At 54.3% G+C, this 57671-nt stretch carries 54 protein-coding genes (2 of these 54 cut by a window edge); 32 read left to right on the forward strand and 22 right to left on the reverse strand.

The window, feature by feature from the left end; genetic code table 11:
- The 8 genes from O3C79_RS11735 to O3C79_RS11770 all read left to right on the forward strand — a co-directional run.
- Positions 1-304 carry the end of an isocitrate lyase gene (locus O3C79_RS11735; protein WP_010323180.1) on the forward strand. 1292 nt of this gene lie to the left of the window's left edge, so only the last 304 of its 1596 coding nucleotides appear in the window; its start codon lies off the left edge, out of view; it ends in the stop codon at positions 302-304.
- Positions 305-753: 449 nt separating this feature from the next.
- Positions 754-2661 (forward strand): B12-binding domain-containing radical SAM protein, encoded by a 1908-nt coding sequence (locus tag O3C79_RS11740; RefSeq protein WP_494383243.1) that lies wholly within the window; start codon positions 754-756, stop codon positions 2659-2661.
- A 203-nt stretch (positions 2662-2864) separates the two neighbouring features.
- A complete protein-coding gene (locus tag O3C79_RS11745; protein WP_494383244.1) occupies positions 2865-3191 on the forward strand; it encodes a hypothetical protein in 327 nt (108 codons plus the stop codon).
- Positions 3192-3199: 8 nt separating this feature from the next.
- Complete coding sequence (locus tag O3C79_RS11750) at positions 3200-4384, forward strand: outer membrane protein assembly factor BamB family protein (RefSeq protein WP_494383245.1); 1185 nt, start codon at positions 3200-3202, stop codon at positions 4382-4384.
- A gap of 42 nt (positions 4385-4426) precedes the next feature.
- Entirely contained in the window at positions 4427-5254 is an 828-nt protein-coding gene (locus O3C79_RS11755) for an outer membrane protein assembly factor BamB family protein (protein ID WP_494383246.1), read from the forward strand.
- Positions 5255-5272: 18 nt separating this feature from the next.
- Positions 5273-5569, forward strand: a complete 297-nt coding sequence (locus O3C79_RS11760; protein WP_494383247.1) for a hypothetical protein — start codon at positions 5273-5275, stop codon at positions 5567-5569.
- 54 nt (positions 5570-5623) lie between these two features.
- The gene (locus O3C79_RS11765; RefSeq protein ID WP_494383248.1) at positions 5624-6505 is read left to right on the forward strand and encodes an ankyrin repeat domain-containing protein; all 882 of its coding nucleotides are present in this window, start codon (positions 5624-5626) and stop codon (positions 6503-6505) included.
- 222 nt (positions 6506-6727) lie between these two features.
- Complete coding sequence (locus tag O3C79_RS11770) at positions 6728-7309, forward strand: HAD family hydrolase (protein WP_494383249.1); 582 nt, start codon at positions 6728-6730, stop codon at positions 7307-7309.
- Between the two features lie 77 nt (positions 7310-7386).
- Here O3C79_RS11770 and O3C79_RS11775 read toward each other — a convergent pair whose 3' ends face one another.
- The gene (locus tag O3C79_RS11775; RefSeq protein WP_494383250.1) at positions 7387-8376 is read right to left on the reverse strand and encodes an alpha/beta hydrolase family protein; all 990 of its coding nucleotides are present in this window, start codon (positions 8374-8376) and stop codon (positions 7387-7389) included.
- Between the two features lie 198 nt (positions 8377-8574).
- Here O3C79_RS11775 and O3C79_RS11780 point away from each other — a divergent pair, with 198 nt between their 5' ends.
- A complete protein-coding gene (locus O3C79_RS11780) occupies positions 8575-8850 on the forward strand; it encodes a hypothetical protein (protein WP_494383251.1) in 276 nt (91 codons plus the stop codon).
- A 22-nt stretch (positions 8851-8872) separates the two neighbouring features.
- Here O3C79_RS11780 and O3C79_RS11785 read toward each other — a convergent pair whose 3' ends face one another.
- From O3C79_RS11785 to O3C79_RS11810, 6 genes are all read right to left on the reverse strand, one after another.
- The gene (locus tag O3C79_RS11785) at positions 8873-9709 is read right to left on the reverse strand and encodes a sulfurtransferase (RefSeq protein ID WP_494383252.1); all 837 of its coding nucleotides are present in this window, start codon (positions 9707-9709) and stop codon (positions 8873-8875) included.
- Positions 9710-9795: 86 nt separating this feature from the next.
- A complete protein-coding gene (locus tag O3C79_RS11790) occupies positions 9796-10575 on the reverse strand; it encodes an enoyl-CoA hydratase/isomerase family protein (RefSeq protein WP_494383253.1) in 780 nt (259 codons plus the stop codon).
- 55 nt (positions 10576-10630) lie between these two features.
- Positions 10631-12208 carry a fatty acyl-CoA synthetase gene (locus O3C79_RS11795; RefSeq protein WP_494383254.1) on the reverse strand — a complete coding sequence of 526 codons (1578 nt, stop codon included), beginning with the start codon at positions 12206-12208 and terminating at the stop codon, positions 10631-10633.
- Positions 12209-12245: 37 nt separating this feature from the next.
- Entirely contained in the window at positions 12246-14540 is a 2295-nt protein-coding gene (locus tag O3C79_RS11800; protein WP_494383255.1) for a 3-hydroxyacyl-CoA dehydrogenase/enoyl-CoA hydratase family protein, read from the reverse strand.
- On the reverse strand, positions 14537-15745 hold the full coding sequence (gene bktB / locus O3C79_RS11805; RefSeq protein ID WP_494383256.1) for a beta-ketothiolase BktB: 1209 nt from the start codon (positions 15743-15745) through the stop codon (positions 14537-14539). Before bktB ends, O3C79_RS11800 begins: the two co-directional genes overlap by 4 nt.
- 30 nt (positions 15746-15775) lie before the next feature.
- Positions 15776-16954, reverse strand: a complete 1179-nt coding sequence (locus tag O3C79_RS11810; RefSeq protein WP_494383257.1) for an acyl-CoA dehydrogenase family protein — start codon at positions 16952-16954, stop codon at positions 15776-15778.
- Between the two features lie 173 nt (positions 16955-17127).
- Here O3C79_RS11810 and O3C79_RS11815 point away from each other — a divergent pair, with 173 nt between their 5' ends.
- Positions 17128-18171 (forward strand): AraC family transcriptional regulator, encoded by a 1044-nt coding sequence (locus O3C79_RS11815; protein ID WP_494383258.1) that lies wholly within the window; start codon positions 17128-17130, stop codon positions 18169-18171.
- An 84-nt stretch (positions 18172-18255) separates the two neighbouring features.
- The gene (locus tag O3C79_RS11820; RefSeq protein WP_494383259.1) at positions 18256-18459 is read left to right on the forward strand and encodes a heavy-metal-associated domain-containing protein; all 204 of its coding nucleotides are present in this window, start codon (positions 18256-18258) and stop codon (positions 18457-18459) included.
- A 120-nt stretch (positions 18460-18579) separates the two neighbouring features.
- Here the strand turns inward: O3C79_RS11820 and cueR are convergent, their stop codons facing one another.
- Both cueR and O3C79_RS11830 read right to left on the reverse strand, forming a co-directional pair.
- Positions 18580-19038 (reverse strand): Cu(I)-responsive transcriptional regulator, encoded by a 459-nt coding sequence (gene cueR, locus O3C79_RS11825; RefSeq protein ID WP_076462257.1) that lies wholly within the window; start codon positions 19036-19038, stop codon positions 18580-18582.
- A gap of 44 nt (positions 19039-19082) precedes the next feature.
- Positions 19083-21557: a heavy metal translocating P-type ATPase gene (locus tag O3C79_RS11830; RefSeq protein WP_494383260.1), complete on the reverse strand. Its 2475-nt coding sequence runs from the start codon at positions 21555-21557 to the stop codon at positions 19083-19085.
- Between the two features lie 178 nt (positions 21558-21735).
- On the opposite strand from O3C79_RS11830, the gene umuD reads away from it, so the two are divergent.
- From umuD to O3C79_RS11845, 3 genes are all read left to right on the forward strand, one after another.
- The gene (gene umuD, locus O3C79_RS11835; protein ID WP_010323162.1) at positions 21736-22173 is read left to right on the forward strand and encodes a translesion error-prone DNA polymerase V autoproteolytic subunit; all 438 of its coding nucleotides are present in this window, start codon (positions 21736-21738) and stop codon (positions 22171-22173) included.
- Positions 22170-23441: a translesion error-prone DNA polymerase V subunit UmuC gene (gene umuC, locus O3C79_RS11840; protein WP_494383261.1), complete on the forward strand. Its 1272-nt coding sequence runs from the start codon at positions 22170-22172 to the stop codon at positions 23439-23441. Before umuD ends, umuC begins: the two co-directional genes overlap by 4 nt.
- Before the next feature lie 105 nt (positions 23442-23546).
- Positions 23547-24098, forward strand: coding sequence for a DUF4124 domain-containing protein (locus O3C79_RS11845; protein WP_494383262.1), 552 nt, complete (start codon positions 23547-23549; stop codon positions 24096-24098).
- 4 nt (positions 24099-24102) lie between these two features.
- Here O3C79_RS11845 and O3C79_RS11850 read toward each other — a convergent pair whose 3' ends face one another.
- On the reverse strand, positions 24103-24825 hold the full coding sequence (locus tag O3C79_RS11850; protein ID WP_494383263.1) for an endonuclease: 723 nt from the start codon (positions 24823-24825) through the stop codon (positions 24103-24105).
- Positions 24826-25240: 415 nt separating this feature from the next.
- Here O3C79_RS11850 and O3C79_RS11855 point away from each other — a divergent pair, with 415 nt between their 5' ends.
- From O3C79_RS11855 to fadA, 5 genes are all read left to right on the forward strand, one after another.
- Entirely contained in the window at positions 25241-27037 is a 1797-nt protein-coding gene (locus O3C79_RS11855) for an acyl-CoA dehydrogenase C-terminal domain-containing protein (protein ID WP_494383264.1), read from the forward strand.
- Between the two features lie 139 nt (positions 27038-27176).
- Positions 27177-28841, forward strand: coding sequence for an AMP-binding protein (locus O3C79_RS11860; RefSeq protein WP_494385794.1), 1665 nt, complete (start codon positions 27177-27179; stop codon positions 28839-28841).
- Positions 28842-28851: 10 nt separating this feature from the next.
- Complete coding sequence (locus O3C79_RS11865; RefSeq protein WP_494383265.1) at positions 28852-29409, forward strand: DUF2889 domain-containing protein; 558 nt, start codon at positions 28852-28854, stop codon at positions 29407-29409.
- Positions 29410-29490: 81 nt separating this feature from the next.
- The gene (fadB, locus tag O3C79_RS11870; RefSeq protein WP_494383266.1) at positions 29491-31638 is read left to right on the forward strand and encodes a fatty acid oxidation complex subunit alpha FadB; all 2148 of its coding nucleotides are present in this window, start codon (positions 29491-29493) and stop codon (positions 31636-31638) included.
- Positions 31639-31650: 12 nt separating this feature from the next.
- Positions 31651-32829, forward strand: a complete 1179-nt coding sequence (gene fadA, locus O3C79_RS11875; protein WP_076462238.1) for an acetyl-CoA C-acyltransferase FadA — start codon at positions 31651-31653, stop codon at positions 32827-32829.
- A 112-nt stretch (positions 32830-32941) separates the two neighbouring features.
- On the opposite strand, the gene O3C79_RS11880 is transcribed toward fadA, so the two are convergent.
- From O3C79_RS11880 to O3C79_RS11890, 3 genes are all read right to left on the reverse strand, one after another.
- On the reverse strand, positions 32942-33565 hold the full coding sequence (locus tag O3C79_RS11880; RefSeq protein ID WP_494383267.1) for a glutathione S-transferase family protein: 624 nt from the start codon (positions 33563-33565) through the stop codon (positions 32942-32944).
- A 36-nt stretch (positions 33566-33601) separates the two neighbouring features.
- Complete coding sequence (locus O3C79_RS11885) at positions 33602-34300, reverse strand: helix-turn-helix transcriptional regulator (RefSeq protein ID WP_494383268.1); 699 nt, start codon at positions 34298-34300, stop codon at positions 33602-33604.
- Between the two features lie 157 nt (positions 34301-34457).
- Entirely contained in the window at positions 34458-34970 is a 513-nt protein-coding gene (locus tag O3C79_RS11890; RefSeq protein ID WP_010323146.1) for a hypothetical protein, read from the reverse strand.
- Positions 34971-35397: 427 nt separating this feature from the next.
- Between O3C79_RS11890 and O3C79_RS11895 the strand changes: the two genes are divergently transcribed.
- Positions 35398-35823, forward strand: a complete 426-nt coding sequence (locus O3C79_RS11895; RefSeq protein ID WP_076462232.1) for a hypothetical protein — start codon at positions 35398-35400, stop codon at positions 35821-35823.
- Between the two features lie 185 nt (positions 35824-36008).
- Here the strand turns inward: O3C79_RS11895 and O3C79_RS11900 are convergent, their stop codons facing one another.
- The 3 genes from O3C79_RS11900 to O3C79_RS11910 all read right to left on the reverse strand — a co-directional run bounded on the left by O3C79_RS11900 (position 36009) and on the right by O3C79_RS11910 (position 40704).
- Positions 36009-38378: an efflux RND transporter permease subunit gene (locus O3C79_RS11900; protein WP_494383269.1), complete on the reverse strand. Its 2370-nt coding sequence runs from the start codon at positions 38376-38378 to the stop codon at positions 36009-36011.
- Positions 38375-39469: a WD40/YVTN/BNR-like repeat-containing protein gene (locus O3C79_RS11905; RefSeq protein WP_494383270.1), complete on the reverse strand. Its 1095-nt coding sequence runs from the start codon at positions 39467-39469 to the stop codon at positions 38375-38377. Before O3C79_RS11905 ends, O3C79_RS11900 begins: the two co-directional genes overlap by 4 nt.
- Before the next feature lie 152 nt (positions 39470-39621).
- Positions 39622-40704, reverse strand: coding sequence for an AraC family transcriptional regulator ligand-binding domain-containing protein (locus tag O3C79_RS11910; protein ID WP_010323142.1), 1083 nt, complete (start codon positions 40702-40704; stop codon positions 39622-39624).
- A gap of 232 nt (positions 40705-40936) precedes the next feature.
- Here O3C79_RS11910 and O3C79_RS11915 point away from each other — a divergent pair, with 232 nt between their 5' ends.
- The 3 genes from O3C79_RS11915 to O3C79_RS11925 all read left to right on the forward strand — a co-directional run bounded on the left by O3C79_RS11915 (position 40937) and on the right by O3C79_RS11925 (position 45423).
- Positions 40937-42877, forward strand: coding sequence for a DUF1302 domain-containing protein (locus O3C79_RS11915; RefSeq protein ID WP_494383271.1), 1941 nt, complete (start codon positions 40937-40939; stop codon positions 42875-42877).
- Between the two features lie 21 nt (positions 42878-42898).
- The gene (locus O3C79_RS11920) at positions 42899-44239 is read left to right on the forward strand and encodes a DUF1329 domain-containing protein (RefSeq protein ID WP_494383272.1); all 1341 of its coding nucleotides are present in this window, start codon (positions 42899-42901) and stop codon (positions 44237-44239) included.
- Between the two features lie 350 nt (positions 44240-44589).
- Positions 44590-45423 (forward strand): enoyl-CoA hydratase-related protein, encoded by an 834-nt coding sequence (locus O3C79_RS11925; protein WP_494383273.1) that lies wholly within the window; start codon positions 44590-44592, stop codon positions 45421-45423.
- Positions 45424-45445: 22 nt separating this feature from the next.
- Here the strand turns inward: O3C79_RS11925 and O3C79_RS11930 are convergent, their stop codons facing one another.
- On the reverse strand, positions 45446-46141 hold the full coding sequence (locus tag O3C79_RS11930; RefSeq protein ID WP_494383274.1) for a haloacid dehalogenase type II: 696 nt from the start codon (positions 46139-46141) through the stop codon (positions 45446-45448).
- A 167-nt stretch (positions 46142-46308) separates the two neighbouring features.
- Between O3C79_RS11930 and O3C79_RS11935 the strand changes: the two genes are divergently transcribed.
- The 4 genes from O3C79_RS11935 to O3C79_RS11950 all read left to right on the forward strand — a co-directional run bounded on the left by O3C79_RS11935 (position 46309) and on the right by O3C79_RS11950 (position 48729).
- Entirely contained in the window at positions 46309-46722 is a 414-nt protein-coding gene (locus tag O3C79_RS11935; RefSeq protein WP_494383275.1) for a YgaP family membrane protein, read from the forward strand.
- Positions 46723-46806: 84 nt separating this feature from the next.
- A complete protein-coding gene (locus tag O3C79_RS11940) occupies positions 46807-47640 on the forward strand; it encodes an AraC family ligand binding domain-containing protein (RefSeq protein ID WP_494383276.1) in 834 nt (277 codons plus the stop codon).
- A gap of 77 nt (positions 47641-47717) precedes the next feature.
- Positions 47718-48416: an AzlC family ABC transporter permease gene (locus O3C79_RS11945; RefSeq protein ID WP_494383277.1), complete on the forward strand. Its 699-nt coding sequence runs from the start codon at positions 47718-47720 to the stop codon at positions 48414-48416.
- Positions 48409-48729, forward strand: coding sequence for an AzlD domain-containing protein (locus O3C79_RS11950; RefSeq protein WP_494383278.1), 321 nt, complete (start codon positions 48409-48411; stop codon positions 48727-48729). The genes O3C79_RS11945 and O3C79_RS11950 overlap by 8 nt, the downstream gene beginning before the upstream one ends.
- 28 nt (positions 48730-48757) lie before the next feature.
- Here O3C79_RS11950 and O3C79_RS11955 read toward each other — a convergent pair whose 3' ends face one another.
- Positions 48758-49342 (reverse strand): TetR/AcrR family transcriptional regulator, encoded by a 585-nt coding sequence (locus O3C79_RS11955; RefSeq protein WP_010323133.1) that lies wholly within the window; start codon positions 49340-49342, stop codon positions 48758-48760.
- Positions 49343-49364: 22 nt separating this feature from the next.
- A complete protein-coding gene (locus O3C79_RS11960) occupies positions 49365-49784 on the reverse strand; it encodes a PACE efflux transporter (RefSeq protein WP_010323132.1) in 420 nt (139 codons plus the stop codon).
- Between the two features lie 539 nt (positions 49785-50323).
- Here O3C79_RS11960 and selD point away from each other — a divergent pair.
- Positions 50324-51358 carry a selenide, water dikinase SelD gene (selD, locus tag O3C79_RS11965; protein WP_010323131.1) on the forward strand — a complete coding sequence of 345 codons (1035 nt, stop codon included), beginning with the start codon at positions 50324-50326 and terminating at the stop codon, positions 51356-51358.
- Positions 51358-52449, forward strand: a complete 1092-nt coding sequence (mnmH, locus tag O3C79_RS11970; protein ID WP_494383279.1) for a tRNA 2-selenouridine(34) synthase MnmH — start codon at positions 51358-51360, stop codon at positions 52447-52449. Before selD ends, mnmH begins: the two co-directional genes overlap by 1 nt.
- On the opposite strand, the gene O3C79_RS11975 is transcribed toward mnmH, so the two are convergent.
- Together O3C79_RS11975 and O3C79_RS11980 are read right to left on the reverse strand one after the other, a co-directional pair.
- Positions 52446-53537: a GGDEF domain-containing protein gene (locus O3C79_RS11975; RefSeq protein ID WP_010323129.1), complete on the reverse strand. Its 1092-nt coding sequence runs from the start codon at positions 53535-53537 to the stop codon at positions 52446-52448. The genes mnmH and O3C79_RS11975 overlap by 4 nt on opposite strands.
- A 208-nt stretch (positions 53538-53745) precedes the next feature.
- Entirely contained in the window at positions 53746-54162 is a 417-nt protein-coding gene (locus tag O3C79_RS11980; RefSeq protein ID WP_029511085.1) for a VOC family protein, read from the reverse strand.
- 98 nt (positions 54163-54260) lie between these two features.
- Between O3C79_RS11980 and O3C79_RS11985 the strand changes: the two genes are divergently transcribed.
- From O3C79_RS11985 to O3C79_RS11995, 3 genes are all read left to right on the forward strand, one after another.
- Entirely contained in the window at positions 54261-54860 is a 600-nt protein-coding gene (locus O3C79_RS11985) for a LysE family translocator (RefSeq protein ID WP_494383280.1), read from the forward strand.
- A 28-nt stretch (positions 54861-54888) separates the two neighbouring features.
- On the forward strand, positions 54889-55692 hold the full coding sequence (locus O3C79_RS11990; protein WP_494383281.1) for an AraC family transcriptional regulator: 804 nt from the start codon (positions 54889-54891) through the stop codon (positions 55690-55692).
- Between the two features lie 133 nt (positions 55693-55825).
- Positions 55826-57127, forward strand: coding sequence for a DEAD/DEAH box helicase (locus tag O3C79_RS11995; RefSeq protein ID WP_494383282.1), 1302 nt, complete (start codon positions 55826-55828; stop codon positions 57125-57127).
- A gap of 11 nt (positions 57128-57138) precedes the next feature.
- Here O3C79_RS11995 and O3C79_RS12000 read toward each other — a convergent pair whose 3' ends face one another.
- Positions 57139-57671: the 3' portion of a DUF2955 domain-containing protein gene (locus tag O3C79_RS12000; protein ID WP_494383283.1), read on the reverse strand. 523 nt of this gene lie beyond the right edge of the window; only the last 533 of its 1056 coding nucleotides appear in the window; its start codon lies off the right edge, out of view; its stop codon occupies positions 57139-57141.

Here is a 57671-nt window from a genome sequence, read left to right on the forward strand (position 1 = left end):
GAAGATCCGTACCTTCCAGGCCGACGCTGCCCGTGAAGCAGGTATCTTCCACCACCTGATCACACTGCCGACTTACCACACTGCGGCCCTGTCTACTGACAACCTGGCCAAAGAGTACTTCGGTGAAGCTGGCATGCTTGGCTACGTGGCTGGCGTACAGCGTAAGGAAATCCGTCAGAGCATCGCATGTGTTAAGCACCAGAACATGGCTGGTTCTGACATGGGCGACGATCACAAAGAGTACTTCTCTGGTGACGCTGCACTGAAAGCTTCCGGTAAAGACAACACTATGAACCAGTTCTAATTTGGTTCAGTAGCCCCTTGTTTATCAAGGGGTTACAAAACACAAACATTTCCGTGTGCCATTAGTGTGCGAAATGTTGAAGAGCCGCACCATTCTTCCCCGAGATGGTGCGGTTTTTTTATTGCACTTTCCAACCCATGTGCGGCCAAAACGACATCGCCCCCCTCCATCAATGTCAGCCCCGATAAACCCAGCCCTCTAATCGTTAAACACTACAGCCTGTGCTACTTGACGGGCCATCAGCCTGGTTTACAGCTAATTCAGAGACTTGAGTTGAAAGCCTCAAAGGCCACAAACACTGTAGATTCAAGTAGTACGTATATAGCGCATTTGCTAGGATCCACACTTGTTTTGGTGACCGTCAGGGTCGCCACGCTCGGTGACACCCGAGCTCTCAAGGCTTTTGATCTGCAGGCTGGCTAATGACCGTTCTTCTCATGACTCCCCCAATGACCCAGTTGAATACGCCCTACCCGGCAACCGCGTATTTAACGGGCTTTTTACGTTCTCGCGGGTATGAGGCGGTACAGCGGGATCCGGCTATCGAGCTGTTTCTTGAGATGATGACAGCCCCTGCGCTGGAAATTATTCGTCAGCATGTTGAAGCCAACTACGAGCAGTTTGAGGATGATGAGCTGCCGCCAGTGATCTTCAACTTCCTGGCCGAGTTTGATCGTTACCAACAAACCGTTGAAGCAGCGATCCGCTTCTTGCAGGGCAAAGACCCCAGCCTGGCACTGCGCATCAATTCGCGTCGTTTCTTGCCGGAGGGACCGGCATTTGACGCCATTGCACAGATGGAAGCCGTTTCCGGTGATGTATTGAAAGCCGCTTTTGGTAACCTGGGCGTACAGGACAAAGCCAAATACCTGGCCACCCTGTTCATCAACGACCTGTCAGCTGTCATCACCCAGGGAGTTGACCCCTATTTTGAGGTGAGCCGTTATGGTGAGCAACTGGCAGCAGCAAATCCAAGCTTCGACAACCTCTATGACACGCTGATGGATGAGCCGAGCTTCAGCTCGGAAATCCTGGAACAGCTGGTCGAGCAGTATCTTGAAGAGACACAACCCTCGGTTGTTGCACTCACAGTCCCCTTCCCCGGCAACATGCTGGGCGCATTGCGCATTGCGCAAACCTGCAAGGCCGTCGACCCTGATATCCCGGTCGTCATGGGAGGCGGCTTTATCAATACCGAGCTGCGTGCCCTAAAGGATCCTCGCGTTTTCGAATTTGTCGACTTCATCTGTCTGGATGATGGCGAACGTCCCTTTATGACGCTGCTGGAATTCCTGGGCGGGCAGCGTGAAATAGATGACCTGGTCCGCACCTACTTCCTTGCCGAAGATGAAGATGGCGAGCCATACGTCCACTTCAATGAGAACAAGGCGCTGCATGACATACCGCAGTCCGAGGTCGGGGCGCCGGTATATGATGGCCTGCCGCTGGGCGAGTACCTGTCCCTGTGTGAGATGCTCAACCCCATGCACCGTATCTGGAGTGATGGGCGCTGGAACAAGCTGACCATCGCGCATGGCTGTTATTGGCGCAAATGCAGCTTTTGTGACGTCAGTCTGGACTACATTGACCGCTACGATGCCGCCAGTGCCGATGAACTGGTCGACAGAATCGAAGAACTCATCGAAGAGACCGGACAATCAGGCTTCCACTTCGTCGATGAGGCGCTGCCACCCAAGCTTACGTTTGCCTTGGCGCAGAGGCTGATTGAACGCAATGTGGTGATCAGCTGGTGGGGCAACATCCGTTTTGAAAAAACCTTTACCCCCGAGCGTTGCCAGCTGTTGGCTGACTCGGGTTGTATCGCAGTCAGTGGCGGTCTGGAAGTTGCTTCGGATCGTCTGCTGAAACTGATGAAAAAAGGCGTTAGCGTTGAACAGGTCGCCCGCGTGACCAAGGCTTTCAGCGATGCAGGTATCCTGGTACATGCCTATTTGATGTATGGCTTCCCAACCCAAACTGAGCAGGAAACCGTCGATTCTCTGGAGATGGTACGGCAAATGATGCAGCAGGGCTGTTTCCAATCCGCGTACTGGCATCGCTTCGTCGCCACTGTACATAGCCCGATCGGCATGTACCCCGAACAGTACGGCATTACCCTGGTCGAACCTGACGAGATCCTGTTTGCTGAAAACGATGTCGAATTTATCGACCCGACCGGTACTGATCATGAAATGCTGGGTGAAGGGTTGCGTAAAGCAATTTATAACTTCATGCATGGCATCGGCTTCGATCAGCCGATGAGCTTCTGGTTCGAGCAGGCAGTACCAAGTACACAGGTTCGTCCCGACCTCATCACCAACGCAGTCAATAATTTGATTTTAAGCAGTGAGTACTGATCTAAGCTATTGCTGCATTAAAGAATATGGATGCCCCTGACGTAAACAAGCTTCAGGCCGGTTAACACATTGGTCTTGTGAACAGGCATCAGTTTTCTACGTGTGTTAATGCTTACAAATTGCGATATAGTACGCTTGGCTATCAGGATGTAGCCCGACTCAGGTTTCAATCATTGTGAGTCACGATCAACAAGGAATGTTTCATGAACAAGCCCTCTATACGTGCGGGCGAAACCCACACACGCCCTGCTACCGCCGTTAAAACGGCTGTTGTCGCTGAGCCGATCTCCAGCGATCCCTCTTCATTATTATTTAATAAGCGACCGCTTGCTCGTATCCAAAAACCAGCTGCTCACGGAGAAATAACCTTCAAGGACTCTGAGTCTGCTCAAAATCAGAATTCATCTCCAGCTAACTCCAGTAAACGAACCACTAGCTACTCTAGTCACCTCAACCAATCTGGAGACTGGATTATCAGATCAAAGTCATGCACGCTCCAGCGCATCGAAAACTATAAAACACGAAAATGAAAAGCTTTATGATGCGTAATATTATTATATGGGTGATGATATTAGTTTCATTTACAATGTTTTTTAATTATATTTCTAATTACAAAAAAAATAAATATGAGATATGGAGCTATTCATTACCAGAATTTTCCACAAGCCCAATCATAATATTTGATGACACCCTTTATTTTACAGATAAAAAAAACAAGATATATTCACTTTCAAAAAACGGCCATCTTAATTGGAAAATAGATTTAAAATGCCCACTACAAAAAAAAATAATTGTAACTAAAGATCATGTATTAACACGAACAAATGCTTCATATATAACATTTTACCCTCGCAGCACAAAGGACTGTAAAAATCCTGAGAAACTACACATAATAAATCGAAAAAATGGCCTACTAGATAGCATCACAAAAACAAAAGTACTTTCGTATCAAAAAATCGCAGACGAAATTTATTATTCAACAACAACTGAACTTTTTAAATTTAACATAGAACAAAAAAAACAAATAAAATTTTTTGATTTCAACTTGAATGATGTAAGACTAGGCGGCTTTGATTCTGATTTCTATATCAATAAACTTAATCTTTATATGAAAAATCAATATCAAGATGTATTCGCCATAGATACTGAAAATAAGAAGGTTGTATGGCGCTTCACTTCTGAATGGCGACTTGGTGAAGAAGATTCAATTGATCAAGGCCAAAGATCAAAATCACTCATTTATGATGATGGCGTAATTTATACTGTTAATAAAATCCAACACTCAACGGCCGCTGACGTTTATGCGTTTGACGCTAACACTGGTCGTATTCTAGGTCGCCGTCATATTGAAGCTGGCGCAAGCCCAGGGCGTTTATCTTCATCGAGCCGAAATATTTATGTTTCATCCAATGATGGACGCGTACATGCTCTTTCAAAACGAAACCTCTACCCTGTGTGGGATGTACCTGTGCGAGGTAGAGTTTTAGGAGCTTTAGTGCCCTATGAAGGGAGAGTATATGCTGGAACACAAGCCGGAGGAGTTATTGGCCTTGATGAAAAAACAGGTAAGAGAGTTTATTACTACCCTACCAGGCATCCAATCCCGGGAACCCCAGCTATCGAAGATGGGATTATTTACTTTGCTACAAATGGCGGCTCCATTCATGCGGTGCGCCTACCTGAAGATCATACTTCAGCTTCTACCGGTGGTAAAACCAGGTGATCATCTTATAGATTTATAAACATAACTTTACCATAAAACAACATGCATACTTCAGAAATAATTAAAATCAACATCAAGAAAAACACGAAACATTCAATCAGATTACTATCTTTACTATTAATTATAGCCTCAAGCGTTTCATATGGAGCGACGCTTTATAGAGGGGACTATTCGCAGTCAAGCCACTACAAAAACATAAAAAAAGAGTATCGAGGAGATATAAAATGGGATGTAGAACTATCAAAGCATGCTATCTTGATTTCTCCAATTGTCGATAGCCAGAACGTATATGTAACAAGTAATGATAATAAATTATTTTCTATAGATAAATCAAATGGAAATCTTAACTGGTCGCGCCACCTTGAGTACCCCATAACATCTCAGCTTTTCATTTTCGGAGAAACATTAATAGATGGAAATAATAATGGTGAGATTATATTCTTTAACATCAATAATGGCAAGAAGGAAAAAACGATCCAAAAAGAAGGATCAATATTTGGCCCATTTATAAAGAGTGGAGATTATCTTATAGCAGGTAATAACGAAGGCATTATTTATTCTATAAATATTAAAACCCTAAAAGAAAAAAGCCAAATACAACTAAATACACAGATAGGGCCACCTCTTTTTTTTAAATCAAAGCTTATCATTCCAAGTTCCTCAACCTGCTGCGGGGCGATCATTAATATTTATGATTTTATCGATGGGACCTTTGGAGAACCAGCACAATTTCAAACTGAACTTAACTATTTGTCACTACCAATTTTAGTCGATGGAAAAATGTATGCCTCTGGTTTTGGGAGTAGAGGCTCTTTAACAAAAGTGACCGTTTTTGATTTGTTAAAAGAAAATTATCAAGAATTATTTTAAATAGAAACAACCTCACATTTGGCATCCAATGGTGAAGCAATAATATTCACAGATAAAAAATCCATTTATGCCATGGACAATAATCATGATCTGCTTTGGGGTTATGATTTAGGAGAATTTATTACCCGATATGCTAGCCTTTCACACAACAATGCTTATATACCTACACAAAAAAGCATACATGGCTTTTCCATAAAGAATGGCGATTTGAAATGGACCCACGAGAGCCCATACGTTATTTCAACTGCCTTAATTTTGGATAAAAAAGCCTTATATTATGGAACAAAAGAAGGACGATTAGTTGCATTAGAATAAATTTCACCCTTGATTTTTTATTTAAAATAACTTAGATATTAAATTTTAATAGCCATGAAAATCTCATACTTTAGTATTTTATTAATATTTTTAACCAGTACTAACACCTTCGCCAAATGCGTTTGTGAGCGATATAATGACCCGAACACCCCCGTCAATGTGGCAATCATAGATTTAATCAGAGGAAATAATACAACTGCAATCAATCTCCTGAAAAAAACAAACAGCCCAAATATTTCTAATTCCTGCGGCGCCGTAATTTTACTTATTTCTTCTATCTATAACGATAAAGAAGTCACTAGTTTATTTCTAAAAGCAGGGGCTGACCCAAACATGGCCAGTTTAAAAGGTTTGACTCCCATAGAAAATGCCGCGCAATGGTCCAGTAACGAAGTTCTATCAATGCTAATCGATGCAGGTGCTAACCCTAACCCCAAAATACTCGATTGCTCCAAAAACTCACTCTATAACACACCTCTACTTCTTGCAGCAATCAACAACAACATTGAAGGTGTAAAGATTCTTCTGAAAAGTGGTGCTGACTTCAACCACAGAAACATCAATGGCTTGAATGTCTTTCACATTTTAGTCTCAAGTAATAACACTGAAACGCTTAACGATATAATAGAATCAATCTCGGAAAAAAAGCTAAAGAATAGTATAGCCAATGGAATAATATTTCAAACTTCCGCCACCAATGGGAAAGAAGACCAATTGGAATTTTTCTTATCTAAATCATTTGACCCTAATTTTAGTATAGATGACAGCGCCCCATATAACACACCTCTTTTAATAGCTGCATTAAATAAGAATATAGCCTCTGTCAAGATTCTAATTAAGTATGGTGCGAATATTGATTACACAAACAACAAAGGGTTTAACCTTAAACGAATCATAAAAGAAAAAAATATTAATGAGTTGAATTATCTACTTTGATTATATATGTAATAATTTTCACTTTTATTTATATCTTCGATTCAATTTACCGCAATACCGCTACTAATCCCGCATGCGGCTAAATCAGTTACACTGTATTAGTGTGTGGAATCGCCTAATGTGAACCAATCATCAGGCGCTCTACGTATAGACTTTTAATAACTTGAATTCATCCACCCTAAGCTGATGGATGAAACAATTCGACTGCCCAGAGGCTCCCGCGTGAAACAGCTACAAGGCATCATTTTCGACCTCGATGGCACCCTCGTGTCATCTTCTCTTGATTTTCCGGCTATCAAGCGGGAGATTGGCTGCCCTGTCGATGCGGATGTGCTGACTTACTTAAAGACTCAGCCTGAAGACATACAGAAAGCCGCCATGGAAGTGATTCATCGGCATGAGCGGCTGGATGCAGAAAGCTGTGAGTGGATTCCTGGTGCTCGGTCATTTGTTGAGGCCTGCCATCAACAAGGGATTCCCATGGCCATTGTGACGCGTAACTCCCTGAAGTCGTCTCAGGCCAAAATCGAGCGCAATTCCATCCCGATTGAACGAGTTATCACGCGAGAAAACTCCAAGCCCAAGCCGGACCCGTCTGCCCTGCTCCAGGTTGCAGAGGAGTTTGGTCTATCACCCGAGTCGATGCTCATGGTCGGAGATTACCGTTATGACCTGGAAGCAGGCCGCAACGCGAACATGAAGTCCTGCCTGGTGAATTTCACCACCCTGCCCGATTATTCCCACCTGGCGGATTACACCTTTGAACATTTCGGCATGCTGCACCGAGCCATGTTTGGTAACTGAAGAGTGTTTAAACGTGAGAGGTGCCCTGCCTCCAGGGCACTCGTATAAACCACAAGGCTGGATTCAACAACATCGGCTTACAGCTGCAAAACCTTATCAAAGAAATCAACCAGTGCGCTGTTCAGCTGCTCATGAAAAGCACCGCGATCAAAGCCTTCAGCATCGACACACACCATATTCCAAATGCGCGGGTTGTGCTCTTTAAGCTTGGGATTGCATTCAGCCAGGAAGGAAAAGTGTCCGGCTTTCTCGACTACATGCGTTTCTACAACGTTCGGCAGATGCAATGCCAGTTTGGCGCCGTTGGTCTTATGCGGAACCCGAACATCCACTGCACCCGACCAGAGCTGAACAGGAGTCTTCACTGCCGCCAAGGCAGATTCGTCAAACATGTAGCTCAAGCCCGGTGCCGCAATGCTAATCGCTTTGATGCGGTCATCCCCCGCCACGGCCTGTACCTCTTTGCCCAAGGAGTCGGGATCGATCCCCTCCAACATGCCGATTTCGCAAGTAAATTCCTGCGGATTGCTCTCGCAATGCTGCAGTGCCTGCTGGAAATCAGGTACTGCACCTGCCGCTACCAGCGCGGTATAACCGCCTGCCGAGAAGCCATAAACACCAATCCTCTCGGCCGCGATATGCTCTGCCGCAGGCCAGTCTTCCAACATGTAATCGATAACCGTTGAAATATCGGCTGGGCGGGACACCAGCCACTCTGCCGTGCTCGCCGATTCATCCTCGCTGTTATTGCCCGGATGTTCAGGGGCCGCGACGATATATCCGGCCTCCGCCAGTTCAAGCGCAGCATCGGCATGTCCACCCATCCAGCCACCATAGCCATGTGACAGGATAACCAGCGGCAGATGATCACCAGAGACCTTGGCATTCAGCGCCAGTGCCTGGCGGAAAGGTGAGTTGATAGCCTTGGGTACAAGCGCATCAGCGGGATACCAGATACCCACCTGGATTGGGGTTGGAGCGTTGATGGATACACGTTCAAATCCAACCGCCAGCGTCTGCAGCGGCCAGACGATAATCGCGAGCAACAGTGATAAGTGGAGTTTCATGGCTTGTCCCTAAGTCTCCAGTGACTAAAACGGCTCCTGGCCGAAAAGCCGTCGACTTTATCACAGCTTGCCTGCCAACAAGTTACCTGTAACAGGTTTGGTTTTTGGAGCTTAAAAGCCTTTGTCTATTCTGTAACCAAGGGTTCACGGACTGGTTTTAGTGTATTCATCACCATACAGTGATGAGGGTAGGCAGCAGTGAAGCTTGAGCGGAAAGATAAAGCGTTTGTAGCCTGGTGGATTGATCATCAGTTCACGACCAAGGCACATTTCCCGGATGCCGGCTGTAAGCCGGGCAGTAAGCTCAAACAGCCAACCAAGAAGCACCTCAAAGCTTACAAGACCTGGCGCAAGCTGCCATTGAAGGTCAGTAAGCTTCAAGCGTGGATGGACGAGTGGCTGAATGAGCACGACAAACAAGCGCTAATGCATTCCATGAAGCGCCAGCATAAAGATCACCCACCCTGGTCGTGAGTCACCGGGGCCGAAAGACAGATTACTCGATTGGCAAGTTCTCATCAGCGCCCCACTCCGACCAGGAGCCATCATAGAGGCTAAGGTTGTCATGGCCTGCAATTGCAGCAGCCAACAGGATAATGCATGCCGTGATACCTGAGCCACAGCTGAAAACACTCGACCGTTCGGCTGCCATGGGCAGTTGGCTGAAGAGTTCCGCCAGCTCATGGTCGGGTTTGAATTCGATATCGTTGAGCACCTGAGTGAAGGGCAAGTTGATGGAACCCGGTATATGGCCTGAGCGCAATCCGGGCCTTGGCTCTTCTGCTTCACCGAGAAAGCGAGCCTGGGCGCGTGCATCCAGAATATTCAGCTGGCCCTTGCCCAACCTCTGTAACAAATACCCCGCGTCGCGCACGCTCTCATCCAGAAAACTCACACTCGGCACCTCATCCAGGCTAACCGGTGGTTTCAACTTATCTGTCAGAGCACGCCCTTCGGCCATCCATTTTGGCAGCCCGCCATCCAATACATATACCTGATCAAACCCGAAAGCCTTGAAAATCCACCAGGCGCGAGGTGAGGCGTAAATACCCTGGTTGTCGTAAATCACGACGGTGGTATCTGCTGTAATTCCCTGCCTCTGTGCTTCCCTTGCAAACTGCTCGGATGTTGGAAAGGCATGCACCAGGTCCGAGTTCAAATCACAGAGTTCCTGCTCCAGATTGATGAACTGGCTGCCGGGTATATACACCGGTGTGTCATAGGTGATGGGCTCTTTGCCAATCACCTTGCTCATGCTGGCATCCAGTATTACCAGCCCTTCCCGGTCAAGATTATCCTGCAGCCACTGGGTGCTAACGATGGGCGATGTCATAGGCGCAAATCCTTATAATTCGGTGTGAATCCCTGAAGCTCAGCCTAACGAAAACATCGCCCCTTGTCTCCGAGATAACACTGCCTTCAGGACGCCCCAGCATTTGACTCTTTTGCGGTTTTACGAGCCTTGAACGCATTGACGGCCGCCGCAAACTCTTCACCCTGCAGCGCCGTCACTAGCTGGTCCAGCTCCCGACTCATCGCACCATCAATTGATGCCTGCTCTGATTGTCGCATCAGTTTCTTCGCCGCCTGCATCGCCTTCGGCGGCGCGGAAGCCAGCCGTTCTGCATAGGCCAGGGCAGACGCCAGCGCCTCACCATCTGCGACGACCCGATTGATCAACCCGGCATCTGCCGCTGCCTGTGCCTCCAAGCGCTCGCCCAGCAACAGCAATTCCGAGGCTTTCTGTCGCCCTGCCAGCTGTGGCAGGATCCAGGTTGATGCAAACTCAGGACAGATGCCCAAATGGACAAACGGCATTTGTAACCAGCTGCTTTCACCCGCAACCACCAGGTCGCAATGCATCAGCAGCGTGCAGCCAATGCCCACGCCGTGTCCTTCCACCGCTGCTACAACAGGTTTCTGTAACCGGTTGAATTGCTGCATAAACCGGTACACCGGATGTTCGCTATCGCGAATAGGATTTTCCAGGAAATCATTCAGGTCGTTGCCGCTGCAAAACACCTTGGATGATCCCGTGAATACCAGTGCACGCACGCTCTCATCTTCATCCGCCGCTTTCAGTTCAGCGATCAGCGCTTCGTAAATCTGGCTTGTCAGTGCATTTTTGCGTGCAGGGTTATCCAGTCTCAATAACCTGACTGCCCCCTGTGTTTCAACCGATACACCCGTGCTGCTCATTTTGCATATCTCCCTTCACAGTACCGGGACCCTACGGCCCCGACCTTGTTCAATTTCAGGCTGATGTGCTGAACTGCTGGCGCAGGTTGCGCTTCAGCAGTTTGCCCGATGAGTTTTTCGGAAGTTGCTGCACAAAGTGCACCTGTTTGGGCACCTTGAACGGCGCCAGGTTGGCACGGGCATGACTGATCAGCGCTTCGGCATCTGGATCTGCATCCTGCTTCAACACCACAACGGCCGCGATCGCCTCGATCCATTTGTCATCGGGCACCCCGATCACTGCAACCTCATCAATTCCCGGGTAGGTGTAGAGCGCTTCTTCCACATCCCGGCTGGCTACCAACACACCGCCGGTGTTCACGATGTCCTTGATGCGATCCACGATCCAGATATAGCCCTGCTCATCCTGATAACCAAGGTCGCCTGAGTGGAACCAGCCACCATTAAAAGATTCAGCAGTTTCTTCAGGCTTATCCCAGTAGCCGATCATCAACTGCGGCGAACGATGCACCAGCTCCCCCTGCTCGCCGGGGGCACATTCGTTGCCCGTTGCCGGGTCGACAATCCGTGTTTGCACGTTAATGACGGGACGACCGCAGGACGCCGGGCGGTCCTGATGTTCAGCCGGTGACAGCACCGTTGCCAGCGGCGCGATTTCACTCTGCCCGTAGCAGTTATACAGCCCCGAATCCGGCAGGCGTTCGCCCAGCTCCTTGACTATGGGCTCCGGCATGATCGAGGCACCGTAGTAGAGTTTGGTCAGGTGCTGAAGCTCTGCCTCGACAAAATCATCATGATGCAGCAGCGCAATCCAGACTGTGGGCGGCGCAAAGAAGCTGTTCAGGTGCTTGGCCTTGAGCAGTTGCAGAATGGCATCCGGCGTCGGCGTATCCAGCAGATAGCTGTAGGCGCCCACCAACAGGCTTGGCATGGTAAATACATGCATCTGCGCAGAATGGTACAGCGGCAGCGCCGCCAGGCTGCGGTCTTCAGGTTTGCTATCCAGGTGATACAGGCAGCTGAAGTACTCCGCCATCAGCGAACGATGGGTGTGCATGGCGCCTTTCGGGTCAGATGTCGTCCCGGAGGTATACAGAATCTGCACCACATCCTGCTCAGACAGTTCAATCTCTGGCGCCTGATCACTGCCACCACCTTTGGCCAATTGCAGGATATCATCGCGTCCTTCGGCATTATCCGAATGCAGGCTGCCCTGGATAAACAGATCCAGCTGATCACCGACCTCCTCGACAAAGGCCTTGAGGCTGTCATCCGCGAACAGCGCACGCGCCCCGGATTGCGTCAGAACGTAGACCAGTTCACGCTCGGTCAGTGAAAAGTTAACCGGCACGTGAATCAGGCCGGAACGGGTGCAAGCCAGCCACAGAATCAGATAAGCATCGGAGTTCTTGCCATAGGCCGCAACGCGATCACCCTTTTGCAGCCCCGAAGCCAGCAGGTAGTTAGCGACACGGTTCACCGCCGTATCCAGCGCCTGGTAACACCAGCTACGACCCTGATATTCCAGCGCCAGCTTGTCCGGGTACTGTATGGCGGTGCGATGAAAGGCATCGCCGATGGTATTACGTGTCGTTTGTTCAACCACTGTGCGGGTTTGAGTGTCCAGATTCATACTACACCTCGGTTTTTATTGTTTTGTGTTGCCTAGCTCAGTCGTTCAACACCTTGCCGGTCGCCAGCAGATGCTCCATTCGCTGTCGTGATGCGGGGTTTTGCAGCAATAGCAGATTGCACTCACGCTCCAGGTCACCGAAGGTGTCATACCATCCGGGTGTGGCGGCTGCATTCAGTAACTGCAGGAGTTGCTCTTCCAACTCATATTGATAGCTGTTTTCTTCGCCATTCAATTGCGGTGAACCCGCGCTTAGCGCAGTCAGGTTGTTAAAGCGGGTGCGGTCATCGACGTTGCGTAAGCGACGGGCCAGGGTGACCGCATCAGAAAGCAAGCGGTCCCGGTTCATGCTGATGCCATCAGTTTCGCGCAGGAAGCCCCGTTCGCGGGCTTCAATGGCTGAACCGGTTACCTGGGCATTAGCGATCAATTCGAAGGTTTTCTCGACAGCAGCCTCACTGCCAAAACGCTCCTGAGTGCGTGCCAGCAGTTCCTTGCAGCCACACCAACCCGGCACGATACCGACGCTGGACTCAACCAGCCCCAGTGACGACTCGGCATGAACCTGCACGCCGTGGCAGTGAAACATCAGCTCCACGCCACCGCCCAAGGCCTTGCCAGCCACGGCCGCAACTACCGGAATATCGGCGTTACGAATGGCGGCAAACAGCTGTTGCCCGCGACGCATGTAGGTATCCAGCCCAGTCTCCTGTTCTGAAAGCTGCAGAAACTCCTTCAGATCGGCACCGGCAGCAAAAATACCGCTGTCGCTGTAGAAAATGAGTGCTTTATTCCTTGAGGTCGCAGCGGCGAGGGCTGTTTCAATCTCATCCAGCAGTTGGTTACTCAGGGCGTTTACGCGGCTGGTAAAGGCCAGACACCAGATATCGGCATTCAGTTCATGCAGGACACTTTGTGTGAAGGTGCGTACGGGTGTCTGCTGACGGATCTTGCTCCATTCAATAATGCCTGCTGCCGGCTGATGGGATTGGTAGAGACCCTGTTCATCGAGCTGCTGACCTTCATGATAGCAGTTACGCCCTGCAGCCTGTTGCATGAACGGACTCAGTTCTGTCCCACTGGCATGCATCTGCTCCGTAAGCGCTGTCATGCCAATGCGATCCATCAACTCAAAGGGGCCATAGCGCCAGTTGTAGCCCAAACGCATGGCCGCATCGACTGAGCTGATTTCAGCCGCCACATCGGGTACCAGCCATGAAGCGTAGTCCAACACTTTTGTCAGCACCTGCCGTGCGTAGCGGCCGCCCTTGTCATTCGCTTGCATAAGCTCACCCAGCTGTCCCGGTTTCAGTTGGGCCGATGCCAGTTGGGAGGCCTGAGGGACCCGGTAACTGAGTCTGTCCAGGTCCAATACCTCTCTTATCTTCTGACCATCGTCATCCAGACGTTGACGATAGAACCCCTGGAGAACGCGCCCCTTGCGACCAAACCAGCCGTTTTTGACCATGCCGTTAATGACCGGCACCGGTGATGCGTACGCCTGGAAGGAATCTGTTTCTGGCAAGAGCCGGCTGAGGCTGGAGGTCACTTCAGGCATCAGGTCAATGCCGACCAGATCCCAGAGCCCGAAAATACCGGTTTTGGGAAAACCACAGACCTGCATCACGGCATCGGCGTCTTCCACACTCAGGCCCAGCGCAACCGCCTCTTGCAGTGCTACCTGCATCCAGTAAACACCCAACCGGTTGGCAATAAACCCGGGGCGGTCATTACAGCGGATCACGGTCTTGCCCATGCAATGGTCAATAAAGGCATCTACGCGCTCAGCGACTTCAGGGCGTGTTTCATCCGAACTGACCAGTTCCAGCAAGCGCATATGGCGTGGCGGATTGAAGAAGTGCGTTACCACGAAGTGTTCGCGCAGGGTCCCAGGCATGCCTTCCATCAGGGTTTCCAGCGGGATGGTCGACGTGTTCGAGGACACCACGGCATCAGCTGCACGTACCTGCTCGATGCGGCGGTAGAGGTCCTGCTTGATATCCAGGCGTTCCACTACCACTTCGATGATCCAGTCCGCTTCGGCCAGCATCTCCAGATCATCATCAATGTTGCCGATCTGAATACGTTCAGCCACGGACACATCCATCAATGCGCCTCTGGAGCCCGCTTTCAGCATGCGCACACGGGCACCCGCTGCAATGGCATTGCGTGCTTCGGCGGTATCACCCGGCGCTGTGTCTGGGGCCGGGATGTCCAGCAGGATAACGCGCGCACCGCCGTTGGCTGCCTGTGCCGCGATTCCCGCGCCCATCACACCCGCACCAATCACGGCGACCGTTTTAATCGGCCTGATTCCCTGAATATTGCTCATGCTGCACCTCCCAGCCGCTCCAGAATCAGGGCAATACCCTGGCCACCACCGATACACATGGTCACCAGTGCACGGCGTTTATTCTGGCGTTCCAGTTCATACAGTGCCTTAAGCGTAATCAGGCTACCGGTGGCACCCACCGGGTGCCCCAGCGCCACGGCACCGCCGTTCACGTTCACAGTCGCAGGATCAAATTCCAGTGTCTGGGACACAGCCATGGCCTGCGAGGCAAAGGCTTCGTTGGATTCGACGATATCGATATCGGACATACGCAGGCCGCTCGCCTGCAGCGCCTTTTTCACCGCCGGAATCGGCCCCAGGCCCATCAAGTGGGGTTCGACGCCTGCGAACCCATAGCCAAGGATACGAGCCATGGGGGCAAGCCCACGTGCCTGTGCAACCTGCAGGGAGGTCATCACCATGGCAGCGGCACCATCGTTAATGCCCGAAGCATTACCGGCTGTTACCAGGCCATCTTTCTTGAACGCAGGTCGCAGTTTTTGCAGGCTTTCCAGGCTCACATCACCGCGCACATGCTCATCTTCTGCAAACATGAGGGTTTCCTTGCCCTTGCGAACAGGCACCGGAACGATCTGCGATTTGAAATGCCCTGCTGCAATGGCGGCGGCCGCCTTGTGATGGCTATCACAGGCGTACTGATCAATTTCTTCACGGGTATAACCGTACTGCTCGGCGATATTTTCTGCCGTTACGCCCATATGCCCACTGTCGAAAGGATCGCTGAGAATGCCCAGTGTCATATCCAACGCCTTGGCATCTCCCATACGCTGTCCTGTGCGCATGCTCGGCAACAGATAAGCCCCCCGGCTCATGCTCTCGGCACCACCGGCCAGCGCAATCGTGCTGGCACCGGACTGGATCAGTTGAGCGGTCGAAATCAAAGACTGGACTGAGGAACCACACAGACGGTTCACGTTCAAGGCTGCGGAGCTGTCGGGCAGTCCGGCATTCAACGCAATATGCCGTGACAGGTAAACATCCTGCGGGCTGGTCGTAATGATGTGACCAAATACCGAGTGGTCGATCTCGCCGGCATCCACACCGGAACGCTCGATCGCAGCCTTCGCTGCGAAGGTGCCCAACTCGGCCGGGCTGTACGCAGACAGGCTACCGCCAAAATCGCCAATGGCGGTGCGGGCGCCGGCCACAATGACAACATCCTGAAGTTTGATTGTATCGGTCATCATGATTATCCCTTTTTTATTGTTATCGGTTCAGCCTGCTCGACCCAACATGTCGCGGGCGATCACCTCTTTCATGATTTCCGAGGTACCGGCATAAATGGTCTGGATGCGCGCATCCACATAGAAGCGAGAGATCGGATATTCCAGGGTGTAGCCGTAGCCACCGAACAGCTGCAAACAGCGGTCTATGGAACGACACTGCATCTCGCTCAGCATCAGCTTCAGCGTTGCCGCATCGGTCCCGTTCATTTCACCTTGCTGGTAGCGTTGCAGACACTGGTTGAAATAGGCGCGACCCATTTCCAGCTCCGCACGTACCTGCGCTAGGCTGAAGCGGGTGTTCTGAAAATCCGCTATGCGCTGGCCAAAGGCGCGGCGCTCCTGCACATACTCAAGCGTTAGCTGCAGCGCACCCTCGATGGCACCCAGGGCCTGAGCCCCAACGCCCAGACGCTCGCGCGCCAGCTCCTGCATCAGATACACAAAGCCCTGTCCCGGCTCACCCAACAGGGCGTCATTCGGCAGAATCAGATCATCAAAGAAGAGTTCGGCGGTATCGCTGGCGTGCTGGCCGATTTTGCGGATCGACTTGCCACGGGAAAAACCGGGCAGCGAGGTATCTGCCAGGAACAGGGATACGCCACGGGCTCCGGCACTGGGGTCGGTCTTGGCACAGATAATCACCAGATCAGCCAGCTGACCATTGGTGATAAACACCTTGGCACCATTCAGTTTCCAACCACCCTCGACTTTCTCGGCGCTGGTGCGCATGGCGGCAAGATCACTGCCGGCTCCCGGTTCGGTCATGGCGATGGCACCCAAGACTTCACCACTGGCCATACGGGGCAGCCAATGTTGTTTCTGAGCCTCAGTGCCAAGGTGAAGAATGTAGGGCATTACGATGTTGGCGTGGATGTTGTAGCCACTGGCCAGGCCACCAAAGCCCTGGCGCGACATCTCTTCACAGATCATCAGGCAGATTTCGACGCCAGCCTCAGAACCGCCCAGAGATTCGGGCAGATCTACACCCAGCAGCCCGGCCTCGCCCAGGCGGTTCCAGAGTTCACGCGGCACCTGATGAGCCTCTTCCCAGGCTTCATAATCCGGTGCCACTTCCTGTTGCAGGATGCGACGCACCATCTCTTCAAACAGTGCCTTATCTTCATTGCCCGCCTCTGGGGCAACAACTGACGTTGCCTGTGTATTCATGCTCAGCCCTTTTGTTGTTTTTACTGTAGGGGCCACCGGCCGGTTGACCTTTTGCACCATTAAAGAGGCTAAGCCTTGTCCTTTGAATGACCCTTGGGGTCTTTTTAATTGATCGAATAGGCCAATACCTGCACACTGCTCCTGACTATCCGTTTCAAAACAGGTGGAATGCCATGCTCCCGCCCGACACCCGGCGCTCATCCGACAAGGCTCATATTGCCAACCACTACATTCGGGCCAGTATTGGCGGTGCTTTGCGACAGGGCGCAGATGCCAAAAGGCTTATAGCAGAAGCGGATATTCCCGGTCATTGGCTTGATAGCCCCGACAAATTGATTACCGAACGACAACTCAGTGAGCTGGTGAAAGCAGCCTGGCGGGCGACCAACGATGAGTTTATGGCGCTATCGCCACATATCTGTAAGCGCGGCGTGTTTTCACTGGCCGCCGAATTATCCCAAGGGGCCAACACACTCGGCGGGATGCTCAAGCAGAGTGCACGGATGTACTCTGCCCTGTCGGATGATCTGGATATTGGTCTGGAGCTTGAAGGTTCCAGCCAGACGCCTTTGGTGTTTTTCCGCTTGCACCTGCGTCATCAGGGCGAGGATGCTGATCATTTTCTGCAGGAGTTCATCATGTTGATGTGGCAACGCTTTGCCAGTTGGCTGGTGGGTCAGCAGATTCCCATTGCCAGTACGGTGTTTGGCTACCCTGCACCGACCCATGCGCGGGAGTATCGCGCCATGTATTTGGGTGAACTGATTTACGAACAGCCCTGTTCAGGCTTTTATCTGCACCCGCGCTATCTGCAGCTGCCAATTATTCGCAACGCGGTTGAGTTACAGGCGTTTCTGCGAGATTGCCCTGCGGTAGTACTGCACCGGCCCGTGCGCGATAACAGCCTGCAAACGCGTATTCGCGTTTTGCTGCAACGCTATGACCTTGAGCAGATGCCGGAGCTGGACGATATCAGCCAGCTGCTTGCCATCGCTCCGCGCACTCTGCGCCGCAAGCTGATGCACGAAGGCACTTCTATTCGCCAGATCAAGGAAAACCTGCGTCATGATTTCGCATTAAAGTTGCTGGCCAGTGAGCATCTGAGTGTGCAGGAAGTAGCTGAACAGAGCGGATTTGCCGAAGCGGCTGCGTTTTGTCGGGCCTTCAAGCGCTGGACAGGGCAATCACCCTCGCAGTGGCGTCAGGCACGCCACTAAGTCGAGATCTTTAAAACCCTCTTGACCTTACCATCGTTGGAAGGTCTATCGTCTTAGTCATTCAATCCCCAAAGGAGGTTAACAATGCACCATCTCAAGGTTACCGGCATGTCCTGCGGCCACTGCGTGTCTGCTATCGAAAAAGCCGTCAAGGCACTGGATTCTCAAGCCGAGGTGTCCGCTGATGTGGCTACTGGCGAAGTGACCGTCAAAAGCGAAACCGAGTTTGCGGCGATCAGTGATGCCATTCGAGAAGCCGGCTACGAAAACCAGGCAACCAATGCCTGAGGGCCACGCCTGAGACCCGCTTCCGCCAAGGCTGCCCCAAGCATCTGCGCCCGGGACAGCCTTTTGTATTCCTGACAATCCTTTTTCAGCTCCTGTCACGCCTTTCCCTAGTATTACGAGTCAATCCTCCGGCTTATCCTTGTTGCTGCCGCACCCGGAACCGGCCGTTTCATCACCCTTCTCGCTTCCCCATCCTTCAGAGAGTTCGTTGATTATCGGACAGTCGGGTCGAGAATCCCCCTGACAGTTGCCTGCCAGGTGGGACAGTGTCTCGCTCATTTCCATCAACTGTTGCGCCTTGCGCTCCAGTTCGGCCACATGCTCAAGAGCGATGCGTTTGACGTCGGCACTGGCTCGGTCACGATCCTGCCACAGCGCCAGCAGCTCAGACATCTGGTCAACCGAGAAGCCCAGGTCCCGTGCACGCCGGATAAAGCGCAGGCGGTGTACATCCTTGTCCGAATAATCCCGATAGCCGGCTGCGGTCCGGGATACCTCGGGAATCAGCTCAATCGATTCGTAATAGCGAATCATTTTCGCCGACACACCGGATGCTTCAGACGCCTTACCTATATTCATGTTGCCCCCTTGCGTATACGATCAATTTCCAACCATCTTTGGCCTCAAGCTGCCTGAGTCGGCGCCTTGAAACGGCGCAGCCTGAGCGCATTGGTCAGCACAAAGACTGACGACAGCGCCATCGCTGCAGCAGCAAAGATGGGTGACAACAGCAGGCCAAAGGCCGGATAGAGCGCCCCTGCTGCCAGCGGAATGAGCGCCGTGTTATAGGCAAAGGCCCAGAACAGGTTCTGCTTGATATTGCGGATGGTTTCCTGTGACAGCGCAATGGCGCTGGGGATACCGCCCAGACTGCCGGACATGAGCACCACATCCGCCGCCTCGATGGCCACATCAGTCCCTGTGCCTATGGCCATACCGACATCCGCCGCCGCCAGTGCCGGCGCATCGTTGATGCCATCACCGACAAAAGCCAACTTGCCATGTTGGGATTTGAGCGTATTCACCGCATCCACCTTTCCTTCCGGAAGCACTTCAGACACAACGTCATCAATGCCCAGCTGCTTGGCAATGGCTTCTGCTGTACGGCGGTTGTCACCGGTAATCATCGCCACCTTCAACCCCAGGCGGTGCAGTGCCTTGATTGCCTCAGGTGTAGATTCCTTGATCGGGTCAGCGACTGCCACAATCGCTGCCAGTTTGCCGTCAATCGCGGCATACAGCGGTGATTTACCTTCATCACCCAGGCGTTCCGCCACATCAGAAAAGGTCGCTACATCCAGGCCCAGCTTTTTCATGTAGCGGTCGGCACCGATATCCACTGACACGCCGTCAGCCTGTGCCTTGACACCAAAACCGGTCACGGATTCAAAGCTATCAACCTTCGGCAGCGACAGCCCCTCACTTTCAGCCGCCTCGGTAATCGCACGTCCGATGGGGTGCTCCGAGCGGGATTCCACGGCGGCAATCTTCGCCAAGACATCGCTGCGTTCAAAGCCCTCCGCCACTTCCAGGTCCGTCAGTGCCGGCTTGCCCTCGGTCAGCGTACCCGTCTTGTCGAGCGCGACGACTTTGGCATCTTTCAGCAGCTGGAGCGCTTCACCCTTGCGGAACAACACACCCATTTCAGCACCACGCCCGGTGCCCACCATGATCGAGGTCGGAGTGGCCAGCCCCATGGCACAGGGGCAGGCGATAATCAGAACCGCCACCGCATTCACCAGTGCCAGACTCAAGGCCGGCTCCGGCCCCGCGAAAAACCACACCAGGAAGGTGAGCAGTGCCGCCGTCATCACCGCCGGTACAAACCACATGGTGACCTTGTCCACCAACCCCTGGATGGGCAACTTCGAGCCCTGAGCCTCTTCAACCATGCGAATAATCTGGGCCAGCACGGTTGTGCCGCCAACAGCGGTCGCCTTGAAAGTCAGCGCGCCTTTCTGGTTGACGGTGCCGCCTACAACTTCGCTTCCCGTCGCTTTCGCCACGGGCACGGGTTCGCCAGTGATCATCGACTCGTCGACATAGCTGTCGCCATCGGTCACCTCACCGTCCACCGGGATGCGCTCACCGGGACGCACTTCGACCAGATCGCCAGGCTGCACCTCCCCGATGCCAATTTCAACGGCTTTGCCATCACGAATAACGCGAGCTGTTTTGGCCTGCAGCCCTACCAGACGCTTGATCGCCTGTGAGGTGCGGCCCTTTGCCCGCGCCTCGAAGAATCGCCCCAGCAAAATCAGGGTGACGATCACAGCAGCCGCTTCGAAATAGACATTGGCGGTCCCTTCCGGCAGCAACCCGGCAAAAAAGGTCGCAATAACCGAATACCCCCAGGCAGCGGAGGTGCCCAGCACCACCAGCGAGTTCATATCCGGTGCGCCCCTCAACAATGCCGGTATGCCCTTGCTGAAAAAGCGTCGCCCAGGCCCGAACAGCACCAGTGTTGCCAGTACAAATTGAATGTACCAGCTCAACTGCATGCCAATCGTATCGGCAATCAGGCCGTGCATGCCGGGAATCACGTGGGATCCCATTTCGATAACAAAGACCGGCAGCGACAGCACTGCCGCAATCGTCAGATCACGCTTAAGCCCGGCCAATTCGGCATCTTTCTTGTCGTCGCCTTCTTCAGCCTCGGCACCGGTTCGATCCACTTCACTGGCGCTGTAGCCGGCATCGGCCACGGCCGCGATCAGAGTTTCTGCAGGCAGATTACTGCGAATACTGGCGCGCTCGGTGGCCAGGTTGACGTTCGCTTCCACCACACCGGGCACCGCTTGCAAGGCACGCTCTACCCGGCCAACGCAGGAAGCACAGCTCATGCCTTCAACCGATAGCTCGGTCGTGGTCGCTGGCACGGTATAACCTGTTTTCTCCACCGCTTCGATCAGTGCCCCTGCATCCAGCTGGTCATCGCCGCGTATATCGGCACGCTCGGTCGCCAGATTGACGGCAACCTCTTCCACATGCTCAACCTTCTTCAGTGCGGTTTCTACGCGTCCAACACAGGAAGCGCAGCTCATTCCCTCAATCGGCAGGCTTATCGACGACTGTTTCTGTTGTGTCTCGGTATCCATCAGCTGCCTCCTTACAAGCATCTCATGATGATATTGCTTGACTATAAACCTTCCCACAATGGGAAGGTCAAGCAGGATAACGAGCTGCCCTGAATCAATTCGCCACAGCCCTGGTATGGCCATCCGCCCGAGAAAGACTATAATACTGTTTATTTATACAGTATTTGAGTATCTATCGATGAACGCGGTTATTCTGGCGCGTGCCAGCACGCACACATCCCTGTCCATACCGCTCTTTATGGAGCGGGTACAGGCCGGCTTCCCTTCCCCGGCGCAGGACTATGTTGAGCAGACACTGGATTTGAACGACCTGTGCATCCACCACCCGGCCGCCACCTATTTCGTGCGCGCCGAGGGCGACTCAATGATTGAGGTTGGCATCTTCAGCGGCGACATCCTGGTAGTGGATTCTTCCCTGTCACCCCGGCACGGCGATATCGTGATCGCCAGCCTGAATGGTGAATTCACCGTCAAACAGCTGGAACTCAAGCCCCATACGCGCCTGCTACCCCGTAATCCGGCCTATCGCCCTATCCGTTTGCCCGAGGATTGCGAGCTGGATGTCTTTGGCGTGGTCACCAATGTGATTCATTCGCTGCGCAGGCCGGACCGATGAACCCGGTATTCGCTCTGGTGGACTGCAACAATTTCTATACCGCATGTGAGCGGCGCTTTCGGCCAGACCTGGCAAGCGTACCCATCGTGGTACTGTCCAATAACGACGGCTGTATTATTTCCCGCTCCGCCGAAGCCAAGGCGATGGGTATCAAGATGGGCGTCCCCTTTTATCAGATCGAGCCTTACCTGACACAACAGGGCGTGGCCGTGTTTTCCTCCAACTACGCGCTCTATGCCGATATGTCGGCACGAGTGATGAGTATCCTGGAACAGGAATCCCCACGCGTAGAGATCTATTCCATTGATGAAGCCTTTCTCGATCTCAGTGGTATGGAGTCGGTGGCAACGCTGGCGGACTTCGGTCGCCATATTCGCACCACCGTACAACAATGGACCGGCATTACCGTCTGTGTCGGCATAGCGCCAAGCAAGACACTGTCCAAACTGGCTAACCATGCTGCCAAGCGCTACCCCGCCACCGGTGGCGTGGTCGACCTGACCAGCCCGGAACGCCAGCGACGCCTGCTGCAATTGGTCCCGGTCGATGAGGTCTGGGGCGTCGGCAGACGGCTGAGCAAACGGCTATACAAAGATGGCATCAAGACCGCACTGGACCTGGCCTGCTGCAACCCCAAAACCATCCGCCAGCAATACTCGGTCGTGCTGGAGCGCACAGTGCGCGAGCTCAATGGCGAATCCTGCCTGTCACTGGAGGATGTAACGCCCACCAAACAACAGATCATCTGCAGCCGATCCTTTGGTGAACGTATTACCTGCTTCCAATCCATGCGCGAAGCCGTCTGTGAATACACGGTCAGGGCCGCCGAAAAACTGCGCGAAGAAGGCCAAACAGCCAAGCGCATCAACCTGTTTATGCGCACCAACCGGCATAACCCCGCAGAACCACAATATATGCCGTCACTGGGTGCCGAACTCCCGCTGCCCACCGATGACACCCGCGACCTCGTCGCCGCAGCAATACGTTTGCTGCGCTCCAGCTGGAAGGAGGGATACCGCTACATGAAAGCAGGGGTCATGCTGACCGACTTCTACGAACCCGGCGTATATCAGCCCGGCCTGTTTGATGATGCCCATACACGCCCAAACGCCAAGGCCCTGATGTCGGTACTGGACAAGATCAACCACAGCGGTAAGGGCCGGCTATTTCTGGCCGGACAAGGCGTACAGAAAGAGTGGCGCATGAAACGTCTGCACGTATCGCCTGCCTACACCACCAACTGGCGCTCACTGCCGGTGGTGAGGTAGAAACACCACCAATGGCGCATGAGCAAAGCCTTTTGGATCGTTTAACATGAGGTTTAAAGCTCGGCATGGATACGCCGCTAATACGCCACAATCAAGGATGGACCTATGAAAACACTGCCCCACTTCACCCTTCTGCTTACGCTGGGTATCAGCATGCCAGCCAGCGCCGACATCTATAAATGCGAAGGCCCAGACGGTCGCAAGATTTACTCCGATATGCCGTGCAGCGCTGATGCCAAGCCTGTTCCCAAAGATGCATTCAGGGTCAACAGCGCGACGCTGGTGCCTGATGACTCTGCTAAGCCCGCGAAAAGCACGCGGACAAAAACCGACGCAGCACTTGAAGTGAATAGAGAAGCGATCAGAACCCGCTACAAAGAGCTGAAAGCACTGACACGGCGTCTTGTCGGATATGACAACAAGGCCCTGCTCAAACAGGTGAATCGACGCATTGACGCCAACCTCAGGCGCGCGCTCTCCGCCAAGTCGGTTTCCAAAGAGCGCAGCAATATTCACCACCGGTTTGACAAGCAGGTCGCGGAAGCAAAACGCCACTATCTCACCGACCACCCGGGGATGGCGCAGGCGCTGGTGACTCTGGAAGCCGAACGTGACGAAGCCCTGTACGGATTTTCGTCACGCTCCCGTGCACGCTGAAGTGTTAGCGCTTCGCCTGCATCACATCAGGTTCAACAAAGGGGTTGGGGTGCCCTTGGATGGCCTGGATACGGCGCGCCCTCGCCCGCTCCGCTTCATCTACCGGGTCCAGCGATGACCAGGCGGTAAACAGCTGTTCCTGTTTGCGGCTCAGGCGTACACCGTAACGCTCGGCCATGTAGAAGTAGGTACGGGCAATGTCGCCACGAACCTGCTCTGGCGGCTCGGCGACACGGGCCTTGAAGTCCACTTCAAAGTCACACTGGCCATAGGCACGCGGCTCGCCGGCGATCATGCCAAAACGGTAATTGCTGCGGTCGCCATTGAGTTCACCCACGGCCGGAACCAGGTTGTACAGATCCGCTTCCATCCGCTTGAACACCGGGTCCTTGCGGCAGTTCTTGCGGCCGCCCTCCTGCCAGCATTGCAACTGATGGCCAAACTCCCAGGCGGGCATCACATGTTCCCACTCGATACGCCCGGAGCGGTTGGCATTCTTGCGCGGCTTGAGGCCACAACTATCGGCGGCAGGCGTCAAACGGGTCCGCCCCGGTTTATTGGAGACCGCCTGCTCGCTGTAATGACAGCCACAATAAAAGGTGATGCGATCAGAATTCTGATACACCTCTTTGGCGAGAATTTTCTTGGCGGAGTAAAAAGACGATGGGGTATCCGCGGCGGCGAACGTCGCCGAAACCGCGAGGATCAGGGGCAAAACAAGACGCATAGAGACTACCGTATGCAAACAGCTGAGCACACTTTATCCCTGTGCACCAGCGCCTTCCTTGCGCAGGCGGGATATTCAACGGATTTACCTTATAAATCAACCCTCTGCCTGCAAAAGTGAATCCTTTATGCGCACAAACTGTATAAGCAACGCAAACACGCAAGCCATAGCCCTTGCTTGTCATATTATGACAGTCGATTGACCGATAATGTCACCTTTAAAAACATACAAACTTCAATCAACCCTAGGTAAACATGGGGCTTAGAAGCCAAATGACAATAAATGCCAGTGCAACTGGCGTGAAATGTCATTGGCTTGGCCAGCGGAATCCCTGATGCTTGGTGCAACACTGAAAGACCTCTCAACGTCACCCGAGAGTGTCCAAGCCCAATAACAACACAAGGGGTTCACCACCATGCCCGAGTACAAGGCTCCACAGAAAGACATTCATTTCGTACTCAACGATCTGCTGGATTTCGAGCAGCATTACAGTCAGCTGCCGGGCTGCGAAGAAGCGACACCGGATATGGTCAGCGCCATTATTGAAGAAGGCGCCCGATTCGCTGAGCGTGTTCTGGCCCCGCTGAATCAGGTGGGTGACCAGGAAGGCTGCACCTTTGAAGACGGCAAGGTCACAACCCCCACCGGCTTCCGTGAAGCCTATCAGCAGTTTGTTGAAGGCGGCTGGCCTTCACTGTCGCACAGCCCCGAATGGGGTGGCCAGGGCTTGCCAGACTCCCTCGGCATGGTGGTCAGCGAACTGACCAGCACCGCCAACTGGGCCTGGGGCATGTATCCGGGCCTGAGCCACGGTGCCATGAATACATTGGAAGAACACGGCACCGAAGAGCAGAAGCAGACCTACCTGACCAAGCTGGTCTCCGGCGAGTGGACCGGCACCATGTGCCTGACCGAGCCTCATTGCGGTACCGACCTTGGCCTGCTGCGCACCAAAGCCGAACCCAATGCCGATGGCAGCTACGCCATCAGCGGTACCAAGATCTTCATCTCTGCCGGCGAGCACGACATGGCCGACAACATTGTCCATATCGTACTGGCACGCCTGCCGGATGCCCCGGCCGGGACCAAAGGCATTTCCCTGTTTATCGTACCCAAGCACCTGCCGACTGCCGATGGCGGTGCGGGTGAGCGCAACGCCGTTAACTGTGGCTCCATCGAGCACAAAATGGGTATCCATGGTAACTCCACCTGCGTCATGAACTTTGATGCCGCCACCGGTTACCTGATCGGCCCGGCCAACAAGGGCCTGAACTGCATGTTCACCTTCATGAACACCGCACGCCTGGGTACCGCCATGCAGGGCTTGGCCCATGCCGAATGGGGCTTCCAGAACTCCCTGCCCTACGCCCGTGAGCGTCTGCAGATGCGTGCCCTGACCGGCCCGGCTGCGCCGGATAAGGCCGCCGATCCGATCATAGTGCACCCTGAAGTACGCAAGATGCTGCTGACGCAGAAAGCTTTCGCAGAAGGCGGTCGTGCACTGATCTACTACTGTTCAATGCTGGTGGACAAGGTGAAGCTGGCCGACGGTGAGGAAAAAGCCAATGCCGATACCCAGCTGGCCTTCCTGACCCCAATCGCCAAGGCCTTCCTGACCGAGGTCGGTTTCGAAAGCGCCAACCATGCCCTGCAGGTGTATGGTGGCCACGGCTACATCAGCGAATGGGGTATGGAGCAGAACGTTCGCGATTGCCGTATCTCCATGCTGTATGAAGGCACCACCCAGATCCAGGCTCTGGACCTGCTGGGCCGCAAGGTGCTGATGACCCAGGGCGAAACGCTAAAGAGTTTCACCAAGGTGATTCACAAGTTCTGCAAGGTAGCCGAAGAAGACCCGAAAATGCGCGCATTCACCGGTCCTTTGGCCAAGTTGAACAGCGAATGGGGTGATCTGACCCAGCAGATCGGTATGAAGGCTATGATGAACAAGGAAGAAGTCGGTGCTGCCTCCGTGGATTACGTCATGTATTCCGGTTATGTCACTCTGGCTTACTTCTGGGCACGTTCGGCACAGGCTGCACAGCTGAAGCTGGCCGCCGGTGAAGGTGATGCAGCGTTCTACCGCAGCAAACTGACCACCGCCCGCTTCTACTTTGAACGCATCCTGCCGCGCACCCGTGGCCTGGTCGAAACCATGCTGTCCGGTTCCGACAACCTGATGGAGCTGCCGGAAGACAACTTCATCTTCTAAAGCACAAACGCGGTGGTTTTCCAGGGAGATCGGTCAACCACCGCTGCCAAGACAAAGCACCTTGGCAACGCCCAATTGTCTGGCAATGAAAACTGCCCGACAGAACAGCCCTCACAACAACAAGCATATGGGCATGAACATGATTAGGATGAACGACAACGGCCAGCATATCCCGCCCTCGCTCAACCCCGAAGGATATGAAGCCATCACTGATTTCTTCGCCGACGTATGCCAGCGCTACGCCGAGCGTCCTGCCTTTACCAGTCTGGGCCGTACACTGAGCTACGCCGAACTGGACCGGCTGTCGGCGGCCTTTGCGGCTTACCTGCAGCAGGAAACCAACCTGGTGCCCGGTGACCGTATCGCCGTCCAGCTACCCAACCTGATTCAGTACCCGGTAGTGCTCTTTGGTGCCCTGCGGGCCGGCCTGGTTGTGGTGAACACCAACCCGCTGTACACCCCTTCAGAGATGGAACACCAGTTCCGCGACAGCGGTGCCAAGGCTCTGGTGATCCACAAGAGCATGGCGCACAACGCCGAAAAGATCCTTGCCAAAACCGATATCCAGAACGTATTCGTCACCCAGGTGGGTGACCTGCACGGCTTTGTGAAGCGCCACCTGCTGAATGCGGCCGTAAAATACATCAAGAAGATGGAGCCCAAGTACTCTCTGCCGGGAGCCATCAGCCTGCGCACCGCGCTGCTCAGCCACATCGATAAACCCTATGAAAAGGTAGAGCGCAAACCCGGTGACCTGGCGGTACTGCAATACACCGGCGGCACCACCGGCGTATCCAAGGGCGCCATGCTGACGCACGCCAACCTGCTGTCCAATATGCTGCAGGGCCACGTGATCATCCGTGATGTCGCCAGCGACTGGGCCGCTAACGTCATCGCCCCGCTGCCGCTGTATCACATCTATGCCTTCACCGTGGCACAGATCATTATGGCCAGCGGCGGGCACAGCATCCTGATTCCCAATCCGCGCGACCTGCCGGGACTGGTCAAGGAGATCGGCAACTGGCCCTTCACCACCTTCCTCGGCCTCAACACCCTGTTTGTGGCGTTGTGCAACAACGAAGACTTCCGTGCCCTGGACTTCAGCAAGCTGCGCATGACCCTGTCTGGCGGCATGGCGCTGACCCATGCGGCAGGCGAGCAATGGCGCAAGGTCACTGGCTGTACCGTGATCGAAGCCTATGGCCTCACCGAAACTTCTCCGGCGGTTTCCATTAACCCGCCCGAAGCGATTCGTTGTGGCACCATCGGCCGCCCGGTTCCGGAAACCGAAGTCTTCATCATGGGCGGCGACGGTGAAGCCGTACTCGAAGGCATGCCGGGCGAACTCTGTGTACGCGGACCTCAGGTGATGGCCGGCTATTGGCATAACGAAAGCGCCACTCGCGCCAGCTTTACCGATGATGGCTACCTGATCACCGGCGATATTGCGGTGATGGAAGAAGGCGGCTACCTGCGTATCGTCGACCGCGCCAAGGATCTGATCATCGTGTCAGGCTTCAATGTCTACCCCAATGAAGTGGAAGACATCGTTACCGAACACCCTGACATCGTCGAATGCGCCGCCATCGGTGTACCCGACCCGGTCAGCGGCGAGGTGGTGAAAGTCTTTGCCGTCACCCGCGATGACCAGCTGAGCGAGCAGGCCATTCGTGACTGGTGCCGCGAGCGCCTGACCGCCTACAAGGTGCCCAAGGTGATCGAGTTTGTGCCGGAACTGCCCAAATCCAACGTGGGCAAGATATTGCGCCGCATGCTCAAAAACAGTCACCAGGACGTGGCCTGAGGAGTCGTCGATGCCGCTAACAAAACCAACTCGTCGACGCCTTCACCACCGCCGCCAGGTGCAGTGTGATGGCTATGAGCGTGACGACGGCCTCTGGGATATCGAGGCCCATATCACCGATATCAAAACCTATGACCTGGATAACGCGGAGCGCGGTGGCTATGTCAGCGCCGGTGAGCCTTTCCACGATATGTGGATGCGCCTCACCATCGACCGCGGTATGAAGATTCATGCGGTGGAAGCGGTGATTGATGCCTCGCCCTTCCCCCAGTGCCCAGCCATTGCCAAGCGTTTCGCCCAGCTCGAAGGCACCCGCATCGGGCCGGGCTGGCATCGGGAAGCCAAGGAGCTGTTCAACGGCATTCACAACTGTACACACCTGCACGAGCTGCTCGCGCCACTGGCCACCACTGCGATTCAAACCCTGTGGCCAAGCGATGCGAAAGACGTGATGGAGCTGGCGGAAAACCTGCTGCTCGACAGCTGCCACGGCTGGTCACGTCACGAGTACACAGTACGCAAATACATCCCACACAGATATGTACCGGCAGAACAGCACAATGGCTAAGCCTGCCGGAATCACACTTAACAATGACAACCTGCGGTCATGCAATTCAATCACCGACCGCGATTGCCACGGAGTCTGACCATGTTGATGGAAGGAAAAGCAATACAACTGGCTGCCATCGAACCCGGGCTGTATGAGCTGGTCTTTGCCAGCCGGGACGATAGCGTCAACAAACTGAACCAGGCCACCATGGCTGAACTGCAACAGGCCGTTACCACCCTGAAAGCTCAGGACGACCTTAAAGGCCTGCTGGTTCGCAGTGACAAGGACAGCTTCATTGTCGGTGCCGATATCACCGAATTTGTCGGTCTGTTCTCAGCCGGCGCTGATGAAATTGCCAGCGGCCTGCAGCAGATGAACGCCGTATTCAACAGCATCGAAGACCTGCCCTGCCCAACAGTGGCTGCCATAAATGGCGTCGCGCTTGGGGGCGGTTTCGAGCTTTGCCTGGCCTGTGACTACCGTGTCATGAACAGCGACGCCAAGGTCGGCCTGCCGGAAGTCAAACTGGGTATCTACCCGGGCTGGGGCGGCACCGTGCGCCTGCCGCGTCTGATCGGCGTGGATAATGCCAACGAATGGATCTGCGCTGGTACCGAACAGCGCGCGAAAAATGCTCTGGCAGTGGGTGCTGTAGACGCTATCGTCGACCCCGAACTGCTGCGCGATGGCGCTCTGGACCTGCTGCGCCGTTGCGTCGCCGGCGAGTTCGATTATCAGGCACGCCGTACCGAAAAGCAGAGCCCGATCAAACTGAACCAGATCGAACAGATGATGGCGTTTGAATCGGCCAAGGGCATGATCGGTGCCAAGGCCGGCCCACATTATCCGGCACCGATGGCAGCACTGGCGTCCATCCAGAAACACGCCAACATGACCCGTGATGATGCCCAGGCGGTTGAAGCCAAAGGCTTTGCCAAGCTGGCCACCAATGAGGTCACACCGGCACTGGTCGGCCTGTTCCTGAAAGATCAGCAGATCAAGCGCACCAGCAAGCGTTATGAAGCCGATGCCGAGCCGGTGCGCCAGGCCGCAGTGCTGGGTGCCGGTATCATGGGCGGTGGCGTCGCTTACCAGAGCGCGTCTCGCGGCACGCCGATTCTGATGAAGGACATCAGTGAGGATGCCCTGCAGCTGGGTCTTAGCGAAGCCTCCAAACTGTTTAACAAGCAACTGGAACGCGGCAAAATTGACGGTCGCAAACTGGCCACCAGCCTGAGCCGTATCCGCCCGACCCTGAGCTATGGCGATTTCGGCAATGTGGACCTGGTCGTCGAAGCCGTGGTCGAGAATCCGAAGATCAAACAGAGCGTGCTGGCCGAGGTGGAGACCCAATTGCCGGAAGGTGCCATCCTCACCTCCAACACCTCCACCATCTCCATCACGGAATTGGCCAAGGCCCTGAAAAAGCCGGAAAACTTCTGCGGCATGCACTTCTTCAACCCGGTACACCAGATGCCGCTGGTTGAGGTTATCCGCGGCGAGAAAAGCTCTGAGTCAGCCATTGGCCGCACCGTAGCCTACGCCAAGGCCATGGGGAAAACGCCTATCGTGGTTAACGACTGCCCGGGCTTCCTGGTCAACCGTATCCTCTTCCCCTACTTCGCGGGCTTTACCGGGCTGATGCGTGACGGCGCCGATTACCGTCAGGTAGACAAGGTGATGGAACGCTTTGGCTGGCCCATGGGCCCGGCCTTCCTGCTCGATGTGGTCGGCATTGATACCGCCAAGCACGCCGGAGCAGTAATGGCAGATGGCTTCCCGGATCGCATGCGCAATGAAGGCGAAACCGTGATCGACCGTCTCTACAAGGAACAGCGTCTGGGTCAGAAAAACGGCAAGGGCTTCTATCGCTACGAGCCGGACCGCAAGGGCAAACCGAAGAAGCTGGTTGATGAAGAACTGTCGGCTCTGCTGGAAGGCGTGGTCGGCCCGGCCCGCGAATTCAGCGATGAAGAGATCATTGCCCGCATGATGATCCCGCTGTGCATTGAATCTGTACGCTGCCTGGAAGATGGCATCGTCGAAACACCTGCCGAAGTGGATATGGGCCTGGTATACGGCATCGGCCTGCCGCCGTTCCGTGGCGGTGCATTGTTCTACATCGATCAGATGGGTCTGCAGGCATTCTGCGATCTGGCTGACCAGCATGCAGAACTGGGCAAACTCTACCAGCCGACCGACAAAATGCGCGCCATGGCAGCCGCCGGCCAGACCTACTTTGGATAAGGAGAACAACCGATGAGTCTTAAACCCAACGATATCGTTATCATCGACGGGGTACGCAGCCCCATGGCCCAGTCCAAGGGCGGCTCCTTCCGCAACGTACGTGCTGACGACCTGTCTGCGGCCCTGATGAAAGGCCTGCTGACCCGTAACGCAGCACTGGACCCAACAAGCATCGATGATGTGATCTGGGGCTGTGTGAACCAGACCCTGGAACAGGGCTTCAACGTGGCCCGCAGCGCTGCCCTTTTGGCTGGTTTGCCGCACTCGGTCGCTGGCCAGACGGTCAACCGTCTCTGCGGCTCCTCCATGTCGGCTCTGCACACTGCGGCCCAGGCAATCGCCAGCGGCAACGGTGATACCTTCATGGTCGGCGGTGTTGAGCACATGGGTCACATTTCAATTCTGCACGGCATCGACGTGAACCCGGCCATGTCCAAGCAGATCGCCAAGGCATCCATGATGATGGGCCTGACCGCTGAAATGTTGGGCAAAATGAACAACATCTCCCGTGAAGAGCAGGACGCCTTTGCCGCCCGCTCGCACCAGCGCGCGCACCAGGCCGCCCTGGAAGGCCGTTGGGATAACGAGATCCTGCCGCTGGAAGGCCACGACAAACAGGGCTTCAAGAGCCTGGTCACCAGTGATGAAGTGATTCGTCCGGAAACCACTGTCGAGACGCTGGCCGGCCTCAAGCCAGCCTTCATGCCCAAGGGCGGTACCGTAACAGCTGGCTCTTCCTCCGCGTTCTCCGATGGCGCTTCAGCCATGCTGATGATGTCTGCCGCACGCGCACAGGAGTTGGGCCTCAAGCCCCGCGCCCGCGTGATCGGCATGGGCGTTGCCGGCTGTGATCCGTCCATCATGGGTTACGGCCCGGTGCCAGCCAGTGAGAAAGCACTGAAGAACGCAGGCCTGACCATACAGGATATGGACGTGATCGAACTGAACGAAGCCTTTGCCGCACAGGCGCTGGCTGTCGTGAAGGGCCTGCGCCTGCAGGATGTGGTAGATGACAAGGTCAACCTGAACGGCGGCGCCATTGCCCTCGGCCACCCGCTGGGCTGTTCCGGTACCCGTATCTCCAACACATTGGTCAACGTGATGGAACAGCAGGACGCCACTCTGGGCCTGGCCACCATGTGTATCGGCATGGGCCAGGGTATCGCCACCGTCTTTGAGCGTTTGAACTAAGCATTAAGCAACTGATTGATGCCCTTTCAGCCCGGCCAATGAGCCGGGCTTTTTTATGCCTGACAGCGAACTTACCGGAGCGTTAAGCACAGTCCAAAACGTCTGCGCCCGATCAGCCACCCTCTTTCATCAATGCCTGGATTTTGGCATCAGCCTGTTGTCGGGCCGGACGCTCAAGGAAAGGAGCGACGTAGGCTTCAAATTCCGGCTTGCGCGGGATGAGATTGAAGTCCATGCCAAAACGAAGCAGCGATCCCACATAAACATCAGCCGCCGTAAATCGATCACCGGCCACATAGGACCGATCAGCCAACCAGCTGGCCAGAGTGTCAAACGTCTTCTCGAAAGTACCGTACCCCAGGCTGCTCTGAAGCTCGTCTGTTTCCGGAATCCATCCCGCAGCATGATCAAACATGGCCGGTTCGCCACAGCCTGCAGCAAAGAACAGCCAACGGTAGTATTCGCCCCTGTCTTCGAGCGCGGGCGCCAGTTCAGCTTGCGGGAAGGCATCCGCCAGGTATGCACAAATCGCGGCAGTCTCGGTGACGACAACATCACCATGTTTAAGCGCCGGCACCTTACCCATGGGGTTCAGAGCCAGGTATTCAGGGGCTTTCATGGTTGAGCTGTAGTCCAGTACGTGTACGGAATATGGCTGGCCAATTTCTTCCAGCATCCACTGCACAATGGCGCCACGGGACTGAGGGTGGGTATACAGAATCAATTCTTTGGTCATGGGTGTCTCCTTTCACTTGATGTGTGTGAGGAGACTTTACTGCCCACCACTGTCAGTTTCTGTCAGCAGTGTTTTTCGCCACTCTTTCATCATTTGGGAGCGACGTCTGGGCGTTTTCTCGGTCAGTAGCTGAGCCCCCTGAATGCGATCGATACGGAAATGGCGGTAGTCATCACGCAGCTCGCACCAGGCTGCCAGCACCTGAACAGAATCAAAGAACCCGACCGTTACCGGCCAGACAATACGCTGGGTTTTGGCGCCTTTTTGGTCCGAATAATCCAACAACAGCTTACACTCATCGCTCAACGCCTTGCGTATCAGCGGCAGGTCTTCACGCACAGGCTGTGGACCACAGGGCACAACCACCAGCGCATCGTCATCAAACCGACGGCGCAGCTCATCCGGCAATACTGCACCCAGTTTTGCCATGGCATCCCGCGCCGCTTGCCCCAGAGGCCCATCAGTACGTGTCCCCGCCCACTTCAGCCCCAACGCCAGCGCCTCGATTTCCTCAGGCGAAAACATCAGCGGCGGCAAAAGAAAACCGGGCTTAAGCACATAACCAAGACCGGGCTCGCCATCAATCTCTGCGCCCATCGACTGGAGAGTGGCAATATCCCGATACAGCGTACGCAGGGAAATACCGGTTTCCTCAGCCAACACGGCACCTCTTACCGGTCGGCGATGACGACGTAAAATCTGGAGAATATCGAGCAGGCGTTCGGTACGGGACATAGAGGCCAAATACAGATTGATTCAGGAGCGGGTAGTGTATGCCTAAAAGCATCAAAAGGCTGTAAGCGACGAAGCAATATGTCCATCAAGGATGGTCCATATAAGATAAAACGAGCCATATAAAAATATGGCTCGTAAAAATTACAAATGATAAAACCTATGGAATTTTAATTGTATTAACGCTATTCCTCAGCGCCTTTTCGTATTGAGGAAAGTCTTCTTTTGTAGAATTGAAGTTAAATAACAACATCTCTTTCCCATAGCTGGTTACCAGCATAATATTGTAAATATCAGTATCAATCGCATTGGACGTTACTTCGAAATAGATCCAGTCGCGTCCCGACAAATGGATCACTTCCTGCTTCTTCCACTCCACTCCAGGCACGACTCGCTCAAAAGTCGCTGCAAAATCCCCCATAAGCGCCTCCATCGGAGCTCCCGAAATGTCATGAGGCTTGAGGTCATAGGCAATTGTAGTACTACCCGTTTCATTCCCGACAACCCACCTCGGAGCACGGCTTTGAGGCCACTTGAAATCCAGTATCTCCTGCGATAAAGGGCCAAAATCATCGGGCGCTTCAAATGTTATACCCGTGTCGGCTACTTGAACTTCTTTCGCAAAACACAAGGTCGAAAGCATCAGGGCCATAATGCCAGAAATTATTTTCATTCAGCTATTCCATTTACTAAGGGTTAAAATGTCATGCGGGTATGCCTGATAAAAGGCAAACGCCTTCTGGAGCAAATGAAATGACTGAACGTGAGTACGGGAATATCACAGCCATCTTCCTCCTTGAAAACGAGCATGAATACTTTTCACAGGGTTAGGGCTACATCCTTTGCAGCCCGATTACCATGCGGAGGTGATACTGAGGTATTTCACTCAGATTTACCAGTACAACACCCTCCGGTCACAGTGCATGGCTGTGCTTGCTGCCTACCGGTTCGTGCCAATCGGCAACAGGCACCCTGGCAAGATATTGCCTCACATAAAGACAAAACTGCCATACAGTCTTGCAACTCATTGATTTTAATAAACCATCATTCTGGCTCAAACCTTGCTAAGACTTTTTATAACCCAGCCAAGGAACCCCCAGATGATCAGGATCGATTCACTCACTACCCATACGTTTTCTCAGAGCAAAATCAGTCATGAGAACAAACAGATGGACTTTGCTGCACTGCTGATGGAAGAAGCCGCCAAGACGGCCACTCAGAGCAAGGAGACTCTGGAGCAGGATAAAGCTGTGTCTGGTCCCGATTTCTCCCAGGCTGAGCAAGTGGTGGAGCAGAATGCCCGCGAAGAGCTGCTGCGTATCCTGCAGATGTCCCCAGCCGAGCGTATTCGTTACCAGATGCTTCAGGAAATGGGGCTGACCGAAGAAGCCCTGGCCGCGATGCCGTTTGAAGAGCGCATGAAAATTGAAGCAATGATTGAGGAAGAGATCGAGCGCCAGTTGGCAGGCGGCAGCAAAGGGTCGGAGGGTATTCAGGAAATAGCTCAACAGGGGAAAACCCTGTGACTGCCATTAGTGGATCAATTACTTTAAGTAACCTTACACCGTTGCGTATAGATCCTGGCAAAGCAAAATCGGTAGATGAACTGCTGGCGCCTACCCTTCAGGCGTTTCTACAGCAGCAGGCAGAAAGCGCTCAGGCATCCTTGCTGGATACCTGAGGCTTGTTCATGACTCATGCAAAAACGGGCTCAGAGTACGGTCTGAGCCACTTCGCGGGTTTCACGACGGTAGTTGAGCAGGCATGACAGTGCCGGCAACAGGATAAGCGCACCCAGCATGTTGAGCAGGAACATGAAGGTCAGCAGCACGCCCATATCCGCCTGGAAACGAATGGGTGAGAACACCCATAGGACCACGCCAATGGCCAGTGTCAGGCCAGTGAAGGCCACTGACTTGCCCGTAGAGCGCAGCGTTTCGTAATAGGCTTCCGGCAAGGCCATGCCCTGTTGCAAAAAGCTGTTCAGGCGGGAATAGATGTAGATGCCATAATCCACGCCGATACCGACGCCCAGTGCAATTACCGGCAGGGTTGCCACTTTCACCCCGATGCCCAGCTTCGCCATCAGTGCCTGGCACAGCAACGATGTCAGCGCCAGCGGTAGAATGATGCAAGCCACCGTACGCAGCGACCTGAATGTAAGCAGGCACAGAAGGCTCACCACACCGTATACCCAGAGCAGCATTTCATATTGTGCATCCGCGATCACCTCATTGGTGGCGGCTTCAAAACCGGCGTTGCCCGCGCCCATCATGAACTGGATTTCATCGCTGTTATGCCGATCAGCAAAGGTATCAACGGCCGTGGAAACTCGCTGCAGTGTTGCCGCCTTGTGATCCTCCAGGAACAGTATCACCGGCAACAGGGAACAGTTGGAGTTCATCAGGCCAGAGGGCACGTAACGCAACGAGGAGTTGATGACATACTGATTGCGACTGACGCTACGCCACTTCAGGCTGCCCTCATTGAGCCCCGCTGTTACCCGCTCGGCCACATCCACCAGTGATACGCTGCTCTGAACACCCGACACATTGGTGAGGTAGTACTGGAAGCGATCCACCAACTGCAGGGTTTCAAAGCGACTGCATTGTTCGGCAGGTGTTTTCACCATGACCACGAAAACATCGCTGGAGTTGCTGTAGTTGGCCGTCACGAAGGCGTTATCCAGGTTGTAACGCGAGTCTTCGCGCAACTCGGGTGCACCGGCACTCAAGTCCCCTATCTGAAGATCCCGACTGGCATTGAAACCGTACCAGGCCAGCAGAACGGCAACCGCCAGCGCCGCGAGCGCGCCCTTGGGACGAGAGAAGCATACAAGCGCACGCCACAGCCCGGCGCTGCGCTCGACTCCATGACGCGTTTTATGGATGGAGCGCTGCCCCACACCTGCCCAGGAGATCAGCAGAGGCAACAGCAGCAGGTTGGTCACCACAATCACCAGCACGCCCAGTGAAGCCGCCACGGCCAGGTCCTGAATCACCTGGATATCGATCACCATCAGGGTGACAAACCCCAGACCGTCGGACAGCAGCGCGGTAAAACCGGCGATAAAGATGGTGCGGAACGCCTTGCGCGCAGCCGTCAGCTTATCCGCCCCTGCAGCCGCTTCAATGCGCACATTGTTCACCACCTGAACGCCATGGCTGACACCGATGGCAAACACCAGGAACGGTACCAGCATGGAGTAAGGGTCCAGCCCGTACCCAAGCCAGTTCAACAGCCCCAGCTGCCACACCACCGCGATCAGAGAGCAACACAGCGGAATCAGTGTGCCAGTAACACTGTGCGAATACAGGTAGAGCAGAACCAGCGTCACCGCAAAGGCGATTGCGAAGAAGGTGGCAACCTGTGCTGCACCATCAATCAGATCCCCCACCACCTTGGCAAAGCCGGTGATATGGATATCGACCTGATCTGAGCTGTATTGCTCACGCACCAGCGTTTCCAATCGCTGGGAGAACTGGTGGTAATCCAGCTTTTCGCCGGTTTCAGGAAGGCGCTCGAAAAGCGGCACCTGAATCAGTGCCGAGCCGAAGTCATTGGCCACCAGGCGCCCCAGCTGACCTGAGCGCAGAATATTGACCTTCAACTGTTCAAGCGACGCCGCCGAGCCATCGTAATCCTCTGGAATGACCGGGCCGCCGACAAAGCCCTCTTCCGTCACTTCTGTCCAGCGCACATTAGGCGTCCAGATCGACTTCAGTGCCGAACGATCAACACCGGGGAGAAAGAACAATTCATCCGTTACCGCCTTGAGCGTCTGTTGAAACTCTGGCTGAAGGATGTCGCCGTCTTTGGCAGCCACGACTACGCGGATGCTATTACCAAGGCCTGAAAGCTCGTCACGGTGCTCCAGATAGTTGGCCACATAGGGATGCGATGACGGGATCATTTTGACGAAGCTGGCATCGGGGCGGATCTGTGTGGCCTGCCAGCCAAGCAGCAGCGTGAGTATCAGAAAGCCAAGCGCCACCAGCGCCCGATGACCAAACAACAGCTGTTCCAGCAGACGCTCAGCACCCCGAACAGGCGCCAGCAACAGGGTATCCAGGCGACTCATTGTGCACCTCCCTGCTCTGCCAGAGGCAATGTGGTAATACCGCCTTCACCCGCCAGAATGAGGCGGCCATCCAACAGCACACCGGCAGCAAAGCTATTGCGGGATTGAGAAGAAACCGGCGTAAAACCGTTATTCTGATGCTTCATCACCAGGCCGCCCTGGCCCAGCAGGTAGAGCTTTCCTGATGCACTGACCGCTGCGTTCAGTGTTGCATCAGTGCCGGCAGATTCCGCCTGCCAGTTCACACCATCCGCCGAGCTGAACAGATGGCCTCGCAATCCCAAAACATAGAGACGATCTCTCTCTGCCAGCGCGAAGAATGAACCCTCATAGGGCGATTCTGCTGTTTGCCAGCTTTCCCCCAGGTCATCGCTGTATACCAGCAGGCCGGCTTCTCCCGCGACCAGCAAGCGTCCACTCGTGCTCAGCAGAAGACTGTTCAAATGCATGCGGTCCGGATTCGGCAGACGGTCACCCAGGCTTACCCAGTTATTGCCACCATCCCGTGTCGCAAACATGCGGCCATAGGCACCTGCGACAAAACCGCGTTGTTCGTCGATGAAATACAGATCCAGTAGTGTCGGCATGGCGCCGTCATCAAGTGCGAATTCGACATCCTCCAGCAACCACGGCAAATCATCGCTCTGAGCTGCATTCTCAGCCTGTTCGGCAACGTCAAGTGCCTGCTGTAATCCTTGCTGCTGCACCCTGAGCAGATCCTGACCCGATAGCTGTACCTGCCAGCTCAGACCACCATCGCCGGTATGCAGCACAACACCATCATGGCCAACCGCCCAGCCCTGCTGAGACGACACCATTTGCACCGCCGTGAGTAACACGGCAACGGGTGCCTTGGCCTGCTGCCACTGTTGGCCCTGATCATCCGAAAAAAGGATGCTGCCCTGTTCGCCTACCGCGATCAAACGACTGGAACCAGGAACACTGACAATATCCAGCAGTAATCCGCGCGCTGCGCCAGCCGAGACAAGGCTGGTGGCTTGAGCACGGTCAAACGGGCTGGCGGCGAAGGACGGCAAAGCGATAGGCAGGAAAAGTATCGGCCAGAGACCGAACAACAGGATCTTGTGCATGGCACCCCCGTTCTTGTTGTCATTATCGGGAGACCGGCCGTGAGAGGCCGACTTCTTATGTCAGCCATCATCACCTCAGGCGCGTGTTGCGGCAATAGCAAAACCCGCCTCAATCACTGACATTCTGCGTCAATGATTATTCAAACCCTTGTTTAAGCGTCTTCCACTGACAGGCTTTCCGTCAGCAGCTGCTGGCGATAGACGTCACTGCGGCGATACTCACCCGGCGTCATACCGGTCCAACGCTTGAACGAGCGGAAAAAGGCGGAAGGGTCATCAAAACCCATGAGTTCAGCCACATCATTGATCGACAACTGCGGCGACCCCATGTAATGCAGGGCTGCGCGTTTGCGGCACACATCCTTGATGGTCTGGTAGGACGTATCCTCTTCCAGCAAACGACGGCGCAAGGTGGAAACAGACAAGTTAAGTGTGGCTGCAATTTCCTCCGCACTGGGCAGCGGGCGACTGAAGTCCTTGCCGATTAATGCCTCCACCTGGGACGTGAGAGATGCATCATCGTTAACCATGGCAATCAGCTGATAGGGTGCTGTTTTCAGGAAACTGCGCAGCGTTTCTTCGGTCTGCACCAGTGGCTGATCAAGGTACTTTGCCGCAAATACCAACGCGTTATCGTGCTGGTCAAAGCGTACTTCCGAGCGGAACAACTTGCGGTAAAACTCGGCGTCTTCAGGTTCCGAGAAAGTGAAATAGGCTGCCTTCAGTTCGATCTGAGCGCCAATCAGCCAGCTGATAAAGTGGTGCCACATGGAAAGCGTGGAGCGGATACGCTCAGGCGGAGCCTGCTGCACCAGGGCATCAAAGTCGATTTCAGCATGATCAACCGGACCGAACGAGACTTTGGCATAGCGCCCCTTCTGCACCAGCACCGGCTTGATTTGCGCACCACGACAGATCTCGTGAAAAGCGCTGGCACGGTAGATAGCCTTTTTCAGCGAGCCACAGTGAATAATGGCGTGGCACATCATGCGGAAGGTTCCGTTGGGCACCTTGCCACCGCTGACCATGCCAAAAAACTCATCCTGGGCAATGTACATCAGGCGCTGATAAAGCGCACCAACACGCTCGGCGCTAAGCTCGGCCAACGTCTCGATTTCATTGCCATCGATACCGACTGCCTGCAGCAGCTCATCCGTATCGACCCCCTGTGATCGGGCCTGTTGCAACAACTGGAGTACATATCCCGAGGGCACCGTCACTGTGCGCTGAATCATCCTGTCCACCTTTTATTATTCGTATACTGAGCTCGAATGTACTCCAACTGGACTGCTTTTGTCAGTCAATCTGCACGGCTTTGTCATTGAGAACAGTACCAGCGCCATGGATTATGAATAGCGTGAAGGCCACACTGGAATACAACCAAAGCCTCACAACTCATTGATTAAAAAATGAGATACCAAGCCCCTGCCGAATCAGGATAAAAATAAGAACGTCTCGGTGAACGAAATGGAAATAAAAAAACGCATTTTTCTCCGCCGCTTCGGACGCGTTCCGGGTACACAGCCGACTCTACTGGCTCTGTTGGTCTCTGCCGCACCAACCGCACAGGCCGTCTCTTTCAACATGGGGGAAATTGAGGGCCGTTTCGACTCTCAATTATCGCTGGGTGCAAGCTGGAGACTGGAGGAAGCTGACCCTGGCCTGATTTCTCAGCCTAATGGCGGCACCAGCGCAGGCTCCGGCAGCTACGACGATGGCAATCAGAACTTCGAGCAGGGTGAAACCTTCTCCAAAGTCTTCAAGGGCATCCATGAGTTGGACCTGCGCTATGAAAATATGGGCTTTTTTGCCCGCGGTAAATACTGGTTCGATTTTGAACTGGAAAACGAGGGCCGTGCCCATGGCCATACGGCCAACGGCTACACGCCTGGCGCAGAACTAAATGACGACGACTTCAACGACTACGCCAAATTTTCTGGTGCCGAGCTGTTGGATGCCTATGTCTACGCCGGTTTCGACCTGGGCGAAATGGGACAGCACCCGCTGGATGTGCGCCTTGGTCGCCAGGTAGTCAACTGGGGTGAAAGTGCCTTTATCCAGGGCGGTTTAAACAGCATCAACAGTTTTGATGTCAGCGCCATTCGACGCCCTGGTGCCGAAGTGCGCGATGCCCTGCTCCCCTCCAATCAGCTGTTCATGTCACTGGGCGTAAATGAAAACCTCAGTGCTGAAGCTTTCTATCAGTTGCAGTGGGAACCTACGGCCATTGATGGCTGCGGCACCTATTTTTCCACCAACGATTTCGCTGCTGAAGGCTGTAACGGTATCCGCGTCCCGCTTGGATTGAATGACCAGCAGTACTTCAACACTGACTTCACCGCCGCGGCACTGGGCTTTGACCCGGTGGTCTATCGACACGCAGACGGCCGACGCGAAGCCGATGATGACGGTCAGTTCGGCTTCGCCATGCGCTATTTCTCGGAGCAGCTGAACAACACGGAATTCGGTCTCTATTTCGCCCGCTACCATAGCCGTCTGCCGGTCACCAGCGGGGTCAATACTCCTGTCTCCGCCGCGGATCTCCAGGCAGTAGGCCAGGCAGCTGCCACCCAGTACATCATGGATAATGCAGCCAACCCCATGGCACCCACAGCTGCTGAGCAAGCTGCTGCGGCACAGGCTGCACAAACCGCGGCCACTCAGGCGGGCAGCGCCGGTGTATTCCAAAGCCGCTACTTCACCTCCTATCCGGAGGAGATCAGCATGATCGGCTTGAGCTTCAACACCAATGTGGGTGATCTGGCCTGGTCCGGTGAGATTTCGCACAAACAGGACGTGCCTGTGCAGGTCAATGGCCCGCTGTTGGTCGGCGCCATCCTGACACAGTTCTCTGGCGGTATCGGTAACACCGCCGCCGATCAGCTGGTCGCCAATGCCGGCGCCGGTGGCGAGGTGCAAGGCTTTGGCCTGTTTGATGTAACTCAGGTACAAAGCAGCCTAGTCAGCTTCCATGATCGCGTGCTGGGTGCCAGCCGTCTGTCTTTGGTGGGTGAACTGGGCTGGACCCACGTACACGGTCTGGACGAGAGCGCCAATGCCCTCAAATACGGCCGCGCCGGTACCTACGGCTACGCTTCTGGCGATGATGAGGGGTTTGTGACTCAAGACTCTCTGGGTTATGTCCTGCGGGCCTCCCTGAACTACCCCAACGCCTTTGCCGGGGTTAACCTGACACCTCAGGTGAGCTTCAAGCATGGCATCTACGGCAATGGCCCTGAGCCTGGTGCAGCCTTCCGTGAAGGCGAAAAAGCCCTGGGGCTGAGCCTGACCGCCGACTACCTGAACCGCTACCGTTTCCAGCTGGGTTACACCAACTACTTTGGTGGCGATTTCAACGCGATTGATGACCGGGATTTCCTGTCCCTCAGTGCATCGGTATCCTTCTGACAGAGTTGAGGAGCGACAATAATGACAACATACTTCCCGACCAAACCGCTGCTGCTGGCGATGGCCATAGCCCTGCCCGCGCACGCGGCCGTATCACCGGAACAGGCAAGTAAACTGGGGCAAAGCCTGACACCCGTGGGTGCCGAAATGCAGGGCAACGCCGATGGCAGTATCCCGGCCTGGAACGGCGGCCTGGCGCAAAGCGAAGAGCGTTACACCAACCCATTTGCCGACGAACAGCCCTTGTTCGTGATCACTGCAGACAACGTCGAGCAGTATGCAGACCGCCTGAGCCCCGGGCAGCTGGCCTTGTTCAAGCGCTATCCGGACAGCTTCCGCATGCCGGTCTATCCGACCCATCGCACCGCCGCCTATCCGGAATCGGTGTACACCAAGGCTCGCAAGAACGCTGAACAAACCGAGCTGACAGACGGCGGTAACGGGCTGAGCAATTTTGATGAAACCCTTGCCTTCCCCATTCCACAGAATGGTCTGGAAGTGATCTGGAATCACATCACCCGTTACCGTGGCGGCGCACTGGAACGGACCTTTGTACAGGTACCCGTTCAAGCCAATGGCGCTTTCACGCCAATTCGTATCAACGAAAAAATGAGCTGGCCGGAGTACCTGAAAGACCAGGGTAACAACGACCAGGACAATATCCTGTTCTATTTTGTCCAGCAGGTGGAAGCACCAGCACGCCTGACCGGTGAAGTACTGCTGGTACACGAAACCCTGAACCAGATTAAGCAGTCTCGCCAGGCCTGGACCTATAACGCCGGCCAGCGCCGCGTGCGCCGCGCGCCCCAGATCGCCTACGATGCACCGGGCACCGCTTCAGATGGTCAACGCACCACGGACAACCTGGACATCTTCAACGGCGCACCCGACCGTTACGAGTGGAACCTGGTCGGCAAACAGGAGCTGTATATCCCTTACAACAGCTTCAATCTGGCCGACCGAGAACTCAGTTATGACGACCTGCTGAAGCCCGGACACCTGAATCCGGACCATACCCGCTACGAGCTGCACCGGGTCTGGAAAGTAGAAGCCACGCTCAAGGACGACGAACGTCATATCTACGGCAAGCGCGTGTTTTACATTGACGAGGATAGCTGGCAGATCGCTATTGCCGATCACTACGATACCCGCGGCGAACTCTGGCGTGTCGCCGAAGGCCATGCCTTCCCCTATCGCGACGCCCTGATCCCCTGGTACAGCGCTGAAGCCCTTTATGACCTGCAGTCCGGTCGCTATCTGGTGGGCAGCCTGACCAATGAAGAGGGCAAGGGTTTCGACTTCAACCAGCGTTTCAAATACAACGACTTCACCCCCCAGGCCATTCGTCGCCTGGGTCGCTAAGCCAGACTCACCTGCCCCTTAGCAGGTTGTTGAAAAACGTTATCGAGGCAGCCGAGGCCAGGCAAAAACAGGCGAAAAAGCGCAGTTTAGTGTGCTAAATGAGCATTTTGAGACTGTTTTTAACGCAGCATTCGGCAACGCAGATAGGTTTTCGACAGCCTGCCAGGGGGCGGGCCAACACCCCTTCTCCAGCCCTGGCCGGCGCTCTCTGAAAAGGCTGCTTCTACAGCAGCACCAAGAGACCGTCGGCGCTTTTTTGCATCTGCGAAGCCCCTTCATCAGCCTGTTCTGTTATTCTGGCAGTACAGTCATTCACAACACCTATAACATTATATGACAGGGAGCCCGGCATGGCTGACAACACCCCTAGCCTCCAAGACGCCCGCCTCACGCTGGAAGACCGCGTTGCCACGCTAACACTGGAGCGTGACGATCTGCGCAATGCCCTCACCGGCACCGCCCTGATTGACGACATCGTCAACACCATTCAATGGGCCAATCAATCTGCCAACGTATCCGTCCTGATTATTACCGGCTCAGGCCGAGCCTTTTGCGCCGGCGGAAATATCAAGGAGATGCAGTACCGCGAAGGCGACCATCGAAACGGCCCCTTTGGTGGCAGTGCGCTGGAGCTTGAGCGAAAATACCGGGAAGGCATTCAACGCATCCCCATTGCCATTCACAAGGCCGAAATTCCCATTATTGCTGCTGTAAACGGCCCCGCTATCGGCGCGGGCTGTGATCTGGCTTGTATGTGCGATATCCGTATCGGTTCCGAAAAGGCTACATTTGGCGAGACATTTGTGAACCTGGGCATTATCCCGGGTGACGGCGGTGCCTGGTTCCTGCAGCGCCTGATCGGTTACCAGCGTGCTGCGGAAATGACTCTGACCGGACGACTGGTGCATGCGGAAGAAGCGGTACAGTTGGGCCTTATGATGGAACAGGTGCCGGCCGAACAGCTGATGAGCCGTGTGATGACCCTGGCCCAGCAAATGGCCGCCAAGCCACCCCATGCTCTGCGCATGAGTAAACGCTTGATGAAGCAGGCCCAACGCCATGAATTACCGGACTTTTTAGAGCTCTGTGCTGCCTGGCAAGGCATGTTGCACAATACAGATGATCATGTGGAAGCGGTGAACGCCTTCGTGGAAAAACGTGAAGGCGTCTACCGAGGTAAATAATACTAAAAATACAAAGTACGTATTAAGTATTATTGTTTGAATTCAGTTGCCGTTTGAGTGTTTCGCTCAGTTCACTCAAACGGCGAACTGTAAGCGTCGGTTCGACCCCCCAGGGGTCAAAGATGGTACGCGGTGAACGCTGCACCCAGGCGCCTTTCATACCGGCCGAAATGGCGCCGATCACATCAAAGGGATTACCGGATATCAGCCAGCAGGCATGATTTGACGCTTTGGCCTGGCGCAGAAAATAGCTGTACACACCGGGATCAGGCTTGAACGAACGCTGTTCTTCAACGCTGACAATTCCCTGGAAATACTCGCGAATTCCGGCATTTTCCAGCAATTCCTGCACCGATTCACGCGCACCGTTGGAGAACGCATATAGCCTGAACCCATCTTCCTGTAAGGCTTTCAGTGCTTCAGCTGCATCTTCATACACCGGCAACTGACGATAAAATGCCAACAACTCTCGCTTTTGCTCATCGGTCAGTGCCTGATCGAAATACATGCAGGTGTAATCCAGCGCCTGACGGGTACACACCGCAAAATCCGCATAGTGACGCATCAAGCCTCGGCGAAACGCGTACTCCAACTGCTTCTCGCGCCATGTCTGAGCAAAGTCTTCGGCCAGATCCCCCACCCACTGCTCAAGTAGTACCACCACACCGCGTGGATCGATCAGGGTTCCGTATACATCAAAGGCCAGAGTTACCGCCATTTCCATACTCCTTGTTTGGCTAGACCCTAAGGAGCATAGCAGTCAGGATCTGATGCAGCCATGTAACCACCATCGCGTCCAACCAATCTTTAGTCTGTAACTCAGGCTTTTACATTAACAAAATCTAATATATTATTCAGACATTGCTAATATAAGGAGATCACCCAATGTCCCTGAATGCCGCCCTGCGCCTGATGGCAGGCTCTGTCGTTACCCTTAGTCTTGTGCTGACTTACTACGTGTACCCGGCCTGGTTGTGGCTTGCAGCCTTTGTCGGCTTCAACCTGCTGCAATCCGCGTTTACCCGCTGGTGCCCGGCAATTACCGTTTTCCGCCTGCTCGGCCTTAAAGAGGAAGTCTGTGACAGCCGCGGCATGACCATACATCAAGGGCTGCATATCATCGCCGGTACAGCCATTCTGGTCACAAGTCTGGCTGTTGTATTGGGTGTAGCGCCCCAGGCGCTCCTGATCGTTCCGTTGGTAATGGGAGTGAGCCTGATACAGTCCGCCTTCACCGGCTGGTGCCCCGGCATGTTGATTGCCAAGCTTCTGGGCTTTAAACCGACTCATCCTGTCTAAGAGCCGAAGACGTTCAGGCCAAGCTTGAAGCAGGAACCGGCTGCGCATAGCAATTTTGTAGCCGGCTCCGAGTACACTAGCCTGATGAGCAAACCACGCGAACTGGCCGAGTATAAGACCGTCAACGAACTGGGCGGTCTTGAATACCTCAAGGCCGAATATCATCGTCAGACTTTTTCTCGACATACCCATGAAGGGTATTCTTTTGGCGTTATCTCAACCGGGGCTCAGCGCTTTCTTCGCAATGGCGCACGTCACATTGCGCCGGAAAACAGCATCGTTTTGGTCAATCATGACGAAGTCCATGACGGCCACTCCGCAACTGATTATGGCTGGGCCTACCAGGCGATTTACCCCTTACCCGAACAGTTGTCACAAATACAGCGCGAAGCCGGCCTATCGCTGCAAGGCTCCATCTACTTTCCCAGCCCTGTAGTTGAAGACCCGGAACTGGTTGGCCTGTTTCGCCTGACTTTTAACCATCTCAACCACTCGGATAATCGCCTGTTGCGCGAGACGTTGCTCTACAGCGCTCTGCTTAAACTGATACAGCGGCATGCCAGTGTGCGCCCTGAACTGCCTGACCTTTCAGGCGCCCGCTCTCGCATGGAGCTGGTCCGTCAGTTTCTCGAAGACCAGCCTGCGGCCGATGTCTCACTGGAAGACCTGGCCCGCTTGAGCGGCGTAAGCGTATTCCACCTGATTCGCCAGTTTCAGGCCTGTTTTGGCCTCCCGCCTCATGCATACCAGATACAAGCCCGCATACGCCTGGCCAAGCGGCTTATCCGCGCAGGGGAACCACTGGCCGGTGCGGCTGCACAGGCCGGATTCCACGATCAGAGCCACCTGAACAGACATTTCAAAAAGGCCCTTGGCGTAACTCCGGGTCAATTTGCCCGCTGCCAAAACTCGTCTTAGCCTGCCAGCAATTACATACAAGCTGGCAATGATTCAGGCAGTTAATCTGAGGCTTCTTTTGTTCTGGAGGAGCCTCAATGACAAACACCCAGTACCCTGTCCGGCAGATGAAAACAGGAACACGGCTGATTTTGCCCCTTACAATTGCAGTTATACCCTGGGGCATATTGGTCGGTGCCTACGGTGTGGAATCAGGACTAAGTGCGGTACACACTCAATTGCTGTCCTTGAGCGTATTTGCAGGTGCATCACAGCTGGTTGCGATCGGCATGCTGGAATCCGGTGCCGGCGTCACTTCAATACTGTTGAGCACACTGCTGATCACCTCGCGACATTTTCTGTATGGTCTGGCGCTTCGGCAGGATATACAGCACCTGCCCGCTCCCTGGCGCGTATCACTGGGCTTTTTGCTGACAGACGAGCTGTTCATCATCCGTCACAGGCATGAGAAGCGTTTTTGTCGCTGGTTCCTGATCGGAGCTGGAGCCAGTTTCTACCTGGGCTGGAATCTGGCCACCCTGGCCGGCATCCTCGCCGGGCAGTACCTGCCTGACCTGTCTTCATTGGGACTGGATTTTGCCGTAGTGGCAATCTTTATCGTCCTGCTGGTACCCATACTGAAACATCGAGCGGCCTGGGTGTGCGTGACTGCATCAGCAATTACCGCTGTAGTGACTCACCTGCTGCAACTGCCCGGAGGCCTTCTGGTTGCGATGTTAACGGGTATGACGTGCGGCTATATCGCCAGTAATAAGCATGGTATGCAGCATGATTGAAGCTCTGATTCTGGGAATGACCCTGATCGTGTTTATCAGTCGCTACCTGTTTCTGGAACCCAGACTGCCCATTCAGCCAGGGCCACGACTATTAAACTTTTTAAGCTTCTCCATACCCGCCGTGCTGGCAGCGGTCATCGCGCCGATGATCTTTACTAAGGATACTCTGCTTAACCTGGATCCGTTGAACCCCTACCTTGTAGGCGCAGGCACAGCAGCGGTTTGCATGAGGGTTACGGGCAAGACACTCACATCGGTCACGTTGAGCCTTTTGGTATTTATGACCTGTCGCCACCTGTTTACAGGCAGCTGATCAACTATTCATCACAGTTACGCTCAGACTACACCGGAGCGGGGCTCAATAGCCTGACGATCAACTCCGTCAGGGTGTCCACGGCCTGATCCTCGCCAACCAGGCCGGCTGTCAACGCCCGCGCCAGCTCATCACTGGCGCCATAGATCGCAATCAGAGCCGCTGAGTCCTGCTCAGGTGACAACTCGACTACCGGTGCAAAAAGCTCACGATAAAAGGCCACAAAGAACTGGCCGATACGCGTGCGCAAGTCACGGTGTTCGGGGTAGGTGCACAAGGCTGCGACGATATCATCGTACACCGCGCCATTACGGACCGTGCATTTGAAATAGGCAACGGCCAGCTTGTGCGCCAATCCCTTCAGGCTGCTATCGACTCCCGGTGCCAGGGTACGCACATCCTGCACCAACCGCTCGTCATACCCCTGGTACAACTGCAACAGCAGCCCCTGACGATCACCGAAATGATTATAGGTGATGGGTTTACTGACACCGGCACGTTCTGCCAGTGTCAGCAATGTCAGCTGCTCGGTCCCGCCCTCACGCACGATATCAGCCGCGATCTCAAGCAATTGCTCACGTCTGTCGGCCTTGCTCATGCGTGTTCGAGGCATGGGGGATCAACTCCTGTGTAACTTATTGCGCCGCCAGTGGCAGGCCGAAAATTCGGTCAAAACACCAGCTATAGGCAAAGGTGAAGAACATGAAGAACAGGGTCAAGCCGGCATCGAGCACAAAGGCATCCAGCAGGCTTAACTCAAGCCACCAGGCGAACAGTGGCAGTGTTATAGCGACCAGCCCCAGTTCAAACCCTACCGCATGTGACACACGACGCGCCAGGCTGCGGCCACGCACCGACTGACGCGACTCCCACCATTCGAACAGGGAGTTGTATGCCAGATTCCAGATGATGGCGACCACCACCGTGATCACACCCAACATGCCCGAATGGGCTGCATCCTTGTCTGAATAAAAGTAGAACGCCGTACTGATCAACAGCAGCGATAGAAACTCGTAGAACACCACGTAGGTGGCCTTGCGCTTGAAACCTTGCATGAAAGTACTCCGCTTGAAAATGACATCAGGAATGAATCAGTGAAATGTCATCGTCGTGGCGGGCAGTGGGTGCAAGTCGAGGCTCTCAACTGGAACATATCAGGCGCAAACTCGTCTCCGTGACGTATTGCACGGAAACGGGTCATTATTTCTGCCCTGCTCAAGCTCGACATCATTGGCTCCAGCGGTGGATTCAAAACTAAGAAGCATAAGTTACCACTGGTAACTTAATTGTCAATATACCCGAATCACCCATTTCAAGACCCGCTGCCAGCAGATTTTGCCTTCTCTATAATCACTGCCAAGCTTAAGTTGACTGTGTCTGCAAGGCCGGCTAGCTTAGCCCGGCCCGGCAGGTCTAACAGGTTGTTGAAAAACGTTATCGAGGCAGTCGAAGCTAGGCAAAAACAGGCGAAAAAGCGCAGTTTAGTGGACTAAATGAGCATTTTGAGACTGTTTTTAACGAAGCATTCGGCAACGCAGATAGATTTTCGACAGCCTGCTAAGGGTCCAATATCGATTACTCAGGAGAGATTGCCATGTCTGATTCCATTCGCCTTACTCAATACAGCCATGGTGCCGGCTGCGGCTGCAAAATTTCGCCTGCGGTGCTGGATACAATCCTGTCAGGTAGTGGCTCCCAGGTTCTGGATCCCAATTTATGGGTCGGTAACGCGTCTCGGGACGATGCTGCCGTTTATGCATTTGATGAAGATACCGGTATCGTTTCGACCACTGATTTCTTCATGCCGATTGTGGATGACCCTTATGATTTCGGTCGTATTGCAGCGACCAATGCCATCAGCGATATTTACGCCATGGGCGGTACACCGATGATGGCCATCGCCATTCTTGGCTGGCCGGTTAATCTGCTACCCGCCGAAGTGGCGCGTGAGGTCATCAAGGGTGCACGTGCTGTCTGTGATGCTGCCGGCATGCCTCTGGCCGGTGGACATTCCATTGATGCTCCTGAACCCATTTTCGGCCTGGCCGTTACCGGTCGTGTCGATAAAAATCACCTGAAGCGCAACGATACTGCCCGGGTGGGCAACCGGCTGTATCTCACCAAACCCCTGGGTATCGGCGTACTGACTACCGCGGAAAAACAGGGCAAGCTGCGTCAGCAGGACCAGGGGGTGGCACGCGACCTTATGTGCACTCTGAATAAGGCTGGACAACATTTCGCAACGTTAGAAGGCGTATGCGCCATGACCGACGTAACCGGCTTTGGCCTCTTGGGTCACCTGGTCGAAATGGCCGACGGCAGCGGACTGACTGCGAGGCTGGACATGGACACGGTCCCGCACATCGACCATATCCAGCACTACCTGGACGAAGGCTGTATTCCTGGCGGCACTGGCCGCAATTTTGACAGCTATGGCCATCGGGTCACCCAACTGACCGAGGATCAAAAGCACCTGTTATGCGACCCTCAAACCAGCGGCGGTTTACTTGTGGCCGTAACACCTGAAGGTCAGGCAGCCTTTAATGAAGCCGCTCAGGCCCTCAAGCTTCAATTACACCCTATTGCCGAAATGGTACCGGCAACCGAGCATGCGGTTGAGGTTGTGTAATGCGCTTGTGCACGGACGATTACCGTCAGATTTTCCTCAGCGGCGCTCCCCTGCTGGATGTGCGTGCGCCAGTGGAATTTGCTAAAGGTGCATTCCCCGGCAGCGACAATCGCCCATTGATGAATGACGATGAGCGCCACCGCGTCGGTATCTGCTACAAACAGCATGGTCAGGAAGCTGCGGTTCGCCTGGGCCACCGCTTGGTGGCTGACGAGATCAAAGCGGCGCGTGTACGAGCCTGGATCGAATTTGCCAATGCCCACCCGGAAGGTTATCTATACTGTTTTCGTGGCGGCATGCGCTCCAACATCAGCCAACAATGGCTGCGTGAGGCCGGTGTTGACTACCCACTGGTCACCGGCGGCTACAAGGCAATGCGCGGCTTTCTGATCGATACACTGGATAGTGCCGCCGCGCAATGTCGCTATACTCAACTGGGTGGCATGACCGGCTGCGGCAAGACCGAGCTACTGCAACAGCTGGAACATTCACTGGACCTGGAGGGCTGCGCTCATCATCGGGGCTCCAGCTTTGGGCGGCACGCCACACCACAGCCCAGCCAGATCAATTTTGAAAACACCCTGGCGATTGATGTGCTGCGCAAACGCGCTTCAGGTGTAGAGCATTTTGTAGTTGAAGATGAAAATCGCGCCATCGGCAGCTGTCATGTTCCCCTGGATCTACACCGCCGGTTTATCGACTCTCCGCTTGTCTGGCTGGATGAGTCGCTGGAGCAGCGTATCGAACGCATTCGCCAGGAATATGTGGTTAAGCTGACAGCAGAATTTCAGAGCGTCCATGGGGCAGAAACAGGTTTTCAAGCCTTTGCCGCGCGCTTGCGTGAAAGCCTTGCCAAGCTGACCAAACGACTGGGGCAGGAGCGCTATCGCCGGCTTGCCGAGTCGATGGAAAATGCCCTGTATCAGCAGTCAATAAATGGCGATACCCGCCAGCACGAGGACTGGATTAACAGCCTGCTGACGGAATATTACGACCCCATGTATGCCTACCAGAGCGAGAAACAATCAAAGCGCATAATCTTTCGCGGAAACCGCAAAGAGGTGCTGGAGTTCTTTCAAACAGAGGATTAATCGGCTTGAACAGGGATGCCATCGCTCTCCCCTTTCAAGCGCTCCTTATCCTGATACATCCGCTGATCTGCCAGATGGATCAGCTCATCAGCCGTGAGGTACTCATCGGGACCGGTCTCCACAAACCCCAGACTGATGGTCAGATCCGGTTCCTGCTCACGAATGTGGGCATGCAGCCGTTCATCGAACAACTGAATGGCCTGCTGCTCATTACACTTGGGCAAGATGATGCAAAACTCATCCCCGCCATAACGGAAGGCCTGATCTTCCAGCCGTGACAGGTTTTTGATGCTGTCCGCCACAGTACACAGGATTTCATCGCCCCGTTGATGCCCCTGGGTATCATTCACTTCCTTGAAATCATTGATATCCATGTACACCAGCGTCAGAGGCTCCAGCCGCCGCTGCGCCGCACGCAATGACTGCGTCAGCATCTCGGTGAGAAAACGCACATTCAACAGCCCCGTGAGCGGATCGGTGCGGGACATGATCTCTAGCTGCTCTGTACGTTCCTGAACCTTGTACTCCAGCTCGACGGCGTAACGTTCGGATTTCTCGCGCGATGTTTCAATCTCTGAGATCAAGCTGCGGATATAGGTATCAAACACCAGCGAAATATCAAACATGAACAGCTTTTCAGCCGCTCGAATTACCCTGCGACATTCCTTGGGGTCCGGAATGATCCGATTAAGGAGGTGGCCCAGAAGGGTCTGCAACTGTTGGATAGCCGCCAAATAGAGTTTGGGTTCTACACCGATACGCTTATGGACCATACCGATGCGCAGGCGGTTATTGACGTATTCTATATCGTAGAAGCCGCTGAACAGGTCAATGACATATTTCCGTTGAGCGGAACGCAGCCGCCCCAGCGTGTCAGCATCGCCAATCAGGAGTGCTATCTCGGGGACACTGGTTTGCAATTCATAGAACTCACGAACTAATGACTCGACTTCACGTTCGATCAGGGGTTTAACACGCGTGAGCACTTCCACATCCTCGTGATCGATCATGAACAGCGCCTTGCGGTTCTCGATCTCAAGCTCGGTGATGCGCATCTGCTCCAACAGTGTCTGATCCGTCCGTTTCATTCCGCTACTCCATGCAGAGAGGAAATGCCTGCCAAGGCGCGCATACCAGTAGTTGACGCCAGCAATCAGCAGGTAATCGCAGTAATGAGCATAGGCTTAATTTCATTTCTGGGCCAGAGACCTGTCCAGAGGACCAGAAAACAAACAAAACGTCGCCGTTAAGAAACATATAGTCTCTTTTTACCGCGATTACCACCGCCAGTTCTGTTTAGAGATGTATATTTCCCTGGTCATCAATAGACCAGAACGGGTTATGTGCAATCTCCCACATGTGTCCATCCGGGTCTGAAAAATATCCGGAATAACCACCCCAGAACACCTTCTGACCCGGTTTGGTGACACGTCCACCGGCTTGCCGGGCAAGCGCCAAAACAGCATCAACTTGTTCAGGACTCTCAACATTCTGCGCCAGAGTCATGCAAACACCGGCAGCAGGAGACTGCGGAACCTGAGCATCCTCTGCCAGAGCCTCGCGTGGGTAAAGCGCCAGTATCAGCCCATTAAGTTGGAAGAAAACAATCTCGCCTTCAGCCGCGCCGACCTGCCAGCCCAACGCCTCATAAAAGGCTCGGGCGCGATTCAACTCCTTTACTCCCAGTGTCACTACACTCAATCGCTGCTGCATCACGTACTCCATCACCTTCTCCCTGAATGCAATTTTGTTCTATAGGCATCTTAAATTCGCTATTAGGCTAGCACCAAATAAAAATTGGAGGTGACCCCATGCTGACTTCAGCCCTTTCCATGCTCAGTTTTGCCTTGATTGGTGCAATTACCCCGGGACCCGTCAACATCATAGCGACCAGCTCCGGCGCAAACTTTGGCTGGCGCAAAACCTTACCGCATGTATCCGGCGCAACCCTTGGCTATGTGCTGGTCGTGTTAGTGAGTGGGCTGGGGTTAAACAGCCTGAACCAGGTATTACCTCAGTTCACCCATATCCTGCAGTATGCCGGTGCTGCCTTCCTGCTCTACATGGCCTTTAAAATCGCCACGGCAGCAGCCGAGACTGATACGGAGAGCACAGGTTTGAGCAGCCCGCCAAGCCTTGCTCAGGGCGCTTTGGTACAGCTGTTGAATCCCAAGGCCTGGCTTGTTGCCATGTCAGGCGTCGCCCTCTTCGTTGCCAGCCAGGCCGAAGCAAACCTCTATCTCAGTCTGTTTGTAGGCCTGTCATTTGTAGCCTGCTTTGTGTGCGTGGGTTGCTGGGCCGCCTGTGGCCAATTGATCAGCCGCTGGCTGAACACACCCAAACGCCTGCGGTTCTTCAATCGCACTCTGGGTGCTATGCTGGCATTAACGGTAACAACCCTGTTCATTTAAGCCCCCACTGCCAATGAAAGACGAAACTTTGAAACTTGAACGCTGTGCAGCGCTGCCTTTTGTCGAAATGCGGCTGGCCAGCCAGTCATGCGCCTGCTATCAGGCGCATTCACATGATGAATTTTCGTTTGGCGTCATTGACCAGGGTGCTGCCGACTACCGCAACGGAGGAGCCCAACACCGTGTCGCCAGCGGCACCCTGGTCACCATCAACCCCGCCGATGTCCATTCCTGCAACCCGGATGAAGGGCTTTGGTCTTACCGGATGCTGTTCATAGACACACAATGGATTGGTGAACTACAGCAGGAATGTATGGGCGGACAGACTGATTACCGTGCATTTGAAGCCCACTACCAATCAGATCCTGGTTTCTACAATCAATTTTCAGCGCTGTATCAAACCCTGTCGCTGGATAATGATCCACTGGCCGCTGAATCAGAGCTGATCGAATTTCTGCAGCCCCTTTTCCATGTGACAAATTCAGACAATCCGAGATTGACCGCTCAACGAGCACCGGAAATACGCAGAGTGACCGAGCTGATTATGGACCACCTTGCTGACCCTCTGCCCCTTGAGCATCTGTGCCAGGTCAGCGGCCTTAACCGCTATCAATTGATCCGCCGTTTCAAGCAGATTCATGGTATGGCCCCGCACGCATTCCAGCTGGATCATCGTATCAAGCAAGCGCGTCGATTACTGCGTGACCAGCAGTTCCCGCTCACCGATGTCGCTCAACAATTGGGCTTTGCGGACCAGGCCCATTTCCAGCGTCACTTCCGCCAGCGCACGGCTGTCACACCCGGTCGCTATCGCGCCTTTTTCCAGGCCTGATGAGGGCGCGCATATGGCCAGCGTGCGTGGTTTAGGGTAAGCTGCCCGACCTCCTCAACCCCGAGGCATCAGAACCTGCTCCCAGAGTTCTTGCTCCCTCCGGTTGCCATCAGACCTAATCAGTGAGTCACGCATGAGTTTTGCCAGTCTCGGCCTGTCCGATGCTATTTTGAAAGCCATTTCCGATCAGGGCTACGATACCCCTTCCCCTATTCAGCAGCAGGCAATCCCGGCTGTACTTGAGGGACGTGACGTCATGGCCGCCGCACAGACCGGCACCGGTAAAACTGCGGGCTTCACACTTCCGCTTCTGGAGCGTCTGTCCAAAGGCGAGCGCGCAAAGGCCAACCAGGCCCGCGTGCTGATTTTGACACCGACCCGAGAGCTGGCAGCACAGGTTGCCGACAGCGTCGCCACCTATGGCAAGCACCTGCAGCTGAAGTCAGCCGTGGTCTTTGGTGGAGTTAAAATCAACCCGCAGATGATGGCCCTGCGCAAGGGTGCCGACATTCTGATCGCGACCCCTGGTCGACTGCTGGACCTGTACAGCCAGAACGCCGTGCGCTTTGATAACCTGGAAGCGCTGGTTCTGGACGAAGCAGATCGTATGTTGGACATGGGTTTCATCCATGACATCAAGCGCATCCTCAGACTGCTGCCGAGCAAGCGCCAAAATCTGCTGTTCTCCGCCACTTTCTCAAAGGATATCCGTGAGCTGGCCAAAGGCCTGGTAAACGATCCGGTTGAAGTATCGGTAACACCGCGCAACTCCACGGCGGAAACCGTCAAGCAGTGGATCGCCCCGGTCGACAAGAAGCGTAAAAGCCCGCTGTTGATCAAGCTGATCAAGGATAACAGCTGGTACCAGGTGCTGGTCTTTACCCGCACCAAGCATGGCGCAAACCGTTTGGCCACCCAGCTGGATAAGGCCAATATCAAGGCAGCAGCCATTCACGGCAACAAGAGTCAGGGTGCCCGCACCAAGGCCCTGAATGCATTCAAGACCAAGGATATTCAGGTACTGGTGGCAACCGATATTGCAGCCCGAGGCCTGGATATCGATCTCTTGCCCCAGGTTGTGAACTTTGACCTGCCCAATGTGGCAGAAGACTACGTTCACCGTATTGGTCGTACTGGCCGTGCTGGCGCAGATGGCCAGGCCGTCTCCCTGGTTAGTGCAGATGAAATTGATCAGCTGCGTGCTATTGAGCGTCTGACCAGTAAAATCATTCCACGTGAAATGATTGATGGTTTTGAACCGGTGCACGAACTGCCCGAATCCAGCCTGGACAAACCCAAAGGCCGTAGTCGCAACCGCCCGAAAAAGCCCAAGCCTCAGCATCGCGATGGCGTACGCTCAGGTGATGTGCATCGTGGCCATAAACCCCGCAGCCAGGGCGCCAAGCCACGTACAGGTAGCCCCAAGCAGCGCTGATCAGCGGCGTACTAAGAGACCGGCTGCAACCGTGTGGACTCAAAACGGTTCAGCAGTCGGTCCATTAGAAAGATCACCATCAGCGACAGCATGACGGCGACAGACAACGATGTGATTCGGTACAGATCATTGAAAAACAGATCCTGCGCCGGCGTAAGGTACTGACCAAACAGAATCGCCATGGTCGTCAGCCCGGCAAAACCTACCCCCGGCAATCCCCCTTCCAGCATGTGACAACGCGCAAACAGCAGCAGGCTGACCCACAGGCCAAATGCGACCAGCAACAAAATATCAAAATGGTTCATCAGTACAAACTGCACCAGCAGTCCGACCGCACACCCCAGTAATGTCCCCAGTGCACGATTCCAGCCTGCAGGCCCGGCCCCTTTCCAGCTAAGCGGAAAGACCACCAGAATGCTGGAGATTTGTGCCGAAAGTGAATCCTGCAAATCCAGTACCTGAAATACCAGAAAGGACAGGGTTGCGACGGTTGTGGCCAGAATCACTTCATGACGTACATTACTGGCCGGTTTAACCGGCATCT

The sequence above is a fragment of the Marinobacterium sp. NO-S09 genome (assembly GCF_059179545.1).

Coding starts and splice junctions, on each gene's coding strand:
- O3C79_RS11795 (WP_494383254.1), bottom strand. CDS start 12,208: ATGAATCTGGACACTCAAACCCGCACAGTGGTTGAACAAACGACACGT.
- O3C79_RS11910 (WP_010323142.1), bottom strand. CDS start 40,704: ATGATTCAGCGCACAGTGACGGTGCCCTCGGGATATGTACTCCAGTTG.
- O3C79_RS11850 (WP_494383263.1), bottom strand. CDS start 24,825: ATGCGTCTTGTTTTGCCCCTGATCCTCGCGGTTTCGGCGACGTTCGCC.
- O3C79_RS11985 (WP_494383280.1), top strand. CDS start 54,261: ATGCTGACTTCAGCCCTTTCCATGCTCAGTTTTGCCTTGATTGGTGCA.
- O3C79_RS11880 (WP_494383267.1), bottom strand. CDS start 33,565: ATGACCAAAGAATTGATTCTGTATACCCACCCTCAGTCCCGTGGCGCC.
- O3C79_RS11885 (WP_494383268.1), bottom strand. CDS start 34,300: ATGTCCCGTACCGAACGCCTGCTCGATATTCTCCAGATTTTACGTCGT.
- cueR (WP_076462257.1), bottom strand. CDS start 19,038: ATGAATATAGGTAAGGCGTCTGAAGCATCCGGTGTGTCGGCGAAAATG.
- O3C79_RS11955 (WP_010323133.1), bottom strand. CDS start 49,342: ATGCCTCGAACACGCATGAGCAAGGCCGACAGACGTGAGCAATTGCTT.
- O3C79_RS11915 (WP_494383271.1), top strand. CDS start 40,937: ATGGAAATAAAAAAACGCATTTTTCTCCGCCGCTTCGGACGCGTTCCG.
- fadB (WP_494383266.1), top strand. CDS start 29,491: ATGTTGATGGAAGGAAAAGCAATACAACTGGCTGCCATCGAACCCGGG.
- O3C79_RS11800 (WP_494383255.1), bottom strand. CDS start 14,540: ATGAGCAATATTCAGGGAATCAGGCCGATTAAAACGGTCGCCGTGATT.
- O3C79_RS11745 (WP_494383244.1), top strand. CDS start 2,865: ATGAACAAGCCCTCTATACGTGCGGGCGAAACCCACACACGCCCTGCT.
- O3C79_RS11950 (WP_494383278.1), top strand. CDS start 48,409: ATGATTGAAGCTCTGATTCTGGGAATGACCCTGATCGTGTTTATCAGT.
- O3C79_RS11940 (WP_494383276.1), top strand. CDS start 46,807: ATGAGCAAACCACGCGAACTGGCCGAGTATAAGACCGTCAACGAACTG.
- O3C79_RS11790 (WP_494383253.1), bottom strand. CDS start 10,575: ATGAGCAGCACGGGTGTATCGGTTGAAACACAGGGGGCAGTCAGGTTA.
- O3C79_RS11995 (WP_494383282.1), top strand. CDS start 55,826: ATGAGTTTTGCCAGTCTCGGCCTGTCCGATGCTATTTTGAAAGCCATT.
- O3C79_RS11830 (WP_494383260.1), bottom strand. CDS start 21,557: ATGGATACCGAGACACAACAGAAACAGTCGTCGATAAGCCTGCCGATT.
- fadA (WP_076462238.1), top strand. CDS start 31,651: ATGAGTCTTAAACCCAACGATATCGTTATCATCGACGGGGTACGCAGC.
- O3C79_RS11935 (WP_494383275.1), top strand. CDS start 46,309: ATGTCCCTGAATGCCGCCCTGCGCCTGATGGCAGGCTCTGTCGTTACC.
- O3C79_RS11815 (WP_494383258.1), top strand. CDS start 17,128: ATGCTCCCGCCCGACACCCGGCGCTCATCCGACAAGGCTCATATTGCC.
- O3C79_RS11945 (WP_494383277.1), top strand. CDS start 47,718: ATGACAAACACCCAGTACCCTGTCCGGCAGATGAAAACAGGAACACGG.
- bktB (WP_494383256.1), bottom strand. CDS start 15,745: ATGACCGATACAATCAAACTTCAGGATGTTGTCATTGTGGCCGGCGCC.
- O3C79_RS11890 (WP_010323146.1), bottom strand. CDS start 34,970: ATGAAAATAATTTCTGGCATTATGGCCCTGATGCTTTCGACCTTGTGT.
- O3C79_RS11905 (WP_494383270.1), bottom strand. CDS start 39,469: ATGCACAAGATCCTGTTGTTCGGTCTCTGGCCGATACTTTTCCTGCCT.
- O3C79_RS11920 (WP_494383272.1), top strand. CDS start 42,899: ATGACAACATACTTCCCGACCAAACCGCTGCTGCTGGCGATGGCCATA.
- selD (WP_010323131.1), top strand. CDS start 50,324: ATGTCTGATTCCATTCGCCTTACTCAATACAGCCATGGTGCCGGCTGC.
- O3C79_RS11810 (WP_494383257.1), bottom strand. CDS start 16,954: ATGAATACACAGGCAACGTCAGTTGTTGCCCCAGAGGCGGGCAATGAA.
- O3C79_RS11980 (WP_029511085.1), bottom strand. CDS start 54,162: ATGCAGCAGCGATTGAGTGTAGTGACACTGGGAGTAAAGGAGTTGAAT.
- O3C79_RS11865 (WP_494383265.1), top strand. CDS start 28,852: ATGCCGCTAACAAAACCAACTCGTCGACGCCTTCACCACCGCCGCCAG.
- O3C79_RS11930 (WP_494383274.1), bottom strand. CDS start 46,141: ATGGCGGTAACTCTGGCCTTTGATGTATACGGAACCCTGATCGATCCA.
- mnmH (WP_494383279.1), top strand. CDS start 51,358: ATGCGCTTGTGCACGGACGATTACCGTCAGATTTTCCTCAGCGGCGCT.
- umuC (WP_494383261.1), top strand. CDS start 22,170: ATGAACCCGGTATTCGCTCTGGTGGACTGCAACAATTTCTATACCGCA.
- O3C79_RS11925 (WP_494383273.1), top strand. CDS start 44,590: ATGGCTGACAACACCCCTAGCCTCCAAGACGCCCGCCTCACGCTGGAA.
- O3C79_RS11895 (WP_076462232.1), top strand. CDS start 35,398: ATGATCAGGATCGATTCACTCACTACCCATACGTTTTCTCAGAGCAAA.
- O3C79_RS11855 (WP_494383264.1), top strand. CDS start 25,241: ATGCCCGAGTACAAGGCTCCACAGAAAGACATTCATTTCGTACTCAAC.
- O3C79_RS11755 (WP_494383246.1), top strand. CDS start 4,427: ATGCATACTTCAGAAATAATTAAAATCAACATCAAGAAAAACACGAAA.
- O3C79_RS11960 (WP_010323132.1), bottom strand. CDS start 49,784: ATGCAAGGTTTCAAGCGCAAGGCCACCTACGTGGTGTTCTACGAGTTT.
- O3C79_RS11860 (WP_494385794.1), top strand. CDS start 27,177: ATGATTAGGATGAACGACAACGGCCAGCATATCCCGCCCTCGCTCAAC.
- O3C79_RS11765 (WP_494383248.1), top strand. CDS start 5,624: ATGAAAATCTCATACTTTAGTATTTTATTAATATTTTTAACCAGTACT.
- O3C79_RS11740 (WP_494383243.1), top strand. CDS start 754: ATGACCCAGTTGAATACGCCCTACCCGGCAACCGCGTATTTAACGGGC.
- O3C79_RS11845 (WP_494383262.1), top strand. CDS start 23,547: ATGAAAACACTGCCCCACTTCACCCTTCTGCTTACGCTGGGTATCAGC.
- O3C79_RS11775 (WP_494383250.1), bottom strand. CDS start 8,376: ATGAAACTCCACTTATCACTGTTGCTCGCGATTATCGTCTGGCCGCTG.
- O3C79_RS11820 (WP_494383259.1), top strand. CDS start 18,256: ATGCACCATCTCAAGGTTACCGGCATGTCCTGCGGCCACTGCGTGTCT.
- O3C79_RS11975 (WP_010323129.1), bottom strand. CDS start 53,537: ATGAAACGGACGGATCAGACACTGTTGGAGCAGATGCGCATCACCGAG.
- O3C79_RS11900 (WP_494383269.1), bottom strand. CDS start 38,378: ATGAGTCGCCTGGATACCCTGTTGCTGGCGCCTGTTCGGGGTGCTGAG.
- O3C79_RS11750 (WP_494383245.1), top strand. CDS start 3,200: ATGATGCGTAATATTATTATATGGGTGATGATATTAGTTTCATTTACA.
- umuD (WP_010323162.1), top strand. CDS start 21,736: ATGAACGCGGTTATTCTGGCGCGTGCCAGCACGCACACATCCCTGTCC.
- O3C79_RS11785 (WP_494383252.1), bottom strand. CDS start 9,709: ATGACATCGCCCATCGTTAGCACCCAGTGGCTGCAGGATAATCTTGAC.